54 protein-coding genes and 1 pseudogene (2 of these 55 cut by a window edge) are annotated in these 57,671 nt (G+C 61.8%); 35 read left to right on the top strand and 20 right to left on the bottom strand.

Annotated elements, in window-relative coordinates; genetic code table 11:
- The 8 genes from V7714_RS12130 to V7714_RS12165 all read right to left on the bottom strand — a co-directional run.
- A protein-coding gene (locus V7714_RS12130) for a YkgJ family cysteine cluster protein (protein WP_335709950.1) crosses the window boundary here: on the bottom strand, window positions 1-303 show its 5' portion. The gene continues 51 nt to the left of window position 1, outside the view; the window shows 303 of its 354 coding nt (coding positions 1-303); its start codon is at window positions 301-303; the stop codon falls past the left edge of the window.
- Between the two features lie 422 nt (window positions 304-725).
- A complete protein-coding gene (locus V7714_RS12135) occupies window positions 726-1,184 on the bottom strand; it encodes a hypothetical protein (protein ID WP_335709951.1) in 459 nt (152 codons plus the stop codon).
- A 10-nt stretch (window positions 1,185-1,194) separates the two neighbouring features.
- Window positions 1,195-1,815, bottom strand: a complete 621-nt coding sequence (locus V7714_RS12140; protein ID WP_335709952.1) for a hypothetical protein — start codon at window positions 1,813-1,815, stop codon at window positions 1,195-1,197.
- Between the two features lie 20 nt (window positions 1,816-1,835).
- Window positions 1,836-2,321 carry a hypothetical protein gene (locus V7714_RS12145; RefSeq protein ID WP_335709953.1) on the bottom strand — a complete coding sequence of 162 codons (486 nt, stop codon included), beginning with the start codon at window positions 2,319-2,321 and terminating at the stop codon, window positions 1,836-1,838.
- A 763-nt stretch (window positions 2,322-3,084) separates the two neighbouring features.
- Window positions 3,085-3,624, bottom strand: a complete 540-nt coding sequence (locus V7714_RS12150) for a terminase small subunit (protein ID WP_335709954.1) — start codon at window positions 3,622-3,624, stop codon at window positions 3,085-3,087.
- Window positions 3,618-4,211, bottom strand: coding sequence for a hypothetical protein (locus V7714_RS12155; RefSeq protein WP_335709955.1), 594 nt, complete (start codon window positions 4,209-4,211; stop codon window positions 3,618-3,620). Before V7714_RS12155 ends, V7714_RS12150 begins: the two co-directional genes overlap by 7 nt.
- Window positions 4,211-4,687: a lysozyme gene (locus tag V7714_RS12160; protein ID WP_335709956.1), complete on the bottom strand. Its 477-nt coding sequence runs from the start codon at window positions 4,685-4,687 to the stop codon at window positions 4,211-4,213. The genes V7714_RS12155 and V7714_RS12160 overlap by 1 nt, the downstream gene beginning before the upstream one ends.
- Window positions 4,684-4,902, bottom strand: coding sequence for a hypothetical protein (locus tag V7714_RS12165; protein ID WP_335709957.1), 219 nt, complete (start codon window positions 4,900-4,902; stop codon window positions 4,684-4,686). Before V7714_RS12165 ends, V7714_RS12160 begins: the two co-directional genes overlap by 4 nt.
- Before the next feature lie 394 nt (window positions 4,903-5,296).
- On the opposite strand from V7714_RS12165, the gene V7714_RS12170 reads away from it, so the two are divergent.
- On the top strand, window positions 5,297-6,061 hold the full coding sequence (locus V7714_RS12170; RefSeq protein ID WP_335709958.1) for a substrate-binding periplasmic protein: 765 nt from the start codon (window positions 5,297-5,299) through the stop codon (window positions 6,059-6,061).
- Between the two features lie 197 nt (window positions 6,062-6,258).
- Here V7714_RS12170 and V7714_RS12175 read toward each other — a convergent pair whose 3' ends face one another.
- A complete protein-coding gene (locus tag V7714_RS12175) occupies window positions 6,259-6,786 on the bottom strand; it encodes a hypothetical protein (protein ID WP_335709959.1) in 528 nt (175 codons plus the stop codon).
- Window positions 6,787-6,920: 134 nt separating this feature from the next.
- On the opposite strand from V7714_RS12175, the gene V7714_RS12180 reads away from it, so the two are divergent.
- From V7714_RS12180 to V7714_RS12210, 7 genes and pseudogenes are all read left to right on the top strand, one after another.
- On the top strand, window positions 6,921-7,607 hold the full coding sequence (locus V7714_RS12180) for a LexA family transcriptional regulator (RefSeq protein WP_335709960.1): 687 nt from the start codon (window positions 6,921-6,923) through the stop codon (window positions 7,605-7,607).
- A gap of 38 nt (window positions 7,608-7,645) precedes the next feature.
- Window positions 7,646-8,098: a GNAT family N-acetyltransferase gene (locus tag V7714_RS12185; RefSeq protein WP_335709961.1), complete on the top strand. Its 453-nt coding sequence runs from the start codon at window positions 7,646-7,648 to the stop codon at window positions 8,096-8,098.
- Window positions 8,099-8,361: 263 nt separating this feature from the next.
- Complete coding sequence (locus V7714_RS12190; RefSeq protein ID WP_335709962.1) at window positions 8,362-10,647, top strand: S8 family serine peptidase; 2,286 nt, start codon at window positions 8,362-8,364, stop codon at window positions 10,645-10,647.
- Window positions 10,648-10,813: 166 nt separating this feature from the next.
- Window positions 10,814-12,097 carry a VRR-NUC domain-containing protein gene (locus tag V7714_RS12195; protein ID WP_335709963.1) on the top strand — a complete coding sequence of 428 codons (1,284 nt, stop codon included), beginning with the start codon at window positions 10,814-10,816 and terminating at the stop codon, window positions 12,095-12,097.
- A 22-nt stretch (window positions 12,098-12,119) separates the two neighbouring features.
- Window positions 12,120-12,467: a VRR-NUC domain-containing protein gene (locus tag V7714_RS12200; RefSeq protein WP_335709964.1), complete on the top strand. Its 348-nt coding sequence runs from the start codon at window positions 12,120-12,122 to the stop codon at window positions 12,465-12,467.
- Between the two features lie 263 nt (window positions 12,468-12,730).
- A pseudogene (locus V7714_RS12205) lies at window positions 12,731-14,398 on the top strand (ATP-dependent DNA helicase); the annotation flags it as partial.
- Window positions 14,399-14,492: 94 nt separating this feature from the next.
- The gene (locus V7714_RS12210) at window positions 14,493-14,804 is read left to right on the top strand and encodes a helicase C-terminal domain-containing protein (protein ID WP_335710010.1); all 312 of its coding nucleotides are present in this window, start codon (window positions 14,493-14,495) and stop codon (window positions 14,802-14,804) included.
- Here the strand turns inward: V7714_RS12210 and V7714_RS12215 are convergent.
- Both V7714_RS12215 and V7714_RS12220 read right to left on the bottom strand, forming a co-directional pair.
- Entirely contained in the window at window positions 14,724-15,359 is a 636-nt protein-coding gene (locus V7714_RS12215) for a histidine phosphatase family protein (protein ID WP_335709965.1), read from the bottom strand. The genes V7714_RS12210 and V7714_RS12215 overlap by 81 nt on opposite strands.
- 494 nt (window positions 15,360-15,853) lie before the next feature.
- Complete coding sequence (locus V7714_RS12220) at window positions 15,854-16,816, bottom strand: class I SAM-dependent methyltransferase (protein ID WP_335709966.1); 963 nt, start codon at window positions 16,814-16,816, stop codon at window positions 15,854-15,856.
- A 307-nt stretch (window positions 16,817-17,123) separates the two neighbouring features.
- Between V7714_RS12220 and V7714_RS12225 the strand changes: the two genes are divergently transcribed.
- The 4 genes from V7714_RS12225 to V7714_RS12240 all read left to right on the top strand — a co-directional run bounded on the left by V7714_RS12225 (window position 17,124) and on the right by V7714_RS12240 (window position 19,840).
- Window positions 17,124-17,489 (top strand): hypothetical protein, encoded by a 366-nt coding sequence (locus tag V7714_RS12225; RefSeq protein WP_335709967.1) that lies wholly within the window; start codon window positions 17,124-17,126, stop codon window positions 17,487-17,489.
- Between the two features lie 141 nt (window positions 17,490-17,630).
- Window positions 17,631-18,566 carry an alpha/beta hydrolase family protein gene (locus tag V7714_RS12230; protein ID WP_335709968.1) on the top strand — a complete coding sequence of 312 codons (936 nt, stop codon included), beginning with the start codon at window positions 17,631-17,633 and terminating at the stop codon, window positions 18,564-18,566.
- 108 nt (window positions 18,567-18,674) lie between these two features.
- The gene (locus V7714_RS12235) at window positions 18,675-19,334 is read left to right on the top strand and encodes a class I SAM-dependent methyltransferase (RefSeq protein WP_335709969.1); all 660 of its coding nucleotides are present in this window, start codon (window positions 18,675-18,677) and stop codon (window positions 19,332-19,334) included.
- An 8-nt stretch (window positions 19,335-19,342) separates the two neighbouring features.
- Complete coding sequence (locus tag V7714_RS12240; RefSeq protein ID WP_335709970.1) at window positions 19,343-19,840, top strand: GNAT family N-acetyltransferase; 498 nt, start codon at window positions 19,343-19,345, stop codon at window positions 19,838-19,840.
- On the opposite strand, the gene V7714_RS12245 is transcribed toward V7714_RS12240, so the two are convergent.
- Window positions 19,837-21,225 carry an MFS transporter gene (locus V7714_RS12245; protein ID WP_335709971.1) on the bottom strand — a complete coding sequence of 463 codons (1,389 nt, stop codon included), beginning with the start codon at window positions 21,223-21,225 and terminating at the stop codon, window positions 19,837-19,839. The genes V7714_RS12240 and V7714_RS12245 overlap by 4 nt on opposite strands.
- A gap of 233 nt (window positions 21,226-21,458) precedes the next feature.
- On the opposite strand from V7714_RS12245, the gene V7714_RS12250 reads away from it, so the two are divergent.
- Window positions 21,459-22,373 carry a LysR family transcriptional regulator gene (locus V7714_RS12250; protein ID WP_335709972.1) on the top strand — a complete coding sequence of 305 codons (915 nt, stop codon included), beginning with the start codon at window positions 21,459-21,461 and terminating at the stop codon, window positions 22,371-22,373.
- A gap of 17 nt (window positions 22,374-22,390) precedes the next feature.
- Here the strand turns inward: V7714_RS12250 and V7714_RS12255 are convergent, their stop codons facing one another.
- Window positions 22,391-22,822 carry an HD domain-containing protein gene (locus tag V7714_RS12255; protein WP_335709973.1) on the bottom strand — a complete coding sequence of 144 codons (432 nt, stop codon included), beginning with the start codon at window positions 22,820-22,822 and terminating at the stop codon, window positions 22,391-22,393.
- Between the two features lie 193 nt (window positions 22,823-23,015).
- Between V7714_RS12255 and V7714_RS12260 the strand changes: the two genes are divergently transcribed.
- From V7714_RS12260 to V7714_RS12290, 7 genes are all read left to right on the top strand, one after another.
- The gene (locus tag V7714_RS12260; protein WP_335709974.1) at window positions 23,016-23,738 is read left to right on the top strand and encodes a carbonic anhydrase; all 723 of its coding nucleotides are present in this window, start codon (window positions 23,016-23,018) and stop codon (window positions 23,736-23,738) included.
- A 501-nt stretch (window positions 23,739-24,239) separates the two neighbouring features.
- Window positions 24,240-24,665 carry a hypothetical protein gene (locus tag V7714_RS12265; protein ID WP_335709975.1) on the top strand — a complete coding sequence of 142 codons (426 nt, stop codon included), beginning with the start codon at window positions 24,240-24,242 and terminating at the stop codon, window positions 24,663-24,665.
- 138 nt (window positions 24,666-24,803) lie between these two features.
- Window positions 24,804-27,536, top strand: coding sequence for a hypothetical protein (locus tag V7714_RS12270; RefSeq protein WP_335709976.1), 2,733 nt, complete (start codon window positions 24,804-24,806; stop codon window positions 27,534-27,536).
- Window positions 27,537-27,543: 7 nt separating this feature from the next.
- Window positions 27,544-27,903: a hypothetical protein gene (locus tag V7714_RS12275; RefSeq protein ID WP_335709977.1), complete on the top strand. Its 360-nt coding sequence runs from the start codon at window positions 27,544-27,546 to the stop codon at window positions 27,901-27,903.
- Between the two features lie 446 nt (window positions 27,904-28,349).
- Entirely contained in the window at window positions 28,350-28,979 is a 630-nt protein-coding gene (locus V7714_RS12280; RefSeq protein ID WP_335709978.1) for a hypothetical protein, read from the top strand.
- Window positions 28,980-29,501: 522 nt separating this feature from the next.
- Entirely contained in the window at window positions 29,502-30,143 is a 642-nt protein-coding gene (locus V7714_RS12285) for a hypothetical protein (RefSeq protein WP_335709979.1), read from the top strand.
- 94 nt (window positions 30,144-30,237) lie between these two features.
- Complete coding sequence (locus V7714_RS12290; RefSeq protein WP_335709980.1) at window positions 30,238-31,224, top strand: hypothetical protein; 987 nt, start codon at window positions 30,238-30,240, stop codon at window positions 31,222-31,224.
- Window positions 31,225-31,349: 125 nt separating this feature from the next.
- Here V7714_RS12290 and V7714_RS12295 read toward each other — a convergent pair whose 3' ends face one another.
- Complete coding sequence (locus V7714_RS12295) at window positions 31,350-32,102, bottom strand: AraC family transcriptional regulator (protein ID WP_335709981.1); 753 nt, start codon at window positions 32,100-32,102, stop codon at window positions 31,350-31,352.
- A gap of 122 nt (window positions 32,103-32,224) precedes the next feature.
- On the opposite strand from V7714_RS12295, the gene V7714_RS12300 reads away from it, so the two are divergent.
- The 10 genes from V7714_RS12300 to V7714_RS12345 all read left to right on the top strand — a co-directional run bounded on the left by V7714_RS12300 (window position 32,225) and on the right by V7714_RS12345 (window position 44,110).
- Entirely contained in the window at window positions 32,225-33,178 is a 954-nt protein-coding gene (locus V7714_RS12300) for a 4-hydroxyproline epimerase (RefSeq protein ID WP_335709982.1), read from the top strand.
- 8 nt (window positions 33,179-33,186) lie between these two features.
- Window positions 33,187-34,338 carry an NAD(P)/FAD-dependent oxidoreductase gene (locus tag V7714_RS12305; RefSeq protein ID WP_335709983.1) on the top strand — a complete coding sequence of 384 codons (1,152 nt, stop codon included), beginning with the start codon at window positions 33,187-33,189 and terminating at the stop codon, window positions 34,336-34,338.
- Complete coding sequence (locus tag V7714_RS12310) at window positions 34,335-34,568, top strand: (2Fe-2S)-binding protein (protein ID WP_335709984.1); 234 nt, start codon at window positions 34,335-34,337, stop codon at window positions 34,566-34,568. Before V7714_RS12305 ends, V7714_RS12310 begins: the two co-directional genes overlap by 4 nt.
- Window positions 34,558-35,832 (top strand): FAD/NAD(P)-binding oxidoreductase, encoded by a 1,275-nt coding sequence (locus tag V7714_RS12315; protein WP_335709985.1) that lies wholly within the window; start codon window positions 34,558-34,560, stop codon window positions 35,830-35,832. Before V7714_RS12310 ends, V7714_RS12315 begins: the two co-directional genes overlap by 11 nt.
- Window positions 35,829-36,722, top strand: a complete 894-nt coding sequence (locus tag V7714_RS12320) for a dihydrodipicolinate synthase family protein (RefSeq protein ID WP_335709986.1) — start codon at window positions 35,829-35,831, stop codon at window positions 36,720-36,722. The genes V7714_RS12315 and V7714_RS12320 overlap by 4 nt, the downstream gene beginning before the upstream one ends.
- Window positions 36,719-38,311 (top strand): aldehyde dehydrogenase (NADP(+)), encoded by a 1,593-nt coding sequence (locus V7714_RS12325; protein WP_335709987.1) that lies wholly within the window; start codon window positions 36,719-36,721, stop codon window positions 38,309-38,311. The genes V7714_RS12320 and V7714_RS12325 overlap by 4 nt, the downstream gene beginning before the upstream one ends.
- 137 nt (window positions 38,312-38,448) lie before the next feature.
- Window positions 38,449-39,591 carry a branched-chain amino acid ABC transporter substrate-binding protein gene (locus V7714_RS12330; RefSeq protein ID WP_335709988.1) on the top strand — a complete coding sequence of 381 codons (1,143 nt, stop codon included), beginning with the start codon at window positions 38,449-38,451 and terminating at the stop codon, window positions 39,589-39,591.
- A 158-nt stretch (window positions 39,592-39,749) separates the two neighbouring features.
- Window positions 39,750-41,555, top strand: coding sequence for an aminopeptidase P family protein (locus V7714_RS12335; RefSeq protein WP_335709989.1), 1,806 nt, complete (start codon window positions 39,750-39,752; stop codon window positions 41,553-41,555).
- Window positions 41,556-41,775: 220 nt separating this feature from the next.
- The gene (locus tag V7714_RS12340; protein ID WP_335709990.1) at window positions 41,776-43,074 is read left to right on the top strand and encodes a sphingomyelin phosphodiesterase; all 1,299 of its coding nucleotides are present in this window, start codon (window positions 41,776-41,778) and stop codon (window positions 43,072-43,074) included.
- 103 nt (window positions 43,075-43,177) lie between these two features.
- Window positions 43,178-44,110 (top strand): lipase secretion chaperone, encoded by a 933-nt coding sequence (locus tag V7714_RS12345; RefSeq protein ID WP_335709991.1) that lies wholly within the window; start codon window positions 43,178-43,180, stop codon window positions 44,108-44,110.
- Window positions 44,111-44,145: 35 nt separating this feature from the next.
- Here V7714_RS12345 and V7714_RS12350 read toward each other — a convergent pair whose 3' ends face one another.
- Window positions 44,146-45,303, bottom strand: coding sequence for a hypothetical protein (locus V7714_RS12350; RefSeq protein ID WP_335709992.1), 1,158 nt, complete (start codon window positions 45,301-45,303; stop codon window positions 44,146-44,148).
- A 340-nt stretch (window positions 45,304-45,643) separates the two neighbouring features.
- Here V7714_RS12350 and V7714_RS12355 point away from each other — a divergent pair, with 340 nt between their 5' ends.
- On the top strand, window positions 45,644-45,823 hold the full coding sequence (locus V7714_RS12355; RefSeq protein ID WP_335709993.1) for a hypothetical protein: 180 nt from the start codon (window positions 45,644-45,646) through the stop codon (window positions 45,821-45,823).
- A 38-nt stretch (window positions 45,824-45,861) separates the two neighbouring features.
- Here the strand turns inward: V7714_RS12355 and V7714_RS12360 are convergent, their stop codons facing one another.
- Window positions 45,862-46,257, bottom strand: coding sequence for a DUF1398 family protein (locus V7714_RS12360; RefSeq protein ID WP_335709994.1), 396 nt, complete (start codon window positions 46,255-46,257; stop codon window positions 45,862-45,864).
- Between the two features lie 18 nt (window positions 46,258-46,275).
- Window positions 46,276-46,743, bottom strand: a complete 468-nt coding sequence (locus V7714_RS12365) for a MarR family winged helix-turn-helix transcriptional regulator (RefSeq protein ID WP_335709995.1) — start codon at window positions 46,741-46,743, stop codon at window positions 46,276-46,278.
- A gap of 276 nt (window positions 46,744-47,019) precedes the next feature.
- Between V7714_RS12365 and V7714_RS12370 the strand changes: the two genes are divergently transcribed.
- Together V7714_RS12370 and V7714_RS12375 are read left to right on the top strand one after the other, a co-directional pair.
- A complete protein-coding gene (locus tag V7714_RS12370) occupies window positions 47,020-48,183 on the top strand; it encodes a two-component system response regulator (RefSeq protein ID WP_335709996.1) in 1,164 nt (387 codons plus the stop codon).
- 35 nt (window positions 48,184-48,218) lie between these two features.
- Entirely contained in the window at window positions 48,219-53,006 is a 4,788-nt protein-coding gene (locus V7714_RS12375; protein WP_335709997.1) for a response regulator, read from the top strand.
- Between the two features lie 9 nt (window positions 53,007-53,015).
- Here the strand turns inward: V7714_RS12375 and V7714_RS12380 are convergent, their stop codons facing one another.
- On the bottom strand, window positions 53,016-54,563 hold the full coding sequence (locus V7714_RS12380) for an ATP-binding response regulator (protein ID WP_335709998.1): 1,548 nt from the start codon (window positions 54,561-54,563) through the stop codon (window positions 53,016-53,018).
- A gap of 280 nt (window positions 54,564-54,843) precedes the next feature.
- On the opposite strand from V7714_RS12380, the gene V7714_RS12385 reads away from it, so the two are divergent.
- Window positions 54,844-55,494 carry a dihydrofolate reductase family protein gene (locus V7714_RS12385; protein ID WP_335709999.1) on the top strand — a complete coding sequence of 217 codons (651 nt, stop codon included), beginning with the start codon at window positions 54,844-54,846 and terminating at the stop codon, window positions 55,492-55,494.
- A gap of 56 nt (window positions 55,495-55,550) precedes the next feature.
- On the opposite strand, the gene V7714_RS12390 is transcribed toward V7714_RS12385, so the two are convergent.
- Window positions 55,551-56,513 carry an AraC family transcriptional regulator gene (locus tag V7714_RS12390; RefSeq protein ID WP_335710000.1) on the bottom strand — a complete coding sequence of 321 codons (963 nt, stop codon included), beginning with the start codon at window positions 56,511-56,513 and terminating at the stop codon, window positions 55,551-55,553.
- Between the two features lie 411 nt (window positions 56,514-56,924).
- Between V7714_RS12390 and V7714_RS12395 the strand changes: the two genes are divergently transcribed.
- Window positions 56,925-57,533 (top strand): bactofilin family protein, encoded by a 609-nt coding sequence (locus tag V7714_RS12395; protein WP_335710001.1) that lies wholly within the window; start codon window positions 56,925-56,927, stop codon window positions 57,531-57,533.
- 132 nt (window positions 57,534-57,665) lie between these two features.
- Here the strand turns inward: V7714_RS12395 and V7714_RS12400 are convergent, their stop codons facing one another.
- A protein-coding gene (locus V7714_RS12400; RefSeq protein WP_335710002.1) for a RidA family protein crosses the window boundary here: on the bottom strand, window positions 57,666-57,671 show its end. Its footprint extends 414 nt past the window's final position; 6 of the gene's 420 nt are visible here — the last part of the coding sequence; the start codon falls outside the window, past its right edge; it ends in the stop codon at window positions 57,666-57,668.

A 57,671-nucleotide genomic window follows, 5' to 3' on the forward strand; every position in this document is an offset into this window, starting at 1 on the left:
CACCGCCGGGTCTATCGGCGCTGCAGGTTTGCAGCCATTCGGGCAGGCCAATCTAGGTGTAGTGCCAAACAAGCGACAGACCAGGGGCCGTTCGTGATAGACAGTACAGCCGTTTTCACCCAGGTGCGGACAGCGCAAATCCTCCAGCGCAGCCTCACGGGCCTGCCGGCTCTTGCGGGGAAGACGGGCCATCTCCTCGGTCGAGACCAATACGGGGCCACAGCAATCATGGCAGCTGGGCTTGCAGGCGAACTCAGGAATCTGCGACCGGAAGGATCGGATTTTGTCGGCGTTGGGTGTCATGAGGTTCACACAATCGCATATATCGGAGTGATCAGCATCCAGACTTTGATCCAGCGCAATACAGATGTAAAGTGACCTGCTAGACATCTGGGCCCTAACGCTTCGCGCCTTGCACCTTGTCCTTCAGCCGGTAAGGTTGTGAACGAAAGGTTCGAGACTTTATACCGGATTGACATTATGCTTCGTTGCAGCATCCATAAATGCGCCCAAATTGTGCGCACCACCAATGCCTTTGCTCTGAGAAAAGCCATCCAATCTTGTAACATGCGTTGCGATGTCTGGTTCAAATGCAATCCCATCCGCATACCTAAACACTTTGTTTGGATAACATAAATTAGCCCCGCACCAGCAAGGCTGATTTTACCAATACATTTATCTGTAGTTGAAGACTGTCCAGAAATGCCCGTTAGGGCAGGTCACAGCTACCGTGGAAATTCGGGATTAATAAATGCCATTCCCGTGCAAAGGACTGCACCACCTGTCACCTCTAGGGCAACTAGGGTTTGCAATATGTACTTTTTCGACAAAGCCGGGATTTCATCTAGAAACATATAGCCCATAAACTCCGCCGGCAATTCATTAAGAAGCAGCTTGGATATTAATTCAGTTTGCTCGACCAGCATTTTCTCAAGGCTTAGATAGCCTGTTTCTTTTATAAGCAAAGCCCATCCCTCTAACTCTTCCAAATAACCTTCATCTTCAGATTCTCTGTCAACAAACTCCTGATAGTATCCTCCAAAATAGGTTGCCACTTCTTCCACGCTGATTCTCAATGAGTACGGGATTGCATACTCACCAGCCAACGGACGCCCAAACCCATGAGCATCCACGCCAACCAATGAGCAATCAATCACTTCATTGTCAATCTTACAGATTCTCATTTCTTAGCCCTTAGTTTATACCGGGAGGAACGATGGTAATCGTTCCATTTGGGTGGACAGAAATATAGCCGGAAGGCCCGAATGGTTGGCCCGCCCGCTCCGGTGGGAATGGCCCACGAATACCTGAGCGCTGGAAAAATTCCTGCGGACTAACTATTGGTCCACTGGGCGGATTATTACCAGAGAATATCCTGATACCTCTTTCGGACTTCAACGCACCAGCAGAATCGAAAGCATCAAGAATGTTGTCTATCTGATGATTTTTCATTTTGGCCGCAAAGCCGATATCAAGATCGCTATCAGGACGGAAAGCCCCTTCCCCGAAGAAAGAACGCACTCGGCTTCCTCCGATAACAACCTCCACAGGTTTATTAGGATTAAAAGCACTTTGCAACAGTGCCTTAGCCTGCGCCACGTCAAGACCAGGCACCATCTGAGTGATGTGCCCAACTTGCTCGTCTAAACCAGCGGTAGTGATAACAGTGCGCTCCATGATCCGAGTCGCACTGTTTGGAACGTTAATCTGCCCAATTCTCAGGACTCCGGTCGCAGCCTGCCTGCGCAGTACAGACAAACCAATCCCGAAAACCGACGCAACACCCGCGGTAGCAACTTTCGGTAATGATGCCATGTCCTTCGTCGTACTTCCACCTACCGTGCACCAGGACCAGTTGCCACGGGGAGAATCTCTTCCGGCCCAGTTACCAGCACAGAGTCCTCAAACTTAGCTTGGTCAGCTTTCCAACCGATGTTGCCATACCAGCCACGCATCGCCTCCGCCGCCGCAATCTGGTCGGTAAGCTGAACCACCAGTTGTGCTTGTTGATTCTGGCTCAGGCTGCGCATTTGCTTACGCAAATCCTTGAAGGCATTGGCACGCCCAACTAATCCATCTTGAATGATACTGGCATTGGTCAACTCAGCAGCAGCAATAAAGCTTTCAGCCACCCTATCTACCTGCTGTTGCTCAACAGCAGAAATTGGTGTGATCGAGACACTCCCATCCCAAGGTTCAGTACTAGTCCCTGATGAGTACCCCCCCCAAGCCGCGGCACGCTGCATGCTTTCCACTAGCGACTGCATGGCAGCATAACGCGCATTAGGGAGAGCGGAGGACAGGCCTGCAAGGTCTATCATGACGCCGCGTGGTACTTGTCTGTTCGGATAGGCAGCCCTATTCGCATTGCGCAGAATTCTCGCCTCACGACAATCAATCCAGTGCGTCGCCAATGCATTCCCGGTACGGGCACCGGGGAAGGTGATGGGGGAGGCAGCCTGCGACTGATAGTGGTGTTCTAGACTGCTAGCATCTACGGGAGGCGACCCAGTGAGGGCGGCGGCCGAATTCCGCAGGCTACGCTGTGCCTCCCGACTTGGTCCGGTTTTCTGAGCTAGGCTATTTCCACCCTCATTACCAAATCTAGCCCCATTTGACGGCAATATGCCCCCCTTCGAAACAGCAACGCCACCTTGCGGTGGCGCGTTGCGTGGCTCGTTAACAGGGCTTTTACCTGTTGGCTTCGCTCGTTGACGAGCTTCCGCAAGGATTCGATATCTGGCTGCGTCAGCCGACTTATAGTTCGTGAGGTAACGCGCTTCACTGGCAGTATGGTTGTCACGAGTCGACTCCCCCGTTTCGGACGCAGCCCATGCCAGGATAGGCCTGTCCCAGCGCCGCCCCTGCCACCAATCCGGATACATGCCCGTCAAATGGAAAGCCAGCTCAGCGCCACAGCAGAACGTCTTGCCATTCTGGTTGCCAGCGCGCAGCAAACGCTCCCGATACACGCCACCGGCAGCATGAAATTGCTGCTGCTTCTGATAAGGCCGGTACACCCGCAGGCGGTTCTCCCGCAACCGCCGCCCCCTTTCGTCCAGCAAGCGCAGCAACTGGCGCCGCTTATCCGTCGCTGCTGAGCATGGCAATCCTTGCATCGAGTTCAGCATCCGTCAGCTCTTCCAGTTCATGTTTCACCGTCTGCTTGTCGTTGAACAAGCCCAGATGGCGAGCGAGGCTATCCAGTGCAGCCTTCTTATCCAGCAGCTTGACCTTCCTGATCGTCGCCCCCTCACCCGCAGCCAGCTCTGCCACATCCATGGCCGTCAGCACCGCCGCCGAATCCGCATCCAGTTCCAGCACGGTTTTCAAGCGCCCATCGGGATGAAACAAACGCCTCGGATCAAAAAATGCAATGCGCGCATATTCGTTCAACACCCTGTCCTGGCTGATCTCCGTACGCTGCTGGCGGGCCGCCATACGCTCCGCTACCGCCTCCGCCACCGCAGCGACCTTCAGCAAACGACGTGCCCCGTTAGCCGCCGTAGCCCCATTGCTCGCGGCAAAACCAGCACGTAGATACGCCGCCGCACCATTCAAATCCACCAGATACTCGTCCACAAACCGTTGTCGCCTGAGCGACAGTTGTTGGGAGCTCACCATGTCCACCCCGCCCGCAGGCGTGGGTCCAGTCGCGAATCCTGCGCCAGCAGCTCCCCCCCCAGGCGTAAGCGGCCTATATCCCGCTCCAGCCAGATACCCGCCACACGCTGTCGTGGTGACCAGCTCAGGCCCGCAGCCCAGGTATTGGGTGGCGCCGACAAGCGCATCGGCGTCAGCGGCATATCCAAGCCAGTGAGCACCTCGCCATCGGGTGAACTCGCCACCACGCGCTGCCCCCCTTCCGCATCCCGCACCAGGCTCACATCAACCTGTACCGGGTCACACAGGCAATCCAACGCAAACGCCGATTCCGTCGGTTGGGTCTGCGGCTGCACATGCAGCTGTATACGGCGCTCCTCCACACTCTCCGCAGGCAAGGCATGCACAGGCTTGCCTGCCTTGGCCATGGGCCGTCTCTCCACTACCAGCGCACCGTCAGCCTGGCGCACAGCCGGCGCAGGCGTCATCGCCTCGCGCCGCTCAGCCTCACCAAACAGCCAATAACCGATCAGTAGACCTACCCCCACCAGGGCCGTCAGCAGCACCAGCACGCCCCCTACCTTCAAATATGCCCAGGCCTGATTCATCACAGCACAGCCCTCCCCTCGCATACCGCCCGCTCATGCGCCCTGCGCCTGACTAACCCTGGCCACTGCCGACCACCCGCATAAGTCCAACGGCTCAGCTCCGCACAGGCCCCCATCAAATCCCCCGCCTTCGCCTTGCGTGCCAACGTAGATCGACAAAGCTGGCGCCCGCCCACATTGAAGGCAAACGAAGTCAGCGCCGCCTGCATCCCCACCGGCAACGCCACCGGTATGCAGCGCGCCACATCCGCCATGGCAACACGTGTTCCCGCCACCAGCATGCCGGCACATTCTTCAGCGCTATACGTCCTGCCCATCCGTACGGCAGCACCTGTTTGCCCAAAACAGGCGGTAGGCACCTCAACCGGGTCCAGATAAGCCTGACGTACCTCCCCCTCATGCGGGGCAATCAGCAAGGCGGCCAGCAGCAAGCTCCCGGCCGCTCCCGCAGCAATCAAACGCCCCCGCAAGCTCATATCCGCCTCCGCAGCCAACGGCCTATCCGGCGCAAGCAATTACCGCCACCAAACTTGTCACGCCACAGCACCAGCAACTGCATCACCGTGTAAAGCAAAGTCACCAACAACACCAAGTCAGACAGCTGCAAGCCTGCCAATGTCATCGCACCAACCGACACCGGCGGTGCCGCCTTGATCGCCTCCAGCCCCACATCGTATGTTCGTTGATCCATCCCTCATCACCCTCCAGAAACGCAAACGCCCAATCCGGCTGGCATCAACCGGATTGGGCGCAGAAACGAAAAAACCCGGCGCAAGGCCGGGTTTTTGTCGCACTTATTGAAAGTAACAGAACAATGATCTCACACTTCATGCGGCAACGCAAGTCCCGAGTAAGCTGTTCAAGGTATTTCCGTCGCGTGCAATAACTGCACCCATACGTAACAACCACTTACCGCGACAGCCCTCCTCACTGCATCATAATCCGGTACGATTTTGGTCTGGCTCACCACCGCCGCAGCCCGCTTTCCGCGCATCCCCAGCAAAGCGCCAGGGCCCAGCTACACTGGTCTGATGAAAGCCCCCTGGCACCCTGCCTTGTGCATGCAGTCCCCATGGCGCAGCTACATGGCTGCCCTGTGCCTGCTCAGCCTCGCCTGTAGCCACACCTTTGCGGCTGAAAGCAGCGTACTCAAGGTCCCATCCCAAAGTGGCACCGAGCCCAAGTACCTCACCCTACCCGATGGCAGCATAGGCGGAATCTGCATTGATATACTCAGGGCAATAGAACGACTGGAACCCACTATCCGTTTTAGCGGCGACCAGGAGCTACAGCCCGCTGCACGCATTGAAGCCTTGATGGCAGCCGGCTCGATAGACGTCGAATGTGGCCTATCCAGAACACCTGAGCGAGAGGCCCGCTTTGTCTATATCGAACCCGCCTTGTTCCAGGTGCGCTACCACCTGGTAGCCCGTGCCGACGATACCGTGTCCATCCAGCAATGGGACGACGTGCGTAAGCTAGGTGATCGCGGCATCATACTCACTACCCATGGCTTCGGCCCTGTCAACCGCCTGCACGCCCTGGGTGGCTTACAGATAGACTCCAATGCCAAAGACACCCCCACCAACCTGCAAAAATTGCTGGCTGGCCGCGGGCGTTTCTTTTACCACCGCCTGCCTGGCATCAAGGGCGATATACGTAAGCTGGGGCTGGAAGGAAAGGTGCGCATACTGCCCACCGTCATGGATCGTCAGGCCTTTTATCTGACGTTTGCCCGGCATGTACCACAGGCAGTCGTTGATCGGATCAAGGCAGCGCTACGCCAGCTGGAGCACGCCGGCGATCTCAAGCGCATAGCCGATAAATGGGATGACGGGCCTGCTGTGTAACCACATGCTAGCGCAGAGAAACCTCGAGCGCGGGCACCCGGGAAACCCGGGTGCTAAGCATGGCGGCAACTCAAACAACGGCCCGACCTTGATTGAGCCCCACCCCTCCCCCCGCCCGCCGGCGGGGAACCTCGCTAAGCTCGACAAAGCGCTTGAAGCGGTTTCGTCGCCTCAGTTGTACACCTACACAAGCTGACCTATGAACCGGTGCGTGATGCATCCTGGTCCGGCCGCAGGAGTGCATCAAATCGATGCGCCACCGCCTCCAGAGCAGCCGTGTAGTGCTTATCCAACTCAGTCCACACTGCGTGCTTGTAGCGATGCGCCGTCGCCGCCGAGCAACCCGCCATGGCAGCCAGTTCCACTTCCGACCCCGCACTCGCCCCCTTCTGACTGACTGGTGTCATCCACATCCTTGCCGCATAGCGCGCCGCCTGAAAACCATACTTGCACGGCACGCCGTCCGCAGCCGCGATACTCATATTCTCGCGCATGGTTGGGTTGAACAAGCCAAACACCACGCACTTCTGCCCCACCGGCAAGCTAGAAAGAAAAGCCATCACAACTGCTGCCTGAGCATGCTTGTCATGTGCCGACATCCCTACAGGCCCGCCACCCCGCACTTCGGCCGACCCCGCGTCATAGCATCGCGCACTACGCAATATCGGACGCTCGCTCGTCTCAAACGCCCACGCCAACAGATGTGCCGCCGATTTGAATTGCATGCCTTCTCTCCTCATTCCAATGCGTACCATCGCCTCAAAGCGGGCGCTACCAACCAATACATTGTACGTCATTACGTACCACAATTCAACAAAAAGGACGCGCATTCGTACTTAATATGCATGACAATCCGGCAATGCGTACTCTATCCGAACGAATGCAAGCCGCCGCCGATGCGGCCAAGGTCTCCCAGGCCGACATCGCACGCCATCTGGGCGTATCGCGCTCAACGGTCAACCAATGGTTCAATGGTCGTGCACACAGCCTCAGTGCAGACTATGGCGCGCGCGCAGCCACCTTCCTGAACGTCAATGCACTCTGGCTTTCCTCAGGCAAAGGCCCCATGCGGCCGGGAGAAATACCCGCAGGCGCAGCCGTTGCTGCGTACAACGACTTCACCGAGCTGGACGAACAGCGCTACGTCAAGGTCCCCAGCTATGACGTGGGCCTCTCCGCCGGCAATGGCAACCTGGCCTGGGTAGAGCATAGCGAGGATGACCCCTTGGTATTCCGTGCCAGCTTCTTCAAGGCGCGCGGACGTAAGCCCGAGAATGCCAAGGCACTCTATGTACGCGGCCGCTCCATGGAACCCGAGCTACGCGACGGCGACACCGTCGTCATCGATATCGCCGACACCCGCATTGTTGATGGCGAGGTCTATGCCGTATTGGTTGGTGACCAACTCTTCATCAAGTTCGTTGATCGCCTCACTGATGGCATCCGCCTGCGCTCGGCCAATCCCGAGTTCGCCGCCCAGGATATACGCGGCGAAGACCTGGAGCGCTTCAGGGTGCTGGGAAAGAAGTTCTGGCGCGCAGGCTGAGCACAGGCCTACCTATCATCCTCCCAACCACGATGCCCATGCTGCACATACAAGCAGAAGACCCCGGCTCCCCCGATGCCCAGCTATTGATGGACGAGCTTTCCACGGTACTCGCCCACATCACCGGTGATAGCGGGCGAGCCTCCTTCAACCCGGATGACGTGCGCGCAGCCAAGGCCACCTTTGTGATCGCCCGCAACAACACAGGCCAGGCCGTCGGTTGCGGCGCCTTCCGCCCCCTCGGTGAGGGTGTTGCCGAAATCAAGCGCATGTATTCCCGGCCCGGCCATCAAGGTGTCGGCTCGGCCATCCTGGCTCACCTTGAAGCGCGGGCGCGTACCCTGGGCTACCAGGCACTCTGGCTGGAGACCCGCAAGGTCAACGAACGCGCAGTCAACTTCTATCGCACTCGCGGCTTCCAGACCATAGACAACTACGGCAAATACCTCGGCAATACCCAGGCCATCTGCTTTGCCAAGCAACTGGGTTGATGCTCAAACACAGGCGCACCGTCTATCCTGTGGCCCTTGTGCAGGCACACACTGTTTCCTCACAGACCAGAATCCACGTACCAGACTGCCCTACCCCATCACGAGCGCACAGGCTGAACCTGTCACCATCAAGGTCAGGGAAAAATACCTGCAAGACCTCCAGCCACGAGAGTAACCTGTCCGCCCGGTTGGATTCAGCCACGCCGCTGGTCTAATCTCACTTGATCCAACATCCATCGCAGTCCGCTTTATCCGGAGTCCCCATGACCGCCTCCCGCAGTATTCTCAGCCTGATCAGCCTGGCACTGGCTACTGGTGCATTCGCCCAAGCCCGCCTGGATGGTGCCCTGCAAGCCATTGCCCGCAATCCAGCCCTGCAAGCGCAGGTCATCCCCGCCAGTGCAGGCAGCAAACCCAATATGGTGCCTGCGCTGCTGCGCTTTGAAGGAAAGGGCTTGGATGCCGCGCGCGCCAACGGTGTCACCGTGCGCAGCGTGCTGGGCGATATTGCCTCGGTCGACATTCCCAGGAATAAATTGCTGCAGGTCGCCAAGCTGCCGGGCGTCATGTTCATCGAAGCGGCGCGCAAGCTCAGCCCCAAGCTCGACAGCAGTGTCGCCGCCACCAAGGCCAATACCCTACGCAGCGGCACGGGCTTCAGCCTGACCGGCGCTACTGGCAAGGGTGTCATTGTCGGCATCGTGGATGATGGCATCGACTACCGCCACCTGGATTTCCGCAAGCAGGATGGCAGCACCCGGCTGCTGCAGCTATGGGATATGCGCGCCAGCGGTGCGTCAGGTGCGCCACCTAGCGGCTTTACCTATGGCGGCATCTGCACCGCAGCCATGATCAACGCGGCCATCCAAGGCAACAGCACCATGTGCCGGCAACCGTCCAGCGGCGGCCATGGCACCCATGTTGCCAGCATTGCAGCAGGCAATGGCCAGGCAACCGGCGGCAACATGGCCGCCTTCCGCATGGTGGGCATGGCGCCCGAGGCCGACATTGTTTCGGCCAACGCCATAGGCAGCGGCGTCGCCGCCAGCAACGCCGTGGTCGATGCCGTCAGCTATATCAAGCAGGTAGCCAGCCAAGCCGGCAAACCCGCTGTGGTCAACCTCAGCCTGGGCAGCTACTTCGGCGCACGCGATGGCACCTCCAATTATGAGCGCGCCTTGTCCAACGCAGTCGATGCCGGCTTCATGATAGTCGGTGCAGCCGGCAACGAAGGCGATGCCAAAATACGCGCCAGCGGCAATATCAGCCAAGGTGAAACCGTCACCGTGGGTTACGAAGTCCCTGACGGCAGCCAGACCTACTATCTGGAAATGTGGTACCCCGGCACACAATCGTTCAGCGTACGCGTCACCGGCCCAGGCGGCCTTGATTGCGACAGTGGGCTGATCGCCGTCAATCAATCAATCGACAAGGAAACCAGTTGCGGTCAGATTGTGGTGGCCTCCACCGACACCCTGGCCAGCAACGACGACAGGCAGATCTACATCACGCTGAACCCCAGTGTATCGGATGTTACCGTCGGCAAATGGGGCATCTCCCTCACAGCCAACTCGCTCGGCGGCGCTCCCGGCCGCTTCAGCCTCATCGGTGGTGAGGACGCCAGCGGCGGCACCTTTACCGATCACACCGACAATATCACCAGCGAGATCATCACCGACACCGCCTCGGCCACCAATGTCCTGGGCGTCGCAGCCTACGTCACCAAGCGCAGCTGGAAAGCCATAGACGGCAGCACCTACAACGTCCCGGACGATGTCGTAGGCGACATCACTGGCTTCTCCAGTCGTGGTCCACGCCGCGACTGTAGCAACCTGGCCAAGTGCCCCGCCATCATGAAGCCAGAGATCACCGCGCCCGGCGCCACCATCTTTGCGGCCTTGGCACAAGACGATACCGATACATCGGAAAGCAATACCGACCCCGATGGCAAGCATGTCGGCAAGAGCGGCACCAGTATGGCTACACCCCATGTTGCTGGCGCCATCGCCCTGCTGCTGCAGAAAAAACCCAACCTGACGCTGGCTGAAGTCAAGCAGGCACTCCTGGGCCATGTCCAAACCAACGGCTTCGTGGGCACGCTACCTGTCTACAACGCCCAGACCCTGCTGCCGCAATCCCCCAACTACACCTGGGGCTACGGCATACTCGACGTCGCAGCCGCCTACAACGCCATCAGTTTTGGCCCCACCTTCTCATTGGCACGCACCGCCAACGCGACCGAAGTCAGCTACAACGCCACCATCCAGCCCGGCAGCGCCGACCTGGGCAAAACCGTCAATATCTACATCGGCGTTCAGGTAGGCAGCAACCTCTTCCTACGCAATGGCAGCAACTGGGAACTCTACGCCCCACCCGCCATTCCCGTGGCAGGCACTGCCGTCGCCAACACCAGCATTCCGGTGCACATTGCCACCATCCCCGTGGGCGTCAACAACGACCTCCTTGGCTCGCAGATCTATGTCGGCTACGGCAACAGCGTCGATGAAATGCTCAATGGCAAGGTCGCCATGCCAGGCTTCGTGCAGTAATCCCACTAGCAGAAACGAAACCAGGGCGCTTCTTCCACCAAAGAAGCGCCCTGCTCATGTGTGGGTTCAATCAGCGTCACAGTGGCATTGCAAAGAGAACGATCGTTCACCATAATGGTACTACCACAGCTTGGTGCCTATCTACGGTCTCTTTCCTACCCCTACCATGCAGCGCCCCACGCTTGCCCCGCTCTACTATCTCACCAACTTCCACAGAGCGCTGGGCTGGATTACCGAACGCTATAGCGACTTGCTGGGTGATCCCGAGCAGGCATTCATCGCCGCCTTTCAGCAACTGCCCTTCCCCTCACAGGCACTGCTTGTTCGGCTGGTCATGCGCACGGGTCCGCTATTCCTTGCCCGCAAGTTGCATTACCCCGAAATTGGTTGCATCAGCGCTGCCGCCGCACCGCTCATCGGCCTCGGCTGGCTGGATGCACAGCCCGAACTGAGCCTGCCCCAGCTATTCCAGCTATTGACCCGGGCCGATCTCGCGCAAATCTTGCCTACTGGCCCGGCAGGTCAACGCAAGGATGCCTGGCTGGCCGAGCTCAGCCCGCAGTACCCAGAGCCGCGCCCCCTGGCTGCCTGGCAGCCCACCACCAGCGATACTATTTACGCACTGCAAATCACCCCGCTTTGCGAGCGCCTGCGGCTGATGTTCTTTGGCAATCTGCACCAGGATTGGTCGGAATTCGTCCTCACCGACCTGGGTGTATTCCAGTATGAAAAAGTCCCGTTCAGTCCTCAGTCGCGCGCCTTTCAGCATCGCCAGGACATAGACGACTACCTCCACCTGCACGACTGCCGCCAGCGCCTTCGCCAAGGCGCCGCCCTGCCCGAGCTGATGGACGCCATCCCCTCCCTGCCTTATGACAACCCTTGGCTGGAAAGTCGCCGCGCCAGATTGCTATACCAGTTGGCACAGCAATGCGAAACCGACGATACGGCAGCCGCCCTGGCCATATACCAACGCAGCAACCACCCTGGCGCACGAGCTCGCCAGGTCAGGCTGCTAGAGCGGCAGCAGCAATACACCTCAGCCTATGCCTTGGCCACGGCCGCCTTGCAGCAACCGGAGAACGACGCCGAACAGCAACAACTGACGCGCATGCTGCCACGGTTGGCCCGCCGGCTGGGCCAGGTCAAACCAGCACCCACACCAGCCTCGCCCGTGCCGGAACAATGGCTGGAGCTACCACGCCCCGAGTCCGGGCTGACTGTCGAACTGGTCGTTCGCGATCATCTCCATCGCATCGACGCCCCAGTTCACTATGTCGAAAACACCCTGCTGAATGGCCTGTTCGGCCTACTGTTCTGGCCAGCCCTGTATGCCCCCCTTGCCCGGCGCTTTCTTTCATCCCTTCCAGGCCGCCCCTGCCGATCTCTATCGACCGGATTTCCAGCAACGCCGGGCGGCCATATGTGCGCAATGCTTCGCCGAGCTTGATAGCGGTAGCTATAGAGAAACCGTGCGGCAGCGCTACCAGGAAAAAGCCGGCCTGCAGTGCCCCTTCATCCACTGGCCCTGGCTCCCGCCCACTCTGCTGGAGCACGCCTTGGCCGCCATTCCGCCACAGCACCTCAAGCTATTGTTTCAACGCATGCTTGCCGACCTCCAAGCCAACCGTACCGGCCTGCCCGACCTGATACAGTTTCAGGCAGGCCACCCAGGCTACCGCATGATCGAAGTCAAGGGCCCAGGCGACAAGCTGCAAGACAACCAGAAGCGCTGGCTGGCCTACTGCCTGGCCCACCAGCTCCCAATCATCGTGTGCTATGTCCGCTGGCAAGCGCGTAGCGAGGCAGGTGCCGCGTGAGCTACACCATCGCCGTACGTGCCTTGTGCGAATTCACCGCCAAGGCAGGTGATCTGGACCTGCGCTTCACCCCCGCCCCCACGGCCCAGGAGGGCATTGCCGGCCACCAGGCTGTCACTGCACGACGCGGCAGCGGCTATCAGGCCGAAATCAGCTTGTCCGTTCAATACCAGAACCTGCTGGTGCGCGGCCGCGCCGATGGCTACGACCCGGGCAACAATCGGCTGGAGGAAATCAAGACGCACCGTGGCGACCTGGCACGCATGCCCGCCAATCACCGGGCGCTCCACTGGGCGCAGCTCAAAGTCTATGGACACCTGCTCTGCCAGCAGCGCCAACTCAAGCAACTGGAACTGGCGCTGGTGTACTACGACATCCACAGCCAGAGAGAGACACTGCTGACAGAACTCCACAGCGCCGCCAGCCTGCAACAGTATTTCGAAACCCTGTGCGGCCGCTTTACCGCCTGGGCCGAGCAGGAACTGCAGCACCAGCGGCAACGCAACCAGCAACTGCAGCAGTTGGCCTTCCCTCATCCGCATTTCCGGCCAGGCCAGCGCGATCTGGCAGAGGCCGTCTACAAGGCAGCCAGCACCCGGCGCCATCTGCTGGCCCAAGCCCCGACCGGCTTGGGTAAAACGGTAGCCACCCTGTTTCCCCTGCTCAAGGCCATGCCCGCCCAACAATTGGACAAGCTGTTCTTCCTGACGGCGAAAACACCCGGCCGTCGACTGGCGCTCGATAGCCTGTCACGGCTGCAACAAGGTATGGCCAGCGGCTCCCTGCGCACGCTGGAGCTGGTCGCGCGCGACAAAGCCTGCGAACACCCAGACAAAGCCTGCCACGGTGATGCCTGCCCGCTCGCCCAAGGCTTCTACGACCGGCTACCCGCAGCCCGCGCGGCTGCCATTGGCTTGCCGCTGCAAGATCAGGTGAATTTGCGCGATATCGCGCTGGCCCACCAGGTCTGCCCCTACTACCTGAGCCAAGAGATGGCACGCTGGAGCGATGTCGTCGTCGGTGACTACAACTATTATTTCGATACCAGCGCCCTGCTCCATGGCCTGACTCAAGCACAACAATGGCAGGTGGGCGTGCTGGTGGACGAGGCCCATAATCTGGTAGACCGTGCGCGCAAGATGTACAGCGCCACGCTCGATCAAACAGCATTCCGCCTGGCCCGCAAGCAAGCCCCCAAGGCGCTACGCAAAACACTGGATCGTCTGCACCGTAGCTGGAAAACCTTCACAGACGCCCAGCAAACACCCTACCAGGCCCACCCCACACTGCCCGATACCCTGCTCAACCCGCTGCAACAAGCTATCAGCGCCATTACCGATCACCTGGTCGAGCAGCCATTGGGGCTGGACCCCACACTACAACAGTTCTATTTCGATGCCCTGCATTTCACCCACCTGGCCGAGGTTTACGACCTGCACTCGCAATTCGATAGCACCCTGAGCGGCACGCATACACGGCAAGCCAACAGCATCCTCTGCCTGCGCAACATCCTGCCCGCCCCTTTCCTGCAGCCACGCTTTGCCAGCACCCACAGCACCACCCTGTTCTCCGCCACGCTCAGCCCCTGGCACTATTACGCCGACACGCTGGGCTTGCCACCAGACGCTGCGTGGATCAACGTCGATTCGCCCTTTCAAGCCAGCCAGCTGCAGGTAAGCCTGGTCAATGACATCTCCACCCGCTATCCGCACCGCCAGGCATCCCTCGAGCCCATCTGCAAGCTGATCGCCCAGCAATACCACCGCCATCCAGGCAACTACCTGGCGTTCTTCAGCAGCTTTGACTACCTGCAGCAGGTCAGCCAGGCCTTCCAGTCCCGCCACCCGCACATCCCCATCTGGCAGCAGGCCAGACGCATGGATGAAACCGAGCGGCAAGGCTTTCTGGTGCATTTTTTCCCCGGCGGACAAGGCATAGGTTTCGCCGTCTTGGGCGGCGCCTTTGCCGAGGGCATAGACCTGCCAGGCGACCGGCTTATCGGCCGCCTTCGTCGCCACCCTGGGCCTGCCGCAATTCAATCCCGTCAACGAGCAGATCATGCAGCGCATGAGCACCCTGTTCGGCACCGGCTACGAATACGCCTACCTTTATCCCGGTCTGCAAAAAGTGGTCCAGGCCGCCGGCCGGGTAATCCGCACCCAGCAAGACCAAGGCTACGTCTACCTGATCGACGATCGTTACTGCCGCCCCGAAATACAGGCCCTGCTGCCCACATGGTGGGACTTGCAGCTAACCTCAGCCACCCAAGTGCAGGTGGGGCCGATTGAGTCCATCCAGCGTAAAGGCCAGTTCCCCACCGAGCATGGCGGTCGATAGCTGATGGAAATGCGCACAGTCGCAAGGCAGGTAATAACGCGCCAATGCCGCCACCGGTGCATGCAATATCAAACCCAGCAGATGCTCTATGGTGCCGCCATGGCAAACCACAATCACATGCTGGTCGGGGCGCGCCAGCAGCTGTTGCTGCAAGTGCGCGAACCATCCCGCCACTCGCACCCGGTGCTGGGCCACGCTTTCCTCCCCCATCAGACTGCGCTCAGGGTCAAGCAGACCGTCCTCCTGCAGTTGCCGCGACAGGTGCCCCGTCAGCTGCGGCAGGGCATCAAAGCTACGCTCCGCCAGGCTGGCCTCATACCGTATCGGCACCTGCAGTCGCTCTGCCACGCAGGTGGCCGTCTCACTCGCGCGGCGTATCGGGCTGGCATACAACAGGCACTCCCCGCCCAGCCCAGCCAGCGCCTCGGCCAGAGCCCTGGCGGCGCCCCAGCCCGATACCGTCAGGCCATTCTCTGCATCAGCCAGCAAAGGTAAATGCCCTTCTCGCACAGCCGACATCGGCTCTGCATGTCTTGCTAACACCAGCACTAGCACACCTCATATCAGTTAGAGCCTGTTCAAAGTCTTTTCGCCGCGCGCCGGCCCGCTGGGCTGAGCTGGAAAATGGCCAGGCACAAGGCGTGGTGCGCAGGCAATAACAAGTTATTGCCAAGCGCCGCAACGCAGTGAATGGCCGTTTTCCAGTTCAGCCCTTCGGGCTCCCGTACGGGTTCGAAGCCTTGCCGGCGAATGGCGGCGTTGCAAGCCGCTGACGGTACCGGTACCGGAACCCGTACCGCTGCGCGGCTTGCGCCTTGCCCTTCATCCAGCAAGGTTGCGAACGACGCGGCGAAAAGACTTTGAACAGGCTCTTAGATGATTTTGATCAATCATCACTTGATTACCGCCACCAGAAGCGGAACGCGCTGGCGATAGGCGCCCACCATCGGGCACCATCACCAGCGCAACAACGGCCTGGGAGAGCCCACCCTTCCTTACCTAGCAGTTAGGCCGAATCAAGCTCACACAACAGCGCCATAGGGCTTGGGTTAACGTCCTTTCACGGCAGACACCAGATACATCACTGCAGCACCACCATACCAATAGCGCCCCGTCTCCAGCAGCGCGCGCAACCGCGCATGGCGCGTATCAACATCGGCTGCATACGCCTGTACGAAATCAGCGTCCTCCCGGCTTAGCACGGTAGCCCAACGCGCCACATGGCTATTCCATAGCGCCACCCGCTCCGGCAACATGCTCTCGCACAGTTCCGCCAGGTCGGCTTGCGCCTCCTTGCCGCCATAGGGTGCCAGCACCGGCGAGGCCTTGTCCGAGAGATAACTCTGAACCTCGGCAAAACCCGCCTGCCGGAACAGGCTAGCCAGGCCATCCCCCAGAGAAGAGTAGCCTTCGCCCACCAGCCGCTTGCCCGTCTCGCACAGCAGGCGGTAGCGATATGCCGCCAAGCGCTCTGCCGGCGTCATGCCGGCCTCCAGTGCACTGGCCATGCCGGCATTGGCCAGATTGCTCGGTTCGGCGCAGATCACCCTGCCGCCCGGCTTGGCTACCCGGTGCATCTCCCGCAACGCGGCCAAGGGGTCAGGCAGATGTATCAACACCGTCTGGCAAGTCACCAGGTCAAAGCTATTGTCGGCATAAGGCAGGCAAGCCGCATCACCCTGGCTGAACACCAGGCTAGCCCCTTGTTCAGCAAATTGGCGCTGCAGTGCCAGGTTGCCCTGCGACCATTTGATATCGCTATCCAGGCCCGTAATCTGCGGCTGCTCCGCCAAGTAGGGCAGCAGCAAACGGCTCCAGTGGCATTGCCCACAGCCCACATCCAATACGCTGCGGTAGTGCTGCAACTGCCAGCGCTTGGCAATCAGCTGCAGAAAGTCCGCGTTCCACCAGAAATCCCGATAGGCCCTAAAGTATTCCTCTGAGTGGCCAAGGGCGTGGTGGGCATGGGTAGATACAGCAGCCGGCGTGGCCGGCGTCAAAGATGAAGTCATATTCCTGTCCTGTAGAGACGCAACAACACCGCCCTTGCACAGCAAGGGCATGTAAAAAACCGCTATCTCAAAACAGGCATTAATTACATCGGCAGACTCATCCAAGTAAGCTCTCAGGCCCACCATACTAACAGCCGAGCGACAACATGGCTTGCAGCGGGCCTCAGCCCGCACCCTGGTGTATGCCACCAGCAACCTAGGCGGCTTAGCGCCTGTGCATCGCCCAACGACATACCGCGCATTGAGGTTTCTGGATGCATCCCGCAGCAGCTATGCTGAATCCAGCCCCCACCCTCCAGGAACCCCCTTGGAACATCTCAACAGCCTGAAAACCGCGATTGCCCTCGCCCTGCTGGGCGCCGCCGCCGTGCTGCTCTACAAGCTGATTACCGGCATAGACGCCCTCTGGAGCGACCCGGCATCGCACGCCATCATCGGCTACTTTGCCTCGCTCAGTCCTGCCGACAACACCGTCCACAGCCCCAACGGTAACATCGTCCTGTCCAAGTCCATTGTGGTGTTTCTGGGTGGCGCGCTGTCAGTCTTTATCCTCGGCGTACTGGCTGGCGTCATCAACAGTCTGGTGCGGGGCGCCATTGCCCTGCTGGGGGCCGATCTCGAAGGCCGGTTTCAGCAGTTGCTGCAAGCCATCAATGCTCAACGCACCAAGTGAGACGGGCGCGGACGGATACGGCCTGCAATTATCGCGGCCCTGTTACATTCCGTATCAAGGGTAAACAAACCGCAGACCTGCTTGTCCCGCGCCGATGCCGGGCACTATCTTGGCCTCACTTCCCACCAAGAGCTTGCCGCCATGCGCCCCCCATTGCTTGCCTACTTCCTGATGCTGCTCGCCCTGCTGGTATGCAGCCCACTGCATGCCGCAGTCCAGAAGCTGGAAACCAGTTGGTACGACCCTGTCCGCCAACGCAGTATCCCGCTCAAAGCCTATCTGCCGGAGGGTAAGGCGCCCGCGCCCACCATCCTGTTCTCCCATGGGCTGGGTGGCTCGCGCGATGCGGCGGTCGAATGGGTCAGTTATTGGGCCGAGCACGGCTTCACCGTGTTGGTGCTGCAACACCCAGGTAGCGACGCCTCGGTTTGGCAAGACAAGCCCGCCAAAGACCGCCGGGCCAATCTCCGGCATGCCGCCACCGCCCACCAGTTACTGGAACGTTTGCGTGATGTCAGCTTTGTCATCGACTACCTGGTCGAACATCGGCAGGATGCCATAGCCAGCCGGGTAGACCTGCTACGGCTGGGGGCCAGCGGCCATTCCTTCGGCGCCGTTACAACGCAAGGATTGGCAGGCGAACGCTATCCCATGGTGGGCCTACGCTTTGCCGATCCACGCCCGCTCGCCTTCCTGGCCTTCAGCCCGTCCTTGCGTAACGACAGGGAAAAACGCCACAGCCAGATGAAACGCCCCATGTTGCTGATTACCGGCACCGACGACCAGGATCCGCTGCACGCCGAACGTACCCCAGCCGATAGAGCCGCGCTGCTTGACCACCTCCCACCAGGCGACAAATACCGGCTGGTGCTGGATGGCGCCGACCATGCCTTTCTCGGTGGCCAGCAAAGGGGCAAGGTCAATGGCGATGCCACAGCCCAGCGCAAGCTGGTACAGGAGGCCAGCCTGCAATTCTGGCGTGCCTACCTGCTGAACGACACACAGGCCCAGCAATGGCTCAAGCAAGCCACGCCCGGTACGACCCGGCAACTCAATGCCAGCTGGGCCTCACGCTGATGCAATGCAGCCCCCAGCACAAGCACCAGGCGCTTGAACTCGCCGCTACCGTGGGTTATACCTTGCTCCCGGCCAGGCACTGGCAACGACACCGCAACAGGAAAGCGCATGAGCAACCGCAGCCTGAACCTCGACGACACCCTGTACCAATACCTGCTGGACCATAGCCTACGCGAACACCCGGCCCAGCTCGGGCTGCGGGAAGCCACCCGCAGCCACCAGGCAGCGGGCATGCAGATATCGCCAGAGCAAGGCCAGTTCATGGCCCTGCTGGTCAAGCTACTGGGGGTACAGCGCGCCATCGAGATAGGCGTCTTCACCGGTTACAGCGCCCTCAGTGTCGCGCTCGCACTACCCGACGATGGCTACCTGCTAGCCTGCGACATCAGCGACGACTACACCCGCATCGGCAAGCCATTCTGGCGCGATGCCGGCGTCAGCCACAAGATAGACCTGCAACTGGCGCCTGCGCTCGACACGCTGGACCAGCGCCTCAGTGCGGGCGAAGCCGGCCAGTACGACTTTGCCTTTATCGATGCCGACAAGGTCAGCTACGACGCCTATTACGAGCGCTGCCTGCAACTGCTGCGCCCCGGCGGCCTCATCGCCATCGACAACGTGCTGTGGAGCGGCGCCGTCGCGCAGCCATCACAAGAACCCGACACCCAGGCACTGCAGGCGCTTAACCGCAAACTACACTCAGACACACGCATCGACCTCTCCATGCTGCCCCTGGGCGATGGCCTGACCCTGGCACGCAAACGCTAGGCGCCCCCATGCAGACCGCAGCTATCCGGGTGCGGCCCGCCACGCTGGCAGACTGGCCCACCCTCAAGGCGCTACGTCTGGCCGCGCTGCTGGATGCCCCCAAAGCATTTGGCATCAGCCACGCCCAGGTCGCCAACGACAGTGACGAGCAATGGCAAGCCCGCGCCAGCGCACAGGCTGGCCCCACCTTCTTCCTGGCTTATGACCATGCGCAAGCCATTGGCCTCGTCGGTGGCGTGGTGCACCCGCAAAGCCAGGCGTACAACCTGATCGCCATGTGGGTAGCCCCTGCAGCACGCGGTAGCACAGCGGCCAGCAGTCTGGTCCAGGCTGTCATCAACCATGCCGACCAGTTGGGTCACCGCAGGGTTGTGCTCTCCGTATCACCCACCAACGAGCGCGCCAGCCGGCTCTACCAACGCATGGGTTTCCGCTTTATCGAACAGATTGAAACCCTGGCCAGCCACCCCGACGTCACGGTCCAAGTCATGGTCAGAGAGCGCTAGGCACCACTACCAGGCATGCTCGATGCGGTCTCGGCGACATCGGCCGTGGCAGGCAGCGGCCTCCTGCGACCCGCCCAGGCTATGGCTATCGCCAGGCAGATCAAGCCAGTCGCAACCGCGAACGTCATCTGCATACCGGCTGCTACCGCTACAGGGGAAGCCACCGTGATATCGGTCGCCCTTGCCCCGAAAGCAAAAACCGCCCCCATCAACGACGCGCCCGTAATCAAGCCCAGATTGCGCGACAGGCTAAGCATGCCCGAGATAACCCCCCGCTGGTCGGGCCTTGCATCCGCCGCCACCGCCGTATTGTTGGCAGTCTGGAACAAGGCATAGCTGGTCGTGATAATCACCAGCGGTACGACATAGGCAACTACCCCCAAGGCCGGAGGCAGCAGCCACAGCATGCTACTGCCCGCTGCCATGCCCGCCAGACCCACCAGCGTCAGCGGCGGCGCGCCAAAGCGATCCACCAGGCGACCGGCAGGCACCCCGCCCAACGCCGCCGCCGCTGGCCCGGCCGACATGACCAGCCCGACCAACACTGCATCCAGCCCCAGCGTGCGGGCCAGATAGAATGGCCCGACTACCAAGGTCGCCATGATCACCGTGGCCACCAGGGCACTGATGGCCAAGCCTGTGCTCAGCACAGTGTCACGGAACATGCCCAGGCGTATCAACGGCGACGCAACCCAGGCTTCCAGCCACACGAAAAGGCCCCCCGCCACCAAGGCAAGCAGCAGCAGCCCGCCATTGAGCCAACCCAGCCCGCCCTGCCCTGCTGTCATGGCCAACGCATAGGCCGCCAGCGTCACCGCCAGCAGCAACATGCCTCCAAAGTCGAAGTCACGCAGATTGGCCTTGGGGGCCAAGCCATCACCCGGCAGGAAGCGATACGCCAACAGCCAGGCCAGTCCGCCCAAGGGCAGGTTGAACCAGAACATCGCCTGCCATCCCAGCTCGGCAATCAGCAAGCCACCGAGCGAAGGCCCGAGCGCCGTCCCAATAGCCGACATCGAACCCAAAAGCCCCATGGCACTACCGCGCCTATCTTTGGGTACCGCCTCGGCCACCAGGGCCAGGGCAAGCGCCATCATGATGGCCGCCCCCAAGCCTTGCACCACCCGCGCAGCAATCAGCACCCCAAGCGTAGGCGCAGCACCACAAAGGGCCGAGGCCGTGGTGAACAGGCCTATCCCAACCAGCAATAGCCGCCGACGACCGATAACATCGCCCAGCCATCCCACACTGACGATCAAGGTGGTAATGGCGATGAGATACGCCAGCACCACCCACTGCACCGCCTGGAATGAAGCCTGGTAGGCCTGTGCCAACGTCGGCAAGCCCACGCTGGCAATGCTGGTGCCCAACGAAGACAGCAACATCGCCAACGCCAGGCTAACCAGCGCCCAGGCCGGCCGGCGCCCAGCCGCCTCTAAAGCATCCCCTGCTTTTACCCTTGGTTTCAACATGAAAGCCGCCTCCGATTGCCACTCGCCATACACCGCGATCACAAGCAGAGACTAGCCTCGCATCACTCATGGCGGAAGGCGCAGCATTTGCACTTTATTCATGCATAAGACGCCACCTCACTCCTGTTCTGCGCTATCGTCAGACCATGTCCACGCCCGATCTCAACCTGCTCGCCACGCTCGATGCCCTGCTGGCAGAAGGCAGCGTCGCCCGCGCAGCCCGCCGCCTGCGGCTCAGCCCCTCGGCCATGAGCCGTGCCTTGGCACGACTGCGCGAAACCATCGGTGACCCCTTGCTGGTTCGCGCCGGGCGTGGCCTGGTACCGACACCAAGGGCGATCGAACTGCGCGAGCGCGTCAGCCAGCTGGTGCAGGATGCGCAAGCCGTGTTGCGGCCGGTTGAGCAACCCGATCTCAGACAGTTGGTACGCACCTTCACCCTGCGCTCGCGCGACGGGTTCGCCGAGAATTTCGGCCCAGCACTCATGGCCCGCATCGCCGACGAGGCGCCCGGCGTACGCCTGTGCTTCATGCAGAAAACAAATAAGGACAATGCGCCACTGCGCGACGGCAGCGTCGATCTCGAGACAGGGGTGATAGGCGAGGCCACCGGGCCGGAACTGAAAGTCCAGACCCTGTTCCGTGATCGCTTCATCGGAGTTGTTCGCAAGGGGCACCCGCTAAGCCAAACCGATGCGACTGCCGCCCTTTATGCTGCTGGCAGGCACATCGCCATCTCGCGGCAAGGGCACGACAAAGGCCCTATCGATGCCGCGCTGGCATCACTGGGGCTGGAACGCCAGGTCGCAACCATAGTCAGCGGATTCTCCGCCGCCTTGGCGCTGGCACGTCATGCCGACCTGATCGCCAGCGTGCCCGAACGCCATACCGGCAATCTGCGCGAAGGCATGCACAGCTTCGCGCTACCCATTGCCCTGCCTGAACTCACTGTCTCGCTGATCTGGCACCCCAGGCTACAGGCCGACCCCGCCCACCGCTGGTTGCGCGAATGCGTAAAGGCCGTATGCGCGGCCGAGCTCGGCAGCACCAGCATAGGCTGATACCGCCCGGGACAAGGTCACGACGGCTCGCCCGCCAGCAAGATGGCACGCACCTGCTCATAGACCTTGAGCCGGGCATAATCGGCCTCGGTAGGCTGGCTGATACGGCGCAGATCCATATTGTCCGCCACATCGGCCAGCTTTACCCGCCGCGCAATGGGGTTAGCCGCCGCTCTATGCGCCGCCGCAATCCGCGACTCCCCCTCGGTTTTGGTCAAGGCCAGCACCGCGTCCAGCACAGCTTGTGGAAAGCCCGCCGAGGCCAGCTCCTCCAGTGTGACCGCCGTATCCTCAACCACATCATGCAGCACAGCCGCCATGCGCTCCTCCGCCGTCGTCACCGCCAGCATCAGACGCAAGGGGTGCAGTATATAAGGCTGCCCCGCCTTATCGACCTGGCCCTGGTGTGCCGTCGCCGCAATGGCAATCGCCCGCTCAAGGGTAGACATATCAATCCTTCCTGCACGCAAGTGCACGGTCACGCCGCCAAGACACAGCCCACCACCTCTTGAGTTTAATCGCACCACCGGCAATCACAATGCCAGTGCCGACACCGCCGCCAGCCGGACACCCGCACCATGCGCTATACCTCAGTTTGGCGCCCCTGGTCGGTGCCCATACACTCAAGGAGTCGAGGAAATCATGAAGATCACCCCCTGCCTGCTGGCAGCCGCCATCTTGGCCAGCACCAGCGCATCTGCAGAAGAAACCCACTGGAGCTACCACGGCAAGCACGGCCCCAAGCATTGGGGCGGCCTTTGCAACAGCGGTCTTGAACAATCGCCCGTCAATATCGATACCACCCGCGTAGAGCACGCCCTACTACCTGATATCGAATTCAACTACCACGACAGCAGCACGCAAGTCGTCAACAATGGCCACACCGTCCAGCTCAACTACGATAGTGGCAGCAGCATACGGCTGGGCCAGGACGAATATCGCCTATTGCAATTCCACTTCCACACCCCTGCCGAAGAAACCGTCAACGGCCAGCGCTACGACCTGGTTGCCCACCTTGTGCACAAGAACGACGCAGGTCAGCTGGCAGTCGTTGCCGTCCTGCTCAATACCGGCAAGGAAAATGCCTTCCTCAAGCAGTTCTGGCACAAGATTCCACCGCCCAAAGAGACCATCACAGACGGCAGCCGCATCAATATCGCCAAGCTGCTGCCCGCCATTACCCGCTATTACACCTTGCCAGGGTCATTGACCACGCCAGCCTGTAGCGAAGGCGTGCGCTGGCTGATATTAAAGGTGCCAGGCAGCCTGTCACGGCAGCAACTGGCTGACTTTAAAAAACATTACAAGATGAATGCCAGGCCCGTTCAAGCCCTGAACCAGCGCACCATCCAGGTCGGCTGGTAAGCCCACTCCGGCGGGCAGCCTGCCTGCATGCCCGCCCTCCTCAACACGAACAACAAACGGACACAAACGTACTTTCCATTGACATTTCGTACTGTTTTGCGTACAATCTGTTCATCGATGTCACCATGGCATCGTGCAGCAAGCCCCTCGTAGCCGCAGCACCGTAGTCTGGTGTGCCACCTCAAGCGGCAGGCGTACCGACACAAAGGCGGGTGGGGAAGGTGGGTGTGCTTACGCGTTTCGATTGTACGTTTTATTAAACATAGTTTAAGCACATATCGTATAGGCGCCATCGGTCGCCAAACACCGTGCAGCCTGAGCTGCGTGCCGCCGGCCACACCTTGCCGGCAAACCAGAACGCGTGCCAGGCGCGCGGTCCGGTTTTCTGGCAAGTGCACCCTACAGCGGCCGACGCCCTCAGCGAGTGCCTTGCCCTTGCAAGGCCTGGCGTGCAACTGGCACGCCAGGCCCAGGTAGGCCCTCATCAAGACGGAGATATCCATGTCAGCCCTCAGCCACATAGCCCGCAGCCTGATCGAAGCCACAGCCGAACTGGAAGCCGACAACCGCCTGGCAGAGCTACGCCATATCGCCAGACTGGCCAGCCAGCAACTGGGCCTGCAGCACGCCGAGATCGAACGCCTCAATCAAGCCATGAAAGGCATGGGGCCACTGGATGCCAACATGCCCGCCCTGGATCAAGCCCTCCGCACCGCCCGCAACGAAGCCAGCCGCCTGCAACGGCTCTATGGTAGCGCCACCGCCAAGGCCGATCGCTACCAGCGCGAAGTCTGGCAACCACTGTTTCTCGGCACAGGCGCCACCAATAGGCGAGCCAGCTGCAATCGCGCCAGTTGCCACGCCAGCATCGCCTTGGAACAACAACGCGCCCACCAGCGTGGCGATATGTATCTGAGTGGTGACTGAGCGCCTGCTCACCTCATAGCGCGCGTCACGAGTTTAAGCGGTTGAAAAGATGCAGTTAATTCAAAGCAACAATGCACGTCAGCAATACATAACAGACGCTTGAACAAACCCATACTCACAACGGAAGAGGAGAAACGCATGCCCGCATGGCTCGATAGACAAACCCAACCCCCGCCCCCCAAAGCCGCGTCCAACGCGGCTTTTTCTTTGCCGCCACCGGCCAGGCACACATCAGGGCGGGAGGAGGAAGGCCCCTGGGTCGGTGCAGCCCGCGATATATCTGGCGCATGGACCATAGGCTCCAACGGCTTGCTGCATGGCGCCGGCTGGCTCGTCGGCAAGCTCGGGGCCGACGAAGTCGGCGCCGACATGATGGAGATGGGCCGCACCGGCATGCAGTATGGCGAGGCCCTGCTCAGCGACATGGGCTACAACGCCATGAAGTCCGATGAACTCAGCCTCCACAAGCTGGGGCTGGCCGGCGTGCAATCGCTGCCCGGCATGGCACTAGGTGGCGCCGTCGCAGCCCCCATTACCCTCACCGCCCGGGTAGGCGGCACAGCCCTGGCCGCGCGCGCACTCGCCTCCCAAGGCGCCCTGGGCAAGGCAGCTGCGCGCATCCTGCAATTGCCCAAAGGGGCAGAGCTGGCCAAGGCCTTGCCCGCCGTCGTCGGCAACAGCGTAGCCGAAGGCAGCTTGGCCGCCATGCAGAGCGGTGCCGAAGCCTACGACGAAATCATGCAGGCCGACCCGTCCCAGCTCGAGCAATCACCGCAATTCCAAAAGCTGCTGCAAACCCTGGGCAGCGCCGACAAAGCGCGCGCTGCCATGGCAGACAGCTATGCCACCCAGGTGGCATGGCGCACCGGCCTGAGCACCGGCGCCCTCAGCGGCCTGTTCGGCGCCACCGCGCTCGCCAGGCAAGGCGACAAGCTACTGGGCCAGCAGACTGCCGTACAGGCGCTAGCCCGGGTAAGCCGTGAGCTGGTACAGGAGTCTGCAGAAGAAGCCGTCCAGAGCGGCGCGGAGCAACTGGCCAAGAATCACGCCCGCCAACAGGTCATCGACCCCAAGCAGTCACTGCTGCAAGGCGTTGCCAAGGCCGCCCTGGAAGGCGCTGCCACAGCGGGCCTGCTCGGTGCAGCCAGCCGTGGCTTCAACAAGCTAGGCAGCGTGGCCGCGACCGCCGTCCATGCCCCAGCACAAGGCAAGGCCAACGTTATCACGAGCCCAGCGGCTGCAGACCAAGAGGGCCAGGCAGCCACCGAACGCCACGCGCCTGACGCCGCCAGCACCAACGTCGGCCCGCATCCCGACCACAGCCGCACTGCCACCACGCAAGCGGCACCTACTGAGAATACCGAGACCACTTTCTCCCGCACCCGTGCAACGCCCCCAAGCGAGGCGGAAACACCCACAGCCACCCCACCCAGTGCCCAGACAAGCACGGCGGAAGGTAACACCGGCCACGTTGCCGCCGCCGCCCGCCATGGGACACAGCGCCGTACCAAGGTGGAGGAAAGCGCCAAGCCTCCCGCCGCAACCGAGGCGGCGCCCGCCACATCCCTCGCCCCACAAGCAGCTCAGCCCAACACGGCCGAGCCCGTCACTCTGCCAGCGGCAGAAGCCGCACCCAGCCCAGCCCAGCTCCACACCAGTGACAGCAGCAAGGCCCCACCCCTGCTCCCGCAGACCTCCCTGAACAAGGATGGCACCCTGCTGCTGCATGGCGAAAAGGCCCAGCTGAAAGCGCTGATGAGCAGCCTGAATCTCAAGCACATCCGCTCGCAACCGCACACCGATGGCTTGCTGATCAGCCGCAAGCAGGCGCCCCTGGTACAGCAGTCACTGCTACAGATACAGCAACGCCCCACCCCGCCTGCCCCGCCACCACGCCCGCCAGCCCAATCGGCCGGTCCGGCACTGCCCGACACACTCGACACCCCCACCCAGGCTAGCGTGGACGCCGCCTGGCAAACGCTGCATCAGCACGATGAACTACGCCAGGCCCATGACTACATCCAAGAGCAGGAACAAGCCGGCGATCTCGCCATCGCCGCCCTGGCGCGCAGCGTCGACGCCAACCAGCCCGGCCTCACCGGCACCGCACGCAGCGCCGCCATCCTGGCACTGGCCGCCCGTGGCGACATCGACTACAAGGATGAGCTGGGAAAGCATGCGCTGAACCTGGCAAATCGCACCCGGCTGGCGCTAAGAGCGGCCGGCATCAGCAACCGCTGGGTAGGCAGCCACAAAAACGCCGACATACTGCAGGCACTGAACCAGCAACATGCCTCCCCCACACCAGCACAACTGATCGCCAGACCAGAATCTCCGCCGGCCACGCAGCACATCTACATCCGCGATTTTGATGAATACGTCAGCCTCGCCAAAGGCCCCTTTCAACCCAGCACCATCTATCACTTCGACGGTTTGGAGTTCGAATTCGACCACCTGGGTCGTTCCTTCAGCACGCGTGGCAAGGTCGACGTCACGAAGAGTGGTAGACGCATAGAAGCGCTAGATCGCTTACTGGGCAAGATCAACGGTGCCATCAAGGGCGACGTGGGGTTCCACCGCGGCGGGGATGGCCTTGGCATGCCTGGTGGTGGTTTCAATGTCGTACCCGCCAATGGCGTACCTAATCACGTTGAATTCCCCAACATGAAGAACCTGAACCAGGGCCCATACAAGCAACTGGAACTGGAACTGGCCAAGCTCGACAAAGCTGGCAAAGATGTACGCTGCAATTTCAGCATGGAGTTCAATAGCGACAACCTTAGCGGGAGGCCAGATCGCTTCGTGGTAAGCTATCAGGTAGACGGTGGACCCGCGATCACGCACTATTTCCTGAACCAACCAGGAGGATAAAACACTGATGGAAAACGAGATTTTTCAAGACATTACCGATCTGGTGCTGGACGCCATCGACGCCCAGGGAAAAGACTGGCATGCCTTCGTCCTCAATTACCGGGTCGACGATCAGCAGAGCGATTGCGTCAACACCTTCATTACCCAGGAACAAGGCCAGTGGAAAGAAATATCCCTGCCCCCCATCAAGGGCCTGGATCAATCCCTGCGCAAGCTCCGCACCCTGCAGTCACAAGGCGGCCGCTCGCCCTTCACCAGTTGCAACCTGCATGTCACCATCGATGGCGACTTCAACACCCAGTACGGCTACGACCCCATAGACTGGAGCAAACGCCTGGGCTGGAATTTCGACATCCCTAATCGCTAGCCCCCAGCCTCAACAGCCAGCCTATTGATCATCGATAGCTCACACACCCGGCACAGCCGGGTGTATCACGTTCTGCCCCCGCCCAAGGCAACTACCCCATTGCGCAACCCACTCACTTACCCTCACCGGGTAACGGCTTGGTGGAATAATGCCGCGCCGTTACGGTTTGCATGCTGCATGCGCGGCATGAACTCCCCCCTACTTAGGGCTTGGGCATACAACGAAATCGTACCTGTACCTAATAGGCCGCATGGTGCCTGGGTATCGCCATCAGGCAGGACGGCTTCGATCTAGCATCTGCCAGATGCACCCTGTATTTCCAGTCATACCCTCACCAGGGCAGGCTGCCAAGTATGCAGTTCCTTCAGATGAATCCGTAACCCATAACTTGCCGCATACCATTCCCGCCAAACCAGATGGCCGGGAGAGATAAAACAAAGGACTTTATGAAACTGACCAGAAAAATCACGCCCTGCCTTTTCGCAGGCTTATTACTACTCACACCCGGTATTACCGCACACGCCGAACGCGGTGAAGCAGATGTTGCGGCAATCGTTGCCTCCCTGGGTACCACGATCTATGCCAATACCTTTATGGCAGATGCCCACATTGCCGGGATGGCCGACGCCTTGAGCAGTGCCGAATATGATAGAGAATTGGTAAATGTAGGCTCTGGCTGGCTACTGCACCGCTATACGCTCACCAAACTCACTCTGGGCCAAAAAATACTGCTCGGCCTTAACCTGATCAAGCTAGCCGGCCAACGCTTCACTATTGTCTATACAGATGGCTCCAAAGCAACAGTGGTGCTGCTCAACTGCCAAGCATCGACCTGTGCCGCAAAAACTATCGAGATTCTGCCAGCAATCGCTCAAAACACCCCCGCACCTGATCGTGGCGCGAAGGAACCCACCCATGGCGAACTGGGCGACCCCACAATCATCTGCAGGGCGCGCTACAAGATGGTCACCTATACCGTGGACATCGTGCCGAGCACCAGTGGCAGCGGCACCTTGAATCCGGATAGCACAGCTGTCCGGGAAAAGCTGGTGTTTGATGGCCTGGAATGCGTTTAGCGAACCCGGCTGGATAAAATAGTCCAAACCTGCCACCTGAGCCGGAATTGCACAGCAACGCCCACCGCTAGGCAGCATGGACCATGCCCGTACAGAATGCCCACACCTTCGTCCTTGCGAGGCTGTGGGCCTGTATAGCTCCCTTAAGACAACGTCGCGGAAGCGAGCACTATTCCGCGCCCCCTCGCTCACGCCAGGATCATAATGAAGAAATCACTCTGGATAGGCCTTGCTGCCCTGCTCTTCCTAAGCTTGGCCCTGTTTGCGTACCGCACCGCCCAGCCGGCCAATACCCCGCCCAGGCCGACTGTAGCCCCAACCCCCTCGGCGGCATTAGCACAAGCCGGCACAGGTCTATTTGACCGTCCCCAGCCAAGCGCCGCAGCAACAGCGAGCGCAGCCGGCTATAGCCTGCAGACCACCGACGATGTCTACAGCGAGTTCCTAAAGTACCGGAATGATCCCAGTCCCGATGGCCCGGCCTTCGCCCTGAAGGCCCTAACTATGTGTCAGCCACTCGCCATGCCCGAACTCCGGAAAGCAATAAAGGACTCCGAGAGTAGCGCCTTTAGCCCCAGTTATCGCCGGATCATCGATCGCTGCCAGGGCTTCCTGAGCATCCCCACTACGGAATGGAGTAAAGTAGCCAATGAACTGAGAGCAGACGCTATCAAGCGTGCCGGCCCAGCCTCACTGGCGCTGCGGGCCCGTGCACTGCCCGCTGGCGCCCCAGAGGTGCGGCAGGAACTGGCCAGCATGGTGCAGCAAGGCAATCTGGTCGGGATGGAAGCCTTCTCTGGTGGTACAGCCGTCAATCATCTGGCCTACCTGCTCAATGGAGAGACCATGGGCATGGAGCCGTACGAGGCTAATCTCATGCTCTTCACCGCTCTACGTTATGCCGTATGTGATGCCGGCATACCCTGCGGGCCGGATAGTCCCATAGGCACTCAACGCTGCCGGTTTATCGAGGCGATAAGGGCAACCACCCCCCAGGCCACCATCAGTTGCACCACAGGGCCAGATGCCTTACCGACGTTCAGCGCCTACGGCTCCTCCATGAGCGACCTGACGCCCACCCAGCAGCAGTTCATCACCCACTGGCGCAAGCAGTTCAACCACGCCATCAACAACCGCGACCCCAGCCTGTTTGCTGCCAGATAACACTGGCGCAACCTGACTAGACTAGGCAGCGGCTCCTTATCGCTTGCAACAAGATCAGGGGCCGCCACCTAGCCGGTGACCTTCAGAACACACAATGAAAAAATCCCACTGGATAGGCCTCACCGCAGTCTTCCTACTCGCCTTGGCCGTGCTTGCCCCCAGTCGCTCCGCACAGTCGGCTTCCCTGCCCACCCCACCCGCTGTAGCTCATCCTCCTGCGACTCCAGCTCAGCCCCAGCCAGGCTTGTTTGACCGCAGCACGCCAATAGCCGCCCAGCCGGCCAATCCGGTCCATAGCCTCCACACCGCGACGGACATCTACAGTGAATTCCTCAAGTACCGAGACGATCCCAGCCCCGATGCCCCTGCGTTCGCGAAAATGGCCATGGATATGTGTGCCATTTTCTTTTCACCGGATACGCGCGATAGCTTCAGCAAACCCGGCAACATACCGGGCAATGGGGCTAACAGCCGTTTGCTGCTCGATCGCTGCCGTGGCTTCCTGCAGCTATCCAGCGCAGAGTGGCCCAAGGTTTACCAGGCCCTAGAAGCAGCAGCCATCAAGCGCGGGGGACCGGCATCGCTGCTGACGCGAGCCAGCGCATTGGGCTATGACACAGCGAGAATCAACCTGGAACTGGCCGATATGATCAGGCAAGGCAACCAGGCCGGCTTGGAAGTGTTCGCCTTCAACGTCACTCCGGAACAGCTTACCTATTTGCTGCATGATGGCACCAAGGGGATATCCACCATAGAGGCCACGGAAATGCGCCACCTTGCGCTGGCTTATGCACTATGTGATGCCGGCCTCCCCTGCGCGCAGGGTAGCTATATGCATGCTGTTAAATGCTACACCGGCGAGTTGATGCGCTTGGGAGGTATCAATACCACCTCCAGTTGTAACAACAAGCCCGATCCACTTCCCCTCTACAGTTTTTGGGGTGCTTCAATGAACGACCTCCCGCCAGCCCAGCAGCAGCTCATCCTGCACTGGCGCAAGCAGTACAGCCACGCCATCAACAATCGAGACCCCAGCCTGTTTACCGGCAATGGGCGGTCCGGGGTGCTTCCCAAACCCTAGGTTTTCCAGCAAGGCAGGGCAAGAGTGCGCCCTCGCTACATTGCCAAGATTGCCAGCGAACGGGGCATTTTTTTCCGGGCAAGCTCGTATCGCAACAAAGGCGCCACCCACGCCTTGCGGTACGACTACCCCCGCCGCACCCACAGGCGATAGTCCCTCGGTGTCATGCCCGTCAGTTGCCGGAACTGCTTGGATAGCGCGCTCTGGTCACAGAAGCCGCAATCCAGCGCGATATCCGAGATGGCCGCCTGGCTCTGTGCCAGCAGGCGGGCGGCCGCATCGATGCGCAGCTTGGTCAGGAACTGCCCGGCGCTGAGCTGGAATATCTTCTTCATACGCCGCTCAAATTGCGCCAGAGAGATACCCGCCATCTCGGCCAGCGCCTCCACCGACTGCGGCTGCGCATAACAGGCCAGCATATGGTCTACCGCCTCCGCCATGCGGGCATCCACAATGCCGGCCCGGCTGGGCTCCAGCAGATCGCGTGACAAACAGGCCAGGCCGATGATGCTGCCCTGCGCATCAAGCAAGGGCGTCTTGTTGCTGAGACACCAGCCAGGCTCGCGGTTGTTGAACAGGGTCAGGTCCAGGTTGTCGACTATGGGCAGGCCGGTGCGGAACAACTGTTCATCCTGCTCGGCATAACGGTCTGCCATATGGGGCGGGAACAACTCATGCGCCGTTCGCCCCACGGCCTCATGCTTGCCCGCCAGGCCGCAACGCTCGGCACAGGCCTGGCTCATGGTGATATAGCGTCCGGCACGATCCTTTACTGAAAACACCATGTCCGGCATACGGTCAAACAAGGCTTCCACAAACAGCGGCTGAGCCAGGCGGCCGACAAAGTCCTCGCGCCAGGCCTTGAGCGTGCTATCCATCCGATTTATTCCCATCTCTATCGCATTTGCCAAAAACGGGCCTTTTTACGCGCTGATCACACAAGATCGCACCGGCCTCTAGAAACTAGCATGACGGCATTCCCAATCAACGGGCAAGCCTCATGTCTCAAATGCAGCAAATCCAGATTATCGACTCCCACACCGGCGGCGAGCCGACCCGCGTCGTCATCAGCGGCGGCCCACGCCTGGGCCACGGCACCCTGGCTGAACGGCGCGCCCGTTTCGGCAGCGAATTCGATCACTACCGTTCTGCCATATGCAATGAACCACGGGGCAGCGACCCGGTGGTAGGCGCCTTGCTGTGCGAGCCGCGCGATCCCAGTTGCGTGGCAGGTGTCATCTTCTTCAACAACGTCGGCACCATAGGCATGTGCGGCCACGGCACCATAGGCCTGGTCGTCACCCTCGCCCATCTGGGCCGCATAGGCGAAGGCACCCACCGTATCGAAACCCCGGTAGGTGTGGTGGAAGCCACCCTGCAACGCGGCAACCGGGTCAGCCTGCGCAATGTCGCCAGCTACCGCAGCGCCGCCCAGGTGGCCGTCGATGTACCCGGCTATGGCCGCATGCATGGCGATGTCGCCTGGGGCGGCAACTGGTTCTTTCTGGTCAACGATCACGGCCTGCAGGTTCAGTCCGACAATATTGCCCAGCTGACTGACTGCAGCGCCCACTTGCGCAGCGTGCTGGATCAGGTCGGCATACGTGGCGACGATGGCAGCGAGATCGACCATATCGAGCTGTTCGGCCCCAGCAGCGTGGCCGATTCCCGCAGCTTCGTACTCTGCCCCGGCCTCGCCTACGATCGCTCGCCCTGCGGCACCGGCACCAGCGCCAAGCTCGCCTGCCTGGCGGCTGACGGCAAGCTGGCGGCAGGCCAGATCTGGTGGCAGGAAAGCATCATAGGCAGCGTGTTCGAAGCCCAGTACGAGCTGGTCGACGGCCAGCTCTACCCCCGCATCACCGGCACCGCCTATGTCAACGGCGCCACCACCCTGATGATCGATCCGCAAGACCCATTCGCCTGGGGCATACGTAGCGAGGCCATGGCGTGAATCCCGTCATGCACGGCGACGTGCTGATCATCGGCGCCGGCATCATAGGCAGCGCGCTGGCCGAGCAATGTGCCCGGCGCGGCCTGCGGGTCGCCATTGCCGAAGCCGCCATCCCCGCCGGCGGCACCTCAGCCGCCGGCATGGGCCACCTGGTGGTGCTGGACGACAATCCCGCCGAGCTGGCACTGAGCCGTGACGGGCTAGCACGCTGGCAGGCCCGCCGCCACGAGCTGCCGGCCAACGCCGAATACCGCGCCTGCGGCACCCTTTGGCTGGCACGCGACGAAGCCGAGATGCAGGAGGCCGAGCGCAAGCAGACCGGCTACCAGCAGCACGGTCTCAGCAGCAACCTGCTGCCCGCCACCGCCCTGCGCAAGCTGGAACCCGCCTTGGCGCCCAACCTAGCTGGCGCCCTGCAGGTTCCCGACGATGCCGTGCTCTACCCCCCGGTCGCCAGCCGCTGGTTGCTGCAAAACGCCCAGTCCCTGGGGGCGCAGCTCTGGCCCAAGGCCCAGGTCACCAGTGTGGACGATGACGGCATTGCCTGCTTGGCCGATGGTAGGCTGCTGCGCGCCCGCCATATCGTCATCGCTGCCGGCAACGCCAGCACCACACTCCTGCCCGGCCTGCCACTCAAGCCACGCAAAGGCCAGTTGCTCATCACCGAGCGCTATCCGCAACGCATCCGCCATCAACTGGTGGAGCTGGGCTATATCCGCTCCGCCCATGCTAGCGATGGCGATTCTATCGCTTTCAATGTCCAGCCCCGCGCCACTGGCCAGTTGCTGATAGGCTCCTCCCGCCAGTTTCACGATACCGACCCCGCCATCAACTGGCCGCTGCTGCAAGCCATGCTCAGCCGCGCGCTCGATTACCTGCCCAGCCTGCGCCAGTTGCAAGCCCTGCGCAGTTGGGCCGGGTTCCGGCCCGCCACACCAGACAAACTACCCCTGCTGGGCAAGGTGCCGGGCCACAGCCGGCTCTGGCTGGCCACCGGCCACGAGGGCCTGGGTATTACCACCGCGCTTTCCAGTGCCCATCTGCTGGCCGATCTGCTGTGCGACCAGGCACCAGCCCTGGACCCCACCCCCTACAGCCCCGCCCGCTTCGGTCCCTGGAGCCTGGCCGATCAGCACCATCCGGTGGGAGTCGCAGCATGAAGGTGCAACTGTTTGTTGATGGTCAGGCCCGCCTTGCCACACTGGGCAGCAATCTGGCAGCCGCCCTGGCAGGCCAGCCCGGGCGCTGCTCGGTCAGCGGCCAGCCACGCGCCGCCCTGTGCGGCATGGGCGTGTGCTTCGAATGCCGGGTCACCATCGATGGTCAGCCGCACCAGCGTGCCTGCCAGCGGGTGGTGTACGAAGGCATGGAGGTAGAGCGTGAGCACTGAACTGCATACCGACATCGCCATCATCGGCGCCGGCCCCGCCGGCATGGCCGCCGCCGTCGCCGCCTGCTCCCAGGGCGCCCACGTTACCCTGGTGGATGACAACCCTCGCCCTGGCGGGCAGATCTGGCGTGGCGGCCCCAGCCAGGCGCCGGCCTCGGCCAGCAGCACCTTCCGCCAGTTGGCCGATAGCCAGGCACGCCTGCTCAGCGGTTTCCGCGTTGCAGCCGTACCCGCCCCCGGCCAGCTGCTGCTGGAAGATCCCCACCGCGCCCAGGTACTGCGCTACGGCAAGCTCATCATCGCCAGCGGCGCCCGCGAACGACTACTACCCTTCCCCGGCTGGACACTGCCAGGTGTTACTGGCGCAGGCGGCCTGCAGGCCCTGGTCAAGGGCGGGCTGGATGTACGCGACCAACACATCGTACTGGCCGGCACCGGCCCCTTGCTGCTGGCCAGCGCAGCCACCCTGCGCGCCGCCGGTGCCCAGGTGTTGCTGATTGCCGAGCAGGCACCCTGGTCGCAGCTGGCCCGCTTTGGCTGGGCCCTCAAAGCCTATCCGGCCAAGCTGGCCCAGGCTGCCTCGCTGGCCTGGCAGTTGGGCGGCGTGCCCTATCACCACGCCAGCCATGTATTGGCCGCGCTGGGCCAGACCCGGCTGGACGGAGTGCAGCTGCAACTGGGCGCCCGCAGCCTCACCCTGCCGTGCGACTGGCTGGGCGTGGGCTATGGCCTGCTACCCAATACCGAACTGCTGCGCGCCCTGCACTGCCAGATCAACCAGGGCGCCGCCCAAGTCGATGCCCTGATGCAGACCTCACAAACCGGTATCTATGCCGCTGGCGAGGCCACCGGCATCGGTGGCGTCGATAAGGCCCTGCTGGAAGGCCGTATTGCCGGGCTGGCAGCCACCGGCGCCATCGCCGCGGCCCAGGCACTGGCCCCAAGGCGCAAACGGCAACTGGCTTTCGCCGCACTGCTGGACAAGCACTTCGCCCTGCAACCCGCCATCACCCAACTGGCCCAGGCCGACACCCTGGTATGCCGCTGCGAAGATGTCAGCCACGCCAGCCTGCAGCAGTTCGACAACTGGCGCGAAGCCAAGCTGCAGACCCGCTGCGGCATGGGCGCCTGCCAGGGCCGTATCTGTGGTGCTGCCTGCGAGTCCCTCTATGGCTGGCAAGGCAGCGGCGACCGCCCCCCCTTACTCCCCACCCGGCTCGGCAGCCTGCTTGAGCCTACCCTAGCAAAGGCAAATCCCACATGAGTATCCGTTTCGAAGGCGTCATGCCTGCCATCACCACGCCGTTCGCAGCCGACCTGAGCGTAGACCACGAAGCCCTGACCCAGACCGTCCAATGGCTGGCCGGCTACGGCTGCAGCGGCATCGTGCCCTGCGGATCGCTGGGCGAAGGCGCCACCCTGGAGTTCGACGAAAAGGTCGCCCTGATAGAAACCTGTGCCCGCGCCGTCGACATCCCCGTCATCCCCGGCATCGCCGCCCTCTCCACCCACGAGGCCGTCAAGCTGGCCAAGGCCGCTGCCCACCACGGCGCAAAGGGCCTGATGGTGCTGCCACCCTATGTCTACAGCAGCGACTGGCGCGAGATGAAGGCCCACCTGGCCGCCGTTATCCAGGCCACGCCCCTGCCCTGCATCATTTACAACAACCCGGTCGCCTACAAGACCGACTTCAAGCCCGAGCAGATCCTCGAACTGGCCAACGAGTTCGACAACGTCAAGGCAGTGAAGGAATCCTCCACTGACGTCCGCCGCATCACCGCCATCAAGGCCCTGGCCGGTGATCGCCTGTCCCTGGGCGTGGGTGTCGATGATGTCCTGGTGGAAGGTGTCGCTGCCGGCGCCCAGTTCTGGATCGCCGGCCTGGTCGATGCCCTGCCAGCCGAATCGGTGCGCCTGTTCGAACTGGCCCGCGCAGGCCGCTACGAAGAAGCCGCTCGCCTCTACGCCTGGTTCCTGCCCTTGCTGCGGCTCGATACCGTGCCCAAGTTCGTACAGCTGATCAAACTGGTGCAGGAAAAACTGGGGGTCTGCCACCACCGCGTCCGCGGCCCGCGCCTGGCCCTGGAAGGTGCCGAGCTGGCCGAAGCCGAAGCCGTCATCCAGCACGCGCTTGCCACGCGCCCCGCCCTATGAGCAGCGCCCCCTTGCTACAAGGCCTGTCGCTGATCGGCTACGACCACGGCAGCCCCGGCAATAGCCGCTTCCAGGCCAGCAACCCGGCCACCGGCGAGCTGCTGCCCCAGCACTTCCACGCCGCTCACCCGGCAGAACTGGATCGGGCAGTAGCCTTGGCGCAGCAGGCCGCACCTGCCTATGCTGCCCTGGGCGGCACCCTGCATGGCGCCTTCCTGCGCGGCATCGCCGAGCGGCTGGAGGCACTGGCCGATGCGCTAGCCGAGCTGGTGCCGCAGGAGACCGGCCTACCCGAGGCACGGGTGCGCGGCGAATTGGCACGCACCACTGGCCAGTTACGGCTGTTTGCCCAACTGGCCGAACAGGGCAATTGGGTCGATGCACGGCTGGACAGTGCACAAGCCCAGCGCCTGCCGCAGCCCCGGCCCGAGCTGCGCTCCATGCTGCAGCCCTTGGGGCCGGTGGCAGTATTTGGCGCCAGCAACTTCCCGCTGGCCTTCTCGGTGGCTGGTGGCGATACCGCCTCGGCCCTGGCCGCTGGCTGCCCGGTTGTGGTCAAGGCCCATCCTGCCCACCCGGCTACCAGCGAGCGGGTCGGCCTAGCCATCATCGAAGCCGCCCGGGCGCTCGATCTGCCCGAAGGCGTCTTCTCACTGCTGTTCGACGCCGGCATCAGCGTCGGCCAGGCCCTGGTCAAGCATCCCGGCATACAGGCTGTCGGCTTCACCGGCTCCCTGCGGGCCGGCCGGGCGCTGATGGATGCCGCCGCCACCCGACCACGCCCCATACCGGTGTATGCCGAAATGGGCAGCAGCAATCCGGTGGTCATCCTGCCCCAGTCGCTCAGCCGCCATGCCGAGTCCATCGCCGATGGCTTGGCCGCCTCGGTCACCTTGGGCAACGGCCAGTTCTGTACCTGTCCCGGCCTGGTCCTGGCGGTGGAGGGCGAGGGCTACCAGCGCCTGCGGGATCGCCTCACCCTGCAACTGGCCAAGGTGCAGGCAGCCCCCATGCTCAGCGCCGCCATCGCCGCCAGCTTTCATGATGCGCTCGCCACACGTGCCCGCCAGGAAGGCGTCGTGCAACTGCTGTGCAATACCCCAGGCCCCCACCGTACCGGCCCCGCCCTGCTTGAGACCGATGCCACCCGCGTACTGGCCCAGCCGGCCTTGACCCACGAGGTCTTTGGCCCGGTCACCGTGCTGGTGCGCTGTGCCAACCCGGCCGAACTGATGCAGGTGCTGCACAGCCTGGATGGACAGCTGACCGCCACACTCCATGCCGAGCCGACCGAACTTGCCGCCTGGCCGGGCCTGCCCGCCCTATTGGCCAGCAAGGCGGGCCGCGTGCTGTTCGGCGGCTACCCCACCGGGGTCGAGGTCTGTCACGCCATGGTGCATGGCGGCCCCTATCCAGCCGCATCCGATAGCCGCAGCACCTCGGTCGGTGCAGCCGCCCTGCTGCGCTTCGCCCGCCCCGTCTGCTACCAGAACTGGCCCGATGCGCTGCTCCCCGCCGCCCTGCAAGCCGCCAATCCACTGGGCCTGATGCGCATGGTGGACGGCCAGTACCGCCGGGACGGGGGCTGAGTCACCCGTCACCACCATAAGGAGGCTGGCTCACCCGGCCAGCCCGACAAGCCCGGCAGCACCGCGGCAGATACCGAGGAAGCCAGCGGGCCGGCTCGCCTGCCCACGCAGCAACACCACCAAGAAGAGAGGACAACATGCCACACCCTGCACCCAAGCAATGCGCCCTGATCCTGGCCAGCGCCCTGCTCGCCTCATCAGTTGCCGCTGCCGGCCCCACCACAGTCAAACTGGGCTTCGCTGCCCCGCTCACCGGCCCGCAAGCCCATTACGGTGCCGACATGAAGGCCGGCATCGTGCTGGCGCTGGAGGACATCAACAAGCAAGCTCCCGTCATCGGTGGCTCGCCGGTGAAGTTCGAGCTCATGACCGAAGACGACCAGGCCGACCCCAAGTCCGCCACCAGCGTGGCGCAGCGCTTCGTCGATGCCAAGGTCAGCGGCATCATCGGCCACTTCAACTCCGGCACCTCCATCCCGGCTTCCAAGGTCTACGCCGACGCCGGCATTCCACAGATTGCCATGGCGACCGCCCCCACCTACACCGCCCAGGGCTTCAAGACCACCTTCCGCGCCATGACCAGCGACACCCAGCAGGGCAGCGTGATGGGCGGCTTCGTCGTGAAGAAGCTGGGGCTCAAGACCATCGCCATCATTGATGACCGCACCGCCTATGGCCAAGGGCTGGCCGACCAGTTCGAGAAAGCCGCCAAGGCCGCTGGTGGCGTGGTGGTACAGCGCGAATACACCACAGACAAGGCCACCGATTTCTCCAGCATCCTCACCAATATCAAGGCCAAGCAGCCGGCTGCCATCTTCTACGGTGGCGCCGATGCCCAGTCCGCCCCGCTGACCCTGCAGATGCGCCGCCTGGGCATCAAGGCGCAGCTGATTTCCGGCGAAATGACCCGCACCGACAACTACCTCAAGCTGACAGGCGACGCTGGCGACGGCGTCATCGCCTCGCTGGCTGGCCTACCGGTAGAGAAGACACCAGGCGCGGCCGAGCTGGTGGCACGGGTCAAGGCACGCTTCGGCGCCGCCGATTTCTACGCCCCCTATTCCTACGACGCCACCATGGTGATGTTCAAAGCCATGAAGGCCGCCAACTCCACCGAGCCCGCCCGCTACCTGCCCTTCCTGGCCAAGACCCGCCATGCCGGCGTCAGCTCGCCCAATATCGCCTACGACGCCCGTGGCGATCTCAAGTTTGGCGACATCACCGTCTACAAGGCCCAGAAGGGCAAGTGGACGGTGCTGGAAACCGTCAGCGGCAGCTAAGCCTCAGCTGCCCACCCCGTTTCGGCATCCTCACGGGCAGGCCGCTATCGCTCCGTAGCGTCTTGCCCACCACGCAGGGTTGACCCCTCCCTGCGCGGTCGCCGATTTGCGGCGGGTCCACAAGGCCCGCCGCACCTTTTTATTCTTGCGAGACCCCGATGAACGCCCCGCTCCACACCGCCACCCAGCACATTGCCACCTTGCGTCAAGCCATGCAGGCACAGGGCCTGCATGCCTGTATCGTGCCCTCGGCCGATCCTCACCTGTCCGAATACCTGCCCGCCCGCTGGCAGGGCCGCCGCTGGCTCAGCGGCTTCCAGGGTTCGGTCGGCACCCTGATCGTCACCACCGACTTTGCTGGCCTGTGGGTAGATAGCCGCTACTGGGTGCAGGCCGAAGCCGAACTGGCCGGCAGCGGCATCGCCCTGATGAAAACCGATACCGCCGCCAGCACCGCCTATATCCCCTGGCTGACCGGGCATCTGCCAGCAGGCAGCAGCGTCGCCGTGGCTGGCGAAGTGCTGGGCCTGGGCCTGCGCCGCACCCTTAACACCGCCCTCTGCGCCAGCGACATCTCCTTGCGTACCGATATCGACCTGCTCGCCAGCATCTGGCCGGATCGCCCCGGCCTGCCCGCCGCGCCGGTGTACGAGCATCTGGCCCCCCACGCTGATCTCAGCCGTGCCGAGCGGCTGGCATGGGTCCGCGCCCAGATGCACGAGCAGGGCGCCGACTGGCATTTCATTTCCTCGCTGGACGACATAGCCTGGCTGTTCAATCTGCGTGGCAGCGACGTCAGCTTCAATCCCGTGTTTGTCGCCCATGCCCTGCTCAGCCCCAGCCAAGCCACCCTGTTCCTGGCGCCCGGCAAGGTCGATGCCGCGCTGGCTGCACGGCTGGCTGCCGATGGTGTCGCCCTGGCCGACTACGCCCAGGCAAGCCACGCCCTGCGCGCCCTGCCATCCGGCAGCAGCATCCTGGTCGACCCGCGCCGCGTCACCGTCGGCCTGATCGATACCCTGCCCGCCGGCGTCAAGCGCATCGAAGCCATCAACCCCAGCACCCTGGCCAAGTCCGTCAAATCCCCCGCCGAAGTGGCCAACCTGCGCCTGACCATGGCCCACGATGGCGCCGCCCTGTGCGAGTTCTTCGCCTGGCTGGAAGCAGCACTGGCACAAGGCCAGCGGCTGACCGAGGTGGACATAGACACCCACCTCACCGCCGCCCGCGCCCGCCGCCCCGGCTTTGTCAGTGCCAGCTTTGCCACCATCGCCGGCTTCAACGGCAACGGCGCCATGCCCCACTACTGCGCCACGCCCGCAAGCCATGCGGTCATCGAAGGCAACGGCCTGCTGCTGATCGACTCGGGTGGCCAGTACCTGGGCGGCACCACCGACATTACCCGCACCATTGCCATAGGCCAGCTCAACGACCAGCAGCGGCAGGACTTCACCCTGGTACTCAAGGGCGTGATCCAACTATCGCAGGCGCGCTTCCCAGTGGGTACCCGCAGCCCCATGCTCGATGCCCTGGCCCGTACCCCCATCTGGGCCGCTGGCATCAACTACGGCCACGGCACCGGTCACGGCGTGGGTTACTTCCTCAATGTGCACGAAGGCCCGCAAAGCATCTCACCCTATACCGCCCCCGAACCCCATACCGCCATGCTGGCCGGCATGGTCAGCTCCAACGAACCCGGCATCTACCGCGCCGGCCTATGGGGCGTGCGCATAGAAAACCTGATGCACAACATCCCGGCGGGCGAGACCGAGTTCGGCGAGTTCCTGGCCTTCGAAACCCTGACGCTATGCCCCATCGACACCCGCTGCCTGATGCTATCGCTGCTGCGCGAGGATGAACGCGTCTGGCTCAACCAGTACCACGCCACCGTACGCGAACGGCTGTTGCCGCTGGTCACTGGGGCAGCACAGCAGTGGCTGCTGCATAGCACCGAGCCCGTCTAACACCCTCAAGCCAAGCTACCCCTGGCCTGCGTCATCCGCAGTGCCAGCCCCCCCCGGCGATGCACGGGTAAACCCGCCCGTGCATCGCCGCCTCAAAAACGCAACACAAGCTTAGTCATTCTGAAATAACACTGTTTTATTTTATATCTCGGTTCTAGAAATAGACCTGCTGCAGACGTCGCATCGCCTACCAGTACTCAACTCGAGGAGATAAAGCATCATGCGCATCACCACCTGGCTGCGTATCGCAGCCTGTACCCTGCTGGCCTCACTGGCCAGTGCCGAAAGCTATGTTTACCTCAGCAACAATACCGCCCAGCCGGTCACGCTCAGCACGGTGCAAACGGGCGACAAAGCCCTGCAGCAAGGTAGCCACTGGGGCCAGTACGAAACCACCATACCGGCCTACGGCACCCGCAAGATATTGTGGATGAACCGCGATCAGGGCATCAGCAATGGCAAGAACTTCTATTTCGAAACCACCGTCCGCCAGGGCGCCCATGCCGTGGTGCTGCAGCAGCGCCTGCAAGGCAAGTTCATCGGCAGCAGCATCTGGGCCGCAGCCCGCTCGGCCGACTTCAGCCACCCCTGGTACGCTGACCGCGAGCTGCACAACGGCCGCACCCGCTTCGCCGGCCTGCAAGCCACCCTGTCTTATCGTGCCCAGTTCACCGGCGGCTACGACGACTTCCACTATGTCATCCAGCCCGATGCCACGCTCGAACCCGCCTCGGCCAGCAATGAGTTCAAGATACTGAGCTGGAACATCTGGGGTGTGATCGGCGCCAAGCAAATCTGCGACCGCTGGAATGAGGTCCCCACCCATACCCGCAATTTTGACGCCGTCGTCTTCAGCGAAGCCTTCGACAATGGCTGCCGCGACCAGCTCCGCGCCGCCTTGAGGGCCGAATTCCCCTACCAGACCCAGGTGGTGGATAAAGCCAATGTCTACGAGGATGGCGGGGTCTTCATCGTCAGCCGCTGGCCTATCGCTGGCGAACGGCAAATGGTCTACAGCCAGTGCTCGGGCACCGACTGCCTGTCCAACAAGGGTGTCATGGTGGTCGAGATCATCAAGCAGGGTAAGGCCTACCATATAGCCGGCACCCACACCCAGGCCTGGAACGGCGCAACCGAACGCAGCGTACGCCTGTCCCAGCTGAGCACCCTGCGCCAGTTCGTTGACCAACAGCGGCCACCCGCCAGCGATGCCCTGTTCTACGCCGGCGATCTGAACGTAGACCGATATGCCACCGCCGACGATTACCAGCAGATGCTGGGCCTGCTCGGCGCCAACCAGCCGGCCATCCTGGGCTACGGCTGGACCTACGACGCCAGCGTCAACAGCCTGGCCAGTGCAGGGCGCGAATACCTGGACTACGTGCTGGTCTCCAACGGCCATCGCCAGCCCAGCCGCAGCGAGAACGAAGTCACGGTCTACCGCAGCATCACGCCCGCCGTCTGGTCCTTACGTGATCTCTCCGACCACTTTGCCGTCGCCGGGCGCTTCCGTTACTAAGCACCGCCAGCAAAGCCGTGGCCTCCCCATCCTCTACGCCGGGTGAGGAGGCCATGGTCCCCAGCCCCTCGCAAAGCCGCCATCACACAAAGGCGCCTACCCCATGCCACGCACCCTGCTACTCAGCCTGGTCACCGCCCTGACGCTGAGCCTCTGGTATCTCTGGCCTGCCGCCCAAGCCACCACGGCAGCCCCCACCGCCATCACCACACCACCGCCCGTGCTTGCGTTCAGTGCCGCCACAGCCATACCGGCACGCCCGCCCCAGCAGACCGCAGCCGCCCAGCGTCTGGCAGCCTTGCGCGCCGTCCTGGCCGGCCAGCGCAGCCTGCTCGACCTGCAAGCCGAGGTCCGTCGGGCCTGCAAACCCGCCTGCCCCAACTGGCCCGAAGGCGAACTCGGCGCCCTCAGCCCGCAAGAAGCCCATCTGCTGCGCCGCGCCCTGGCCGCCCACCCCACCCTGGATCGCGCCGTGTCAGAACTGGTGCAAGACAGCCAAGCGCCCCTGGCCGAGCGGCTGGCCCGCATCAATACGGCCCGCCAGCAGATCGCAGGCACAGAGGTCACCCAGTTGCTCTACGGCGAACAACAAGCGCAGATCGCCTTCAAGGCAGCAGCCCAGTCCTTCCTGACCGGCCCCGCCGCCAGCCTGCCGCCTGCTGCCCGGCAACAGGCCCTTGATGCCCTGCAGCGCCAACACTACGGCAGCTATTACGATCACCTCGTGGCGCAGCAAGCACCCGCAGAAAAACTGCATTGGGTATTGGCCGCCGCCGAACTGGGGCTGAACCCAGCCCAGCGCGATGCCATCCGCCTGCAGCTGCGCACCCAATATCTGGGCGCCGACCTGGCTCGCCAACTGGCCGCCCAGGATGCCGACGACGCCCGCCACCAGCTACAGGCCCAGGGCTATCAAGCCGCCCGCGCAGCGCTGGAGACCGCACTCCGCCAACGCGGCGACCCCAGCCGCGACCCGGTACTGGCCGCCGAATGGGAAGCCGGCCTGGCCGCACTCAGGCAGCAGTGGTTTCGCTAGTCCGGTACACGGCAGTTGGGTTGCACACAGCGGCATCAGTCCGATTTGATGCCATGCCTGACCATCTTCCGCTGCAGATAGGTCGCGCTCAGTTTCTGGTATTGGCGCTGCGCCTTCTCCTGGCGTTTCTCATCACCGCTTTTGTGGTGCGCCATGATCTTGTCTATCTTCGCCTTCTTGCTGGTCCACCAGGTACCCCCCTTGAAGTTGGGGTCAGTCATCTGATCAAACTTATGGCTGAAGGTGGCCAAGCCGGCTTCATAGGCCTCCTTATGGGCATTGCTGATATGCCCGAGTTGATCGCTCTTGGAGAACTCGGTGCCGCCAGATTTCCAGTGAGACTTCAGAGCCGAGATGCCAGTATCCTTTAACTTGCCGACCTCCAGTCCACCCTTGCCCAGCTGTGGAAACTGCGACAGCATTGTTGACTGGAAGCCCTTCCCGGCATCCTCGTTGCCAGCCAGCTTCATCTGCCATTTCGCCGCCATGGTCTTGGCCCGCATGGCCGAACCGATATGGTCCATGCCCACCGCGCGGCCAGCCGTCACGTCCTCTAAAAACGACCCTATCGCAATACCGCCCAGCGGCGAGGACTTGGCGGTTGCCTTGGTAGACAGCCCCAATGACGGAAAGGCACTCACCTTGGCAGAGGCATCGTAGGGTGCATCCCCCTCATGCACGGGCGACAGTTGCTTGATCACCCGGCTTTCCAGCGTAGCCCGCTCCAACGAGAGATTTACCGGCAGCACGCTATTCGTCACGATCTTCTGCTGCCGTTTTTTCTCGGCATCCTTGTTCTTCTGCGCGTCCTTGGTCTTCTTGATGGCCTTGGGCGTAGAAAGATAGGCCGACGGCGCACTGCTGTTCATCATGCCCTGGGTCAGCTCCGTGGTGGAATGGGTCATGACGCTGAAACTGGCACCGATCTTGTGTACCGATGCGTTACCTGTCGCTCCCTGCAGATTGACAGCCACCTTGGTGCGGACGCTTTCATCGCTGTCGCCGTTGCGCATCCGGATGATTGCGTCGGAAAACGCCTTGCCCGTCTTGACCGGTGGCGTCCGTGGCTTACCGAGATCACTCGTCGTCTGGCCAGTAAACGTGAAGGGATTCACCGCCGTCAGCGGCTTGAGCTTCTTGTGGCCGGAATCCCCGCCAGACTTACCATGGTCAACACTGGCTTTGCGCTTCACGTAGCACCCCCATCACTCAGGCTATTGGATCGTCAAACGCAACGCGCCTGCAATGCGCATGCCACCTCGGCCAAGGCCGGCCAAAGCCCGCACTAGCCCAGGCGCTCGGGCTAAGGCAACAGTGCATCTCTGGCGTAATACGGGTTGTTTTATACCCATGAAGCGTGGTTTATTACCCATCCGCCGGGCGATGACCGTGCAGGGGTAAGGCAAGCTCGCACAACAAGGCCAAAAGGGTTTTGCGAGCGGCGCTCAGCAGGCGCGCGGTAGGGGCTGCATACTGAAACCTGTGCCCGCAACCGATGTACCGATTCCCTCACACCCAACGATTGAAAGCACCATGACCTGGCTACTCCTCACCCTGCTGATCGCCATCGCCGCCACCGCGCTGGGCATTGCCTGGTGCATCCTGCGTTTCCACGCCAGCCTGGGCCAGCACCACCTCCGTGGGCGCTATACCTGGGCGGAAGAGATCGCCGCACAGGAACAGCCTGGTAGTCCGGCCAATGATGGGCAGTAGATCCTGCCGGGCAGCGCCCTCTCCAACGGACGCCCCGCTCAGTTGGGAAACGGCTCTATGTGCACTTCGCCACGGCGGCCGAAGTAGCTGACATGCCGGCCTGTCAGCCAAACGGTATAGCCTATACAGCCCGCCAGTTGCGACAGGTGCTTGAATTGCGGATACATCAGCTCCCCACGCTGGGCACCAAGAATAGCCGCCTTGATCCCCTCAGCCGAGAAGTCCTGCTCTATGGTGACATCCATGTCGGGGTGATCCACCGTCAGTGTTTCACCTGTGGGCACATAGTAGGTCGTACGGCGAGCGCGATAGTCCACGCTATAGGATTCAATACCCGCCCCCAGCAAAGCACCGACGACCTGGCCAAAGTGCATGCGCCCCTCGTTCGAGGCGGCAGCTGTATCGCGTACGATACTTGCAACAGCGCTATCCATGGTGCTTCTCCTTGCTGATTACTTGATCGGGACGACTTTGAGCTGATGATGACGGACCAAGCCCTGCATCAAGTCCATCAGCTCACTGCGCTGCGACTCGTCCAGGTGTCCGAAAAAGAACCTGTCGTTTTCGTCCGCCAAGGCCGCCAGCACCGGTAGCAATTGCCTACCCGCTGCAGTCAGCGCCAGAACCTGCTCACGCGCACTGCCCTCCGCCGCCTGACGCACCGCCATGCCCTTGTGCTCAAGTTTGCTGACAACCTTGGAGGCCGCGCCCTTGGTCATCCCCAGCGCACTGATCAGTTCGGCATGGCTGGTATGCGCACGCTCAAACAAGGTCCGCATGGCAACCCACTCCGTGACGGTGTAGCCCCGTGCTTCCAGCTGCTGCTCAAAACGGCCGGAAACCTGGTTGGAAACATAGCGCAGCCAAAATCCAAGATGCGCTTCGAGGGGGCTGACATTCGGTGTAGGTACGAGGCTCATATCATTGTTTCCCAGGAAACAATCAGATACTAGTTTCCAAGGAAACCAATGTCAAGCATCCCGCTCGCCGATCGGCACGCCCATGATCGACCCGATGCAACCGGTGTCAGCGCCTGCTCAAAGGCGTAGGCAAGGCCAAGGGCTTTTGGCCATGGCGGACCATCACCATCCACCTGTGTTTCCAGCCACACACGGTCGCCGGATGGTCTACCGTTAATCGAGCCCAGCGAGCGTAACGATACCTAACCTACGCCGCAGCCAGCACAGGAGGAAATCATGGAGCTCCCGCTCGACTTCACCCGCAAACCGACCATCCTGATAGTCGACGACACACCGGACAACCTCCTGCTGATGTCGAACCTCCTGAAGGAGAACAACCGGTACGTCATCAAGGCCGCCAACAATGGCGAAAAGGCATTGCGCATCGCCCAGGCCGACCCACTGCCCGACCTGATCCTGCTCGACATCATGATGCCCGGGATGTCAGGACATGAGGTTGCCCAAGTACTGAAGGCCGAGCCCAGGACCAGGGATATTCCCATCATCTTCCTCACCGCCATGGCCTCCACCGCCGATGAAACGCTGGGGCTGCAGATGGGCGCCGCAGACTACATTACCAAGCCGATCTGCCCACCTATCGTGCTCGCCCGCGTCGAAACCCAGCTCAAGGTCAAGGCAGCAGCCGATTTCCTCAAGGATCAGAACGACTACCTTGAACAGGAGGTCTTGCGGCGCACCAAGGAAGTGACGGCCATCCAGGACGTCACCATACACGCCATGGCCTCACTGGCCGAAACACGCGACAACGAGACAGGCAACCATATCCGTCGTACCCAGCACTACGTGAAAGTGCTGGCCGAGCACTTGCGCGAGCACCCTCGGTTCCGCCATTTTCTGGACGACGAGACGATCAAGTTGATATTCAAGTCAGCGCCCCTGCACGATATCGGCAAGATCGGCATCCCCGACCGCATTCTGCTCAAGCCCGGCCGCTTCACACCCGAAGAGTTCGAGATCATGAAGACCCACACCACCCTGGGCCGCGATGCCATCGCGCATGCCGAGCAGCAACTGGGCATGAATGTGGATTTCCTATGCCTGGCCAAAGAGATTGCCTACGGTCACCAAGAGAAATGGGATGGCTCGGGCTACCCCGAGGGCAAGGCAGGTGACGACATCCCCATTTCGGCCCGCTTGATGGCAGTGGCCGACGTCTACGACGCCCTGATCAGCCGCCGTGTCTACAAGGACGGCATGTCGCACGACGCAGCCTTGGCCATCATCCGGGAGGGCCGGGGCACCCATTTCGACCCCGACATCTGCGATGCCTTCCTGGCGTGCGCCGACCGCTTCCAGGTCATCGCCAGCCAGTTTGCCGACTCCGACCATGACATGGCACAAAAGGCAGTCGCACTGCAGTACATCACGGGTACACCCTGAATCTCGCACCTTCCCGCCGGCCATTTGGAGTGCCCATGCGTTCACCATTGCAGTTGCTGGAGCGCTTACCGCTCCGCCACAAGCTGATAGTCGGCTTCATCTCGCTCTTGCTCCTGTCGCTAGCGCTGGGCCTCCAGAGCCTGGAAACCCAGCGTGAACTCAATCGTGACCTGTACCAACTGCATGAAGAGGGCGTCATAGGCATAGCCAGGGTGCAGGAGGCCCGCATCCATTTCTCCCGCATGGTGCTGGCAGCCCATCGCGCCGTCGGAGCAGAGTCGGACGGCGAGCGCGACGAAGCCCTGCACGAGATGGATGAGGCGCACCAGCGCATCCAGCAAGCGATACAGCTTATCCGCCCTACTCTGTTCAAGTCACAGAACGTAGAGCGACTGACCCAATTCGAAGTATTGCTGGCCCGCATGCTGCGAACCACTTCAGACGCCGTAGACCTCGCCAAGCAGGGCCTGCCCGATGAAGCCGTCTCGCTGGTCGAGAGCGTGGCCTTCAAGCAGCTAGGCCGCAGCGCAGATCAACTGCTGGATGAGATCGTTGCAGTGAAGGAATCCGGTGTCCGCGATACGACGCAGGCCTTCCATGGCTCGGCCACGACCAACAACACCCTCACTTACGCCCTATTGCTGGGCGGCCTCGGCTTGGCCCTGGCCTTCGCCTGGCTCATCAGCCTGTCCATCCGGCGACCTATCAACCGGGTCCGCAATGCGGTTGAGCAATTGGCCGCCGGCAAGCTCCAACTCACGATTCCGCATACGGACTTCCAGAACGAAACCGGCGACCTGGCACGCGCCATCGCTGCGCTACAGGCAGAGTCCATCCAGTTGGAAGCCCAGCGCTGGATCAAATCCCAGGAATCCACGATACAGGCAGCCCTGCAGCAGGCCGACTCACCAGCCGAGCTGGCGTCACGCTTCTTCAAATACCTGGCGCCCTTGCTCAATGTCGGGCAGGGGCTGATCTACCGCTGGGACGAGGCACGCGCCACGCTCGTACTGGCCAGCAGCTATGCCATCAGCAGCGACCGCACAGTGGACAGCGAAATCGCGCTCGGCATGGGTTTGCTAGGGCAATGCGCCAAAGACAAGTTGCCCAGGTCAGTGCAGCAAGGGGCCGACGGCGATTGGCGCATCCGCTCCACGCTCGGGGAGATCGTACCCAGTGACATCATGGTGATACCCCTGCTGAGTGGCGACAAGCTAACGGGCGCGATGGAGCTGGCCTGCTTCGATTCACCGAGCAACACCGCCAGATCCCTGCTTGAGCAGGTGCTGCCTCGTCTCGCCATCAGCATGGAAATACTGGATCGCTCGCTGGCCGTACAACGGCTACTGGAACAAACCCAGCAGCAAGCCGATGCCATGGAGGAGCAGGCAGCACGCATGGAGGAACAGGCTGTCGAGCTGGAGGCGCAACAGGCAGCCTTGAAGGACACCGAAGCCTGGTTCCGCGGCATCGTCGAATCAGCACCCGACGGCATGCTGGTGGTGGACGAAAACGGGAGAATCATTCTTGCCAATACGCAGCTGGATGGCCTGTTTGGCTACCAGCCAGGAGAAATGGTCGGCCTGACGGTTGAGCACCTGGTGCCCGCCTCGGTTCGACCGCACCACGGGGAGCTGCGCAAGGGCTTCCTGACCGAAGGCAAGACGCGCAATATGGGCGGCGGCGCCAATGACCTGCTAGGCGTGCGCAAGGATGGCAGCACATTCTCCGTCGAGATCGGCCTGGCGCCGCTACCGGCGCTGGGCGACCGGGGTAGGTGCGTGTGTGCCTCAATCCGCGACATCACGGAACGCAAGCGCCTGCAGGAAGCCATGTGGCGCGTCAACTTCCTATCCGATGTCGCGCTGGAACTGACTGGCAGCGGATACTGGCACGTAGACTACAGCGACCCCGAGTACTACTACCAGTCAGAAAGGGCCGCCCGGATACTGGGCGAGCCGATCAAGCCCGATGGCCGCTACCATCTGCAGACTGAATGGTTCGAGCGTTTGCTCGAAGCCGATCCGGTTGCCGCGCAGAACACGCTGGAACGCTACCAGGGCGCCCTGGACGGCAAGTACGACAGCTACGATGCCATCTATGCCTACAAGCGCCCGCTGGATGGCCAGGTCGTCTGGGTGCATGCGGCAGGCAAGCTGGTGCGTGGTGAGGACGGGACTATCCAGTACATGTATGGCGCCTATCAGGACATCACCCAACAGCGCGCCTCCGAGCAGGCCATCCTCAACAGCGAACGACAGATACGCATGATGCTGGATACCAGCCCGATCGCCGTGCGGGTAGCCGCACAATCGACGAATACCGTGGTGTATGCCAACAAAGCCCTTGCGGACATGCTGCATGAGTCGCCCGACAACATCGTAGGCATGGCCCCGAGCGTGTACTACCAGGATCCGGAGGATTTCAGGCTTATCAGTGAAAAGATGGCCATGGGCGAGAGCATCATCAACATGCCACTGGCCATGAAGACACGCGATGGTCAGCCCTTCTGGGTATCGGGCTCCTTCTCCCAGATTACATACGGTGGCGGCCCCTGTGTACTCGCCTGGTTCTTCGATGTGACCGAACTACGCCTCGCCAAGGAGGCGGCAGAAAACGCAACGCGTGCCAAGAGCGATTTCCTGGCAAACATGAGCCATGAAATCCGTACGCCGATGAATGCCATCATTGGCATGAGCCATCTGGCCTTGCGCACTGAGCTCGACAAGAAGCAGCGCAACTACATCGAGAAGGTCAACCGATCCGCCGAGAATCTGCTGGGCATCATCAACGACATCCTCGACTTCTCGAAGATAGAAGCCGGCAAGATGACGATCGAGCATGTCGATTTCCGGCTCGAAGACGTCATGGACAACTTCGCCAGCATGATAGGCCTCAAGGCCGAAGACAAAGGCCTCGAGCTGCTATTCGATACCCCATCAGACATCCCGACCGCACTGATCGGCGACCCCCTGCGCCTGGGACAGGTACTGATCAACCTCGGCAACAATGCGGCCAAGTTTACCGAGCACGGCGAAATCGTGGTTGGCATCCAGCCGTTGGCGGCAACAGCCGATTCGGTAGAGCTGCACTTCTGGGTACGCGATACCGGCATAGGCATGACACCTGAGCAGTGCGGCCGCATGTTTCAATCATTCAGCCAGGCCGACAGCTCAACCACGCGCAAATACGGCGGCACGGGCCTGGGCCTGGCCATTTCCAAACGCCTGGTCGAGCTGATGGACGGGCGCATCTGGGTGGAAAGCGAGCAGGGCAAGGGGTCTACCTTCCACTTCATCGCCAGGTTCGGCCTGCAGCAGACCATTGCACCGCGGCGCATGTTCAAAGCCGAGGAACTACTGGGCCTGCGCATCCTGGTGGTGGATGACAATGCCAGCGCACGCGAGATTCTCTCGACCATGGCCCGAAGCTTTGGGCTTGAAGTCGATGTGGCCAACGGGGGAGCTGCTGCCTTGCACCAACTGGCGGAAGCCGGGCGCAAGGGGCTGTTCTACGACCTCGTGCTGATGGACTGGAAGATGCCCGGCATGGATGGCCTGGAAACCGTGCTGCAGATGCATGCCAACACCGTCGGCAAGGTGCCCTCCGTCATCATGGTAACCGCCTTCGGCAGGGACGAAGCACAGGAGGAAGCGAACCGCAAACAGGTGCAACTATCCTCTGTACTGACCAAGCCGGTGACGCCGTCTACCCTGCTTGAGGCCATAGGCGAGGCATTGGGGAAAGGCCAGATGGTCGAGACCCGTTCAGCAGAGCGCGATGACCAAAGCACCACCGACATGGCCAGACTGGCCGGCGCCCGGGTCCTGCTGGTCGAAGACAACGATATGAATCAGGAACTGGCCAGCGAACTGCTGACCCAGGCCGGGATCGGATACGCCATTGCCAACAACGGCCAGGAGGCGCTGGCCCTCCTCGCCAAGGACGACGCTTACGACGGCGTATTGATGGATTGCCAAATGCCCATCATGGACGGCTACACCGCCACCCGCGCCATCCGTGCACAACCCCGGTTTGCACAGCTGCCCATCATCGCCATGACCGCCAATGCCATGGCAGGAGATAGGGAGCTTGCCATCACCAGTGGTATGAACGACCACATCCCCAAGCCGCTGCATGTGGCAACCATGTTTGCGACCATGGCAAAGTGGATACGCCCCGCATCGCCGCAAGCGGCATTACCGGTCGCCCAGCAGCTAGGCCTAACGGCTGCACTCCCACCGCTGCCCGGCATCGATCAGGCAGCGGGCCTGGCCACCAGCATGGGCAAGCCGGCGCTCTACCAACGCATCTTACTCAAGTTCCAGGCCTCGCAGCATGGCTTCCCGCAGGCCATGCGTGATGCTTTGCTGGCACACGACCAGACAACGGCGGCCAGGGTAGCCCACACACTACGTGGCACAGCGGGCAATATCGGCGCAATGGCGCTCGCCGCCGCAGCGGCCGAACTGGAAACCGCCTGCAAGCAAGGATGGGAGCAGGCCCGCCTGGCGCCGCTCGTCACGGCCACAGAACAGGCGCTGGCCACGGTATTGAGTGGTATATCGCAGATCGAACAAGCCAAGGACGCGACAACGGCGCTTCAGACCGCGCCGCCAGACCAAGTCCATCAACGCGTGGAGCAACTCAAGCAACTGTTGGCCGATAGCGATACCAGCGCGCTCGACCTGCTGAGCGAACTGGAGACCTTGGTGGCAAACAGCCCGGCAGCAGCCCAACTACGCGCAGTGATCGGCAAGGTCGAAATGTTTGATTTCGACGAAGCGCTAGAACTGCTCAACGCAATAGCCTTTGCCGAATAGGACTGGAATTCAGGGGTTCCCGGGCAGTTGCACCACAAAAGTACTGGTGTCCTCCTCGTCCGATACCTCGAAGGTCACATCCCCACCCTGCGCGCAGGCCAGCAACTTGGCCGAATAAGTGCCTAGCCCGGATCCGCTCGGCTTACCGTAGGTAACATGCTTCTGGAACAGACGCTCGCGGATTTCCGGCGGTACAGCACCCCGGTTGCGGATGCTGATCCGAACAGGGTTGCCAGCGATCAGTGATGCCGTGACACGGCTACCGATGGGGGCGGCCTCGCAGGCATTCTTGAGCAGGTTGTTCAGCAGCGAGTAGATCAGCATGGCATCGCCTGCCACCTGTGGCGCCTCATCGCCTACATCGACATCCGTATCGACGGCGATGACCAGTTGCTTGGAGGCGAAAGTCATCCTCACCATCTCGACCACCCGACGCAACATGTCCCCGATAGGCAGGGGTTTGGCGTTAAGGGTAAAGCGACCGGTTTCAATCTTGAGCAACTCGGTGGACAGGTTGATCATGTCCATCACCTGCAGCACAGCATGTTCGGCCAAGCGCAACTGCTCCGATTGCCGGTGCGTGGTATCGGAATCATCAAGCAGCAATTGCAACGTCGCCATCGCGCCCGCCAGCGGCCCCTTGATGTCGTGACGCATCATCGCATCCATGTCATCGCGCAGGCGGGCCGTTTCCAGCAGATTGTCGTAGTCGGCCTGCAACTGCTTGCGCAGCTCGACATAGCGCATGAAGTTATCCACACGCAACTTGAGCTGTATGGGGTCGAGCGGCTTGCTGATGAAATCGACGGCGCCCAGCTCCATACCCTTCAGCTTCGAATTTGCATCGGTTAGCGCAGTGACAAAGATGATGGGTATGCCCTCCGCATTGGGATGCTCACGCATCTGTCGCGCCACCTCGAAACCATCCATGCCTGGCATCATCACATCCAGCAACACTAGGTCAGGTGGGTTGTCCGAGCAGCAGATATCCAGCGCCTTCTGGCCGTGGTGGGCAGCACGGACACGATAGGCTCCTTTGAATATCTCCGCGAGCAGGTGCAGATTGTCCGGTGTGTCGTCGACCAGCAATACGGTAGCTTGCTCGGGCACTGCCGTAGCAGGCAGGGTGCTGCCCGCAGGCGTCTGCCCTGCAGGCGATGTGCCGGCCTCATGGCGCACCCGAACCCGAAGCGCTCGCTTGATACCCTGTAGCAACCGGTTCGCCGTATAAGGCTTAACCAACAGGTCACTGATGCCCAATGCAACCGCTTCCTCGATACGGCTACGCGCTGCTGCTGCGGTAATCATGATGAAGGGGATACTCGCCAGCTTGGCATCGTTACGCATCGCTCGAAGCAGATCGACGCCGGACATGGCAGGCATATTCCAGTCGGACACCACAACATCAAAGCGCTTGGCTTGCAGCAACCTGAGCGCCTCAACTCCATCGCGGGCGAGTTCGGCATTCTCAATGCCAATCGATGCCAATTGCGCCGCCGTCACCTTGCGCATTGTTTCCTGGTCATCGACGACCAGCACTTTCAATCGCTCGTACATGCAGGCTGCCTCAGTCAGCTGATCACCTTGCTCATTTAAGGCCAAGATGGGCAGGATTACGAATAGTGACCGCTACCTAGCTGCAGACGAGATGGTGCTTTGGTGCCTGCATCGGCCCATACTGATTTTCCGCTTCTTAGCGAACCAGGCAGCAGTCGCTAGGCTTTATCCTAAAGTTCTGGCTAGGCGCACACGCGCAGCAGCGCTGTGCATGGGTACGGCAAGCTAACTTAACAACGCCAGCTGGGCATGATGAGTGGCACTCAATGGGAGAAAAACCATGACACGCGTTCGTGTTGAGAGCTTCACCATCTCGCTTGATGGGTACGGCGCAGGCCCCCATCAAGACATCGACAATCCGCTCGGTGTGGGCGGGGCGGATCTGCACCAGTGGCTATTCCCCACCTGCACCATACAACGTGCCTTATTCGGCAAGGACGGCGGCACGACCGGCGTTGACGATGATTTCGCCGCCCGGGGCTTTCACAATGTGGGTGCCTGGATACTAGGGCGGAATATGTTCGGCCCCATCCGGGGCGCTTGGCCAGATACCAGTTGGAAAGGCTGGTGGGGAGATAGTCCGCCGTATCACGTTCCCGTCTTCATCCTGACCCATCATGCTCGCGCCCCCATCGAGATGGAAGGCGGCACGACCTTCCACTTCGTCACAGGCGGCATACACGAAGCGCTCGAGCGGGCACGTGTCGCCGCCGCCGGCAAGGACGTGCGCATCGGCGGCGGGCCAGACACCATCCAGCAGTACCTGCGCGAGGGCCTGATAGATGAGTTGCACATTGCCATCTCACCTATCCTGCTGGGCGGGGGCGCCGCACTGTTCGCAGGGTTGGACTTGCGTGCCAGGGGATACGAATGCGTTGAGTTCGTCGCGTCGGAGAAGGCCACGCATGTCGTCCTGCGGCGCCAGAACTGAGCACCGTTGCAGCAGGCACTGTTAGCAGCAGCGCCCCACAGTGCCTGCTACCCGTACTAAGCCGGCCGTACCGGCAAACACAGCTCGCAGTTGAACACCTGTGTCACCGAGTCGAAATGGGCATCGGCAGGATAGTGCTCGAAACAGGGTCTGTTGTCGCACTGCATGCCGCTGGAGGGCAGCCAGTCGCGCAGCAAGGTCAGCCAGGCGTCGCCGATATCGGCCCCTGTGCCCACGAACCGGGCCACGGCATAGCAGCCACCGGGCAGACTGGAAAGCACTGCGCTGCCGCTAGCCACATAGTCGTCCGGTACCACAACGGCCGCGTCGTAGCGGCATTTGTCCGGCGCAGTGATGCTGGGGTCATCATGGCCTATGCCGTAGCACGATCGCCCGGTCAACCCCGCAGCCGTCAGCCATGGAATAAAGGTCTGTGCCCAGAAACGGCTCACACCGGGACCATAAGGGCCGATATAGCGTTGATAAGCAATCTTGCAGGCAGATAGTTGCACGATGCGGACTTGCATATGGGCCTCCCAGGCTTTGAATGAGTCCGCATCATCGCCATTCCCCTCCTGGCCAGCCTGATCGAGCTTGCGCTGCACTTGATCCTGCTTGCGCATCTGTTGCGCGCGCCGGGCCTGCATCTCGTCCAGCAGGGCCTGCGTGCGTTCCGCCGCCCCCTTGCGCCAGCTTGTCGGCGTGCAGCCAAAGCGCGCCTTGAATGCCCGGGTAAATGCCTCTGGCGAGCCAAACCCTATCGACAGCGCTATCGCCAAGATGGCCTGATCGCCATTGCACAGCAGCAAGGCGCCTCGCTCCAGGCGGCGACGCCAAAGGTAGTCGCCCAGCGTCTCGCCCATCCATGCCGCAAACAGCCGGTGGAAGTGGTAGGGAGAAAAATGCGCCACCTCAGCCACCGTCTCAAGATCAAGCGGCTCCCCCAGGTGACGATCGATATAGTCCAAGGCGCTATTCATGCGCCTGCCGTATTCGCGCCGGCTTTCACGCCATGTCATGCCCTACCTGCCTCCAGCCTCGGTCAGGCCCGCATCATGCCAGCCCCAGGCATCACACACCAAACCTCGCCAGGGCGGCAGCATCCGGTTCGATCATCGGCGCCTTAAGAAGGCAGCCCCAGCCCACCACCTGGCGCCGCCATGTCGCCACCACACGACAAGGCTTTCCGCTGTTTTTTCATGAGCTTACCTACCACACCCCGCCACGGCGTCGCCACCACCCGACAAATCCCAGGCCCAACTACCCCTCATCGCCGCAGCTATACGGCCATCTCACTGATACGACAGGCCTGGCGCCTGATGGCACGGCTTTTGTATGGCTCAGGCGCTCACCCCGTTCTGCGGGGTGCAACACTGGCGCCGCGGAGCCCGAGCCTCGGTGCATTCCTGCTCCCATCACCAAGGAACGCCATGTTCAACAAGACCAGTCCCCTCGCCCGTCACAACGCCAATGGTCAGGAGAGCGACAACCGCACCACTAGCCCGTCCACCCCCAGCCAGCGCAGCGTAGGCAGCGCCTATTCCGGCCTGGAACTGGGTACTGCCCCGCCCAAGCCAGCACCCGAGCCCATTACCACAACGCCCTCTGCCAAAACCGATAGCGACAGCCCCAGCCAGCTCAGCGTTGGCCCCAATGTCAAACTCAAGGGCGCCGAGATTCTCGATTGCGACACCCTGGTGGTAGAGGGCCGGGTCGAGGCCACCATGGACAGCCGGGTGCTGCGCATTGCCGAAAAAGGCGCTTTCTCCGGCAAGGTCAGTATCGATATCGCCGAGATACACGGCCACTTTGATGGCGAGCTGACCGTGCGCCAGCAACTGGTGGTCCACGCCACTGGCCGGGTCAACGGCACCATACGCTACGGCAAGATGCTGGTAGAGGAAGGCGGTGAGCTATCCGGCGATGTCCGCTCGCTCAATGCCCAAGCCACCCGGCCCGAAGGGCTGCAGCGCACCGAGGCACGTCCGGTACAGGTCGAGGCCGCCAACAGCAAGCCCTTGAACGGCACGCTAGGCTAACGCCCCTCGTGCGGCGCCCGGCCTGCCCCGGGCGCCGCCAGATCGGCCTACCATCGGGTGGTCATAGCCGCGATGGTGCTGCGCTCCCCGCAGCCAGATACCCTTGCGGGCGCCCAATGGGCATCGCCAAAGCTAGCG

Origin of the sequence: Chitinimonas sp. JJ19, from assembly GCF_036961565.1 — a bacterium.
Taxonomy (GTDB): domain Bacteria; phylum Pseudomonadota; class Gammaproteobacteria; order Burkholderiales; family Chitinimonadaceae; genus Chitinimonas.

Coding starts and splice junctions, on each gene's coding strand:
- V7714_RS12135 (WP_335709951.1), bottom strand. CDS start 1,184: ATGAGAATCTGTAAGATTGACAATGAAGTGATTGATTGCTCATTGGTT.
- V7714_RS12140 (WP_335709952.1), bottom strand. CDS start 1,815: ATGGCATCATTACCGAAAGTTGCTACCGCGGGTGTTGCGTCGGTTTTC.
- V7714_RS12145 (WP_335709953.1), bottom strand. CDS start 2,321: ATGATAGACCTTGCAGGCCTGTCCTCCGCTCTCCCTAATGCGCGTTAT.
- V7714_RS12150 (WP_335709954.1), bottom strand. CDS start 3,624: ATGGTGAGCTCCCAACAACTGTCGCTCAGGCGACAACGGTTTGTGGAC.
- V7714_RS12155 (WP_335709955.1), bottom strand. CDS start 4,211: ATGAATCAGGCCTGGGCATATTTGAAGGTAGGGGGCGTGCTGGTGCTG.
- V7714_RS12160 (WP_335709956.1), bottom strand. CDS start 4,687: ATGAGCTTGCGGGGGCGTTTGATTGCTGCGGGAGCGGCCGGGAGCTTG.
- V7714_RS12165 (WP_335709957.1), bottom strand. CDS start 4,902: ATGGATCAACGAACATACGATGTGGGGCTGGAGGCGATCAAGGCGGCA.
- V7714_RS12170 (WP_335709958.1), top strand. CDS start 5,297: ATGGCTGCCCTGTGCCTGCTCAGCCTCGCCTGTAGCCACACCTTTGCG.
- V7714_RS12175 (WP_335709959.1), bottom strand. CDS start 6,786: ATGCAATTCAAATCGGCGGCACATCTGTTGGCGTGGGCGTTTGAGACG.
- V7714_RS12180 (WP_335709960.1), top strand. CDS start 6,921: ATGCGTACTCTATCCGAACGAATGCAAGCCGCCGCCGATGCGGCCAAG.
- V7714_RS12185 (WP_335709961.1), top strand. CDS start 7,646: ATGCTGCACATACAAGCAGAAGACCCCGGCTCCCCCGATGCCCAGCTA.
- V7714_RS12190 (WP_335709962.1), top strand. CDS start 8,362: ATGACCGCCTCCCGCAGTATTCTCAGCCTGATCAGCCTGGCACTGGCT.
- V7714_RS12195 (WP_335709963.1), top strand. CDS start 10,814: ATGCAGCGCCCCACGCTTGCCCCGCTCTACTATCTCACCAACTTCCAC.
- V7714_RS12220 (WP_335709966.1), bottom strand. CDS start 16,816: ATGACTTCATCTTTGACGCCGGCCACGCCGGCTGCTGTATCTACCCAT.
- V7714_RS12230 (WP_335709968.1), top strand. CDS start 17,631: ATGCGCCCCCCATTGCTTGCCTACTTCCTGATGCTGCTCGCCCTGCTG.
- V7714_RS12235 (WP_335709969.1), top strand. CDS start 18,675: ATGAGCAACCGCAGCCTGAACCTCGACGACACCCTGTACCAATACCTG.
- V7714_RS12240 (WP_335709970.1), top strand. CDS start 19,343: ATGCAGACCGCAGCTATCCGGGTGCGGCCCGCCACGCTGGCAGACTGG.
- V7714_RS12245 (WP_335709971.1), bottom strand. CDS start 21,225: ATGTTGCTGTCTTCGTTGGGCACCAGCATTGCCAGCGTGGGCTTGCCG.
- V7714_RS12250 (WP_335709972.1), top strand. CDS start 21,459: ATGTCCACGCCCGATCTCAACCTGCTCGCCACGCTCGATGCCCTGCTG.
- V7714_RS12255 (WP_335709973.1), bottom strand. CDS start 22,822: ATGTCTACCCTTGAGCGGGCGATTGCCATTGCGGCGACGGCACACCAG.
- V7714_RS12260 (WP_335709974.1), top strand. CDS start 23,016: ATGAAGATCACCCCCTGCCTGCTGGCAGCCGCCATCTTGGCCAGCACC.
- V7714_RS12265 (WP_335709975.1), top strand. CDS start 24,240: ATGTCAGCCCTCAGCCACATAGCCCGCAGCCTGATCGAAGCCACAGCC.
- V7714_RS12270 (WP_335709976.1), top strand. CDS start 24,804: ATGCCCGCATGGCTCGATAGACAAACCCAACCCCCGCCCCCCAAAGCC.
- V7714_RS12275 (WP_335709977.1), top strand. CDS start 27,544: ATGGAAAACGAGATTTTTCAAGACATTACCGATCTGGTGCTGGACGCC.
- V7714_RS12280 (WP_335709978.1), top strand. CDS start 28,350: ATGAAACTGACCAGAAAAATCACGCCCTGCCTTTTCGCAGGCTTATTA.
- V7714_RS12285 (WP_335709979.1), top strand. CDS start 29,502: ATGCCCGAACTCCGGAAAGCAATAAAGGACTCCGAGAGTAGCGCCTTT.
- V7714_RS12290 (WP_335709980.1), top strand. CDS start 30,238: ATGAAAAAATCCCACTGGATAGGCCTCACCGCAGTCTTCCTACTCGCC.
- V7714_RS12295 (WP_335709981.1), bottom strand. CDS start 32,102: ATGGATAGCACGCTCAAGGCCTGGCGCGAGGACTTTGTCGGCCGCCTG.
- V7714_RS12300 (WP_335709982.1), top strand. CDS start 32,225: ATGTCTCAAATGCAGCAAATCCAGATTATCGACTCCCACACCGGCGGC.
- V7714_RS12305 (WP_335709983.1), top strand. CDS start 33,187: ATGCACGGCGACGTGCTGATCATCGGCGCCGGCATCATAGGCAGCGCG.
- V7714_RS12310 (WP_335709984.1), top strand. CDS start 34,335: ATGAAGGTGCAACTGTTTGTTGATGGTCAGGCCCGCCTTGCCACACTG.
- V7714_RS12320 (WP_335709986.1), top strand. CDS start 35,829: ATGAGTATCCGTTTCGAAGGCGTCATGCCTGCCATCACCACGCCGTTC.
- V7714_RS12325 (WP_335709987.1), top strand. CDS start 36,719: ATGAGCAGCGCCCCCTTGCTACAAGGCCTGTCGCTGATCGGCTACGAC.
- V7714_RS12330 (WP_335709988.1), top strand. CDS start 38,449: ATGCCACACCCTGCACCCAAGCAATGCGCCCTGATCCTGGCCAGCGCC.
- V7714_RS12335 (WP_335709989.1), top strand. CDS start 39,750: ATGAACGCCCCGCTCCACACCGCCACCCAGCACATTGCCACCTTGCGT.
- V7714_RS12340 (WP_335709990.1), top strand. CDS start 41,776: ATGCGCATCACCACCTGGCTGCGTATCGCAGCCTGTACCCTGCTGGCC.
- V7714_RS12345 (WP_335709991.1), top strand. CDS start 43,178: ATGCCACGCACCCTGCTACTCAGCCTGGTCACCGCCCTGACGCTGAGC.
- V7714_RS12355 (WP_335709993.1), top strand. CDS start 45,644: ATGACCTGGCTACTCCTCACCCTGCTGATCGCCATCGCCGCCACCGCG.
- V7714_RS12360 (WP_335709994.1), bottom strand. CDS start 46,257: ATGGATAGCGCTGTTGCAAGTATCGTACGCGATACAGCTGCCGCCTCG.
- V7714_RS12365 (WP_335709995.1), bottom strand. CDS start 46,743: ATGAGCCTCGTACCTACACCGAATGTCAGCCCCCTCGAAGCGCATCTT.
- V7714_RS12370 (WP_335709996.1), top strand. CDS start 47,020: ATGGAGCTCCCGCTCGACTTCACCCGCAAACCGACCATCCTGATAGTC.
- V7714_RS12375 (WP_335709997.1), top strand. CDS start 48,219: ATGCGTTCACCATTGCAGTTGCTGGAGCGCTTACCGCTCCGCCACAAG.
- V7714_RS12380 (WP_335709998.1), bottom strand. CDS start 54,563: ATGTACGAGCGATTGAAAGTGCTGGTCGTCGATGACCAGGAAACAATG.
- V7714_RS12385 (WP_335709999.1), top strand. CDS start 54,844: ATGACACGCGTTCGTGTTGAGAGCTTCACCATCTCGCTTGATGGGTAC.
- V7714_RS12390 (WP_335710000.1), bottom strand. CDS start 56,513: ATGACATGGCGTGAAAGCCGGCGCGAATACGGCAGGCGCATGAATAGC.
- V7714_RS12395 (WP_335710001.1), top strand. CDS start 56,925: ATGTTCAACAAGACCAGTCCCCTCGCCCGTCACAACGCCAATGGTCAG.